Source organism: Thermoactinomyces sp. DSM 45892 (genome assembly GCF_900107305.1).
Lineage (GTDB): Bacteria > Bacillota > Bacilli > Thermoactinomycetales > Thermoactinomycetaceae > Baia.
On record NZ_FNPL01000015.1, the window covers coordinates 1 to 57,671 of the forward strand.

A 57,671-nucleotide genomic window follows, 5' to 3' on the forward strand; every position below is an offset into this window, starting at 1 on the left:
CCGCTTAGTTGTATAAAAAAGCAACTGAATGCGGCCTAGCCGTAGTCTGTCTATTGGAACTGGATATTTCTGTTAGCAGATTTGCTCATCTCGAGCACTTAAAAAGGAGTTGGCTATCTTGAAAAGAAATTTGGTAAAGATGAAAAAATATATTTTAACGTTGACAGTTTCTGTTTCTGTTTTAGTTACTGGTCTAGGTACAAGCTTGCAAGCTTTTGCATCAGAAACCAATACCCCTATTGTCCAGAATGTAAAAACAAATCCAGAGGTACTCCAGGACGGAGTAACACAAAATGGTATAAGAGGTTACCTTGTCAAGTTGGCGGCGGAAGCTGTAGCGTTTGCTATTCGACATGGTGGGAGTGTAGTTGGAGAGTTGGTTAAGTTCTTAGACGGTCCAGCAGCGAAGGCTTTCAAAAAGCATAGCGGTACAATTGCTGACAAAATTGATGATTTAGCCAATATCCCTGACGTGACTGCGGAAATTATTAAGACAAGGTTGTACCAATTCTTAAAAGGTCCAATGAATATGAATGCCGGCACAGCAATGCAAATCGCAGATGCTATAAAGTGGGCTATCAATTTCTTTTTATTCTAATCTAGTAAGAGGTGAAGTAGTTGAACGAATCTGAACGTCGACTAAAAGAACTGGAAGATGCCAAAGAAAAGTACGTCCTAGAGCCTGAAAGTGAATTAGAGCTTTTAAAAGAAGAAGTGGCCCAATTACGAGAAATGGTTGAATTCTTATCCTTCTCGAAAGTAACAAATGAGAAGTACGCTTTTTGGGATTGGTGTGTCCAACATAACATTTTTGGAGATACGCGAACACGTTTGGGAATAGTCAAATCCGTTCTAACGAACAGACTTACAGGTCAAGAGACTTTAAAGAAAAACATTCCCGGAGTGTCTATGGATGTTCTATACAGTCCCTCCCCTCCTTCCTATCAAGAAGCAAAGAAATTGCTCATGGAAGCAATTGACACACAAAATGAAGAAACGATTGAAGAGCTTTTTCGAGCTTTGCATAATCAAGGTATATTCCAAGATCTGACCGCCTTGTACCCGCATAAGCTTTAAGCGATTGTCAGGCTTGAATACGAGGGATGATGAGTTCTCTAAATATGTAGAAAAAACCCTTCCAAGCAGCACCAAATAGCCAGCTAAAAATAAACCAGCAATCTTTTCTCGCGTGAGAAGGTTGCTGGTTTACTTTTAGCTATAAACAAACCCAAGTACTTCACCCTTCAATACTTCTTTGCCATGTTGATTCATACACACATACGTAGTAGAAACTTGATATCATTGCTCCTGCTTCTCAATTCGGTGCATCGTTACCTCACATCGAATCGTGTCCCCTGTAAAAACAGGTCTGACAAATTTCATCGTAAAATCGCGCGCCACCACATTAAAATCTCCACCGATTTTAGTCGGTAGAGTCGCTGTCAGGAAACCATGAACGACTACCCTACCATACTCATCAGGCACCATATGATGGTCTCCCTCATCCCCTGAGATAGCACTAAATTGTTGAACATCTTCTAACGTAAATGTCCGCTCATAACAAAAAACGGATCCAGCCTCTATATCCTCAATGATCAATATTCTCCCTCCTACATGCTTCACCAAAACAAGAAAGCTAGGAAGCACCCCCCTAGCTATAAAATGGTCACTTGTTATGCAGTTGTCTGTTCATCATTAGCACTCTGTTGGTGGATCTGCAAACAAATACATCGCGAATTCCCCTTTCATCGTTCTTCCAGTACCAAAGTTCGACATATATAGACAATATTCCTTCTATTATAGATAGAAAATATTTATTAAACGATTATTTTGTATAATCGAAGTCTGGTGGCTCTGCTATACGATACATATTTTCTTCCTCCTTAACACCTTATTATCCTCATCAAGCACTACTATTCGACATTAACTGACAATGTTCCTTCAATGTGTATAAAAATATTTACTAATCAACTAAATCACATCCGATACTGGATATAAAAATGATCTGATTGGTCTTTACATACGGATTATATATTTTTTTATTAATTGATATTTCTACCATATTATCATGCGTTTTTTTATTCAAAGATGATTCAAATAAATAGAGAAAACCCTTTGTTTATCACGTCTTTCGCTAATCAATCAACAAGTGTATCCATTTATTATTTTCTATGATGAACAAATAAAATAATTGCAGGAACATATAAATTATAAAATTTTTATTGCATTTCTTAAATAAATACTATTATACTGTAGTTGCAATCAACCCTCCTTTAGGTCGGTTGCATAAATTTAAATTAAGGGGATGTTATAATGTCACGCCAAGATGCAAAGAAAACGATTCAAATGTATGACCCAGCAGGTCAAAAGAATGTTGAAATTTCGAGAGTGGAATTAGAGCGTGTTAGCGGTGGAAATGGTGCAAACGAAGAAATCACCACACTTATCACAACAATGGTTTGTAAAGCTATTGAAGTTACAGTAAATGATGGCTGTGGGATGAAAAGCTCTCTAGCAACCCCATGCAAAAGATGCTAATAAGCTCTATCGGCAAAACCAAAAGTGATATCAATATCAAATTCATGAGGAGGAATTATGATGTCTCGTAATTATTTCAAAGAAGAAATTAAATATTTTGCAGTAGGACAGAGAGATGTGGAAGTTTCACGAGAGGAATTAGAACGTGTTAGTGGCGGAAATGGCTCAACTGATGATTTTACAAGTTTAGTATGCGATTGGGCTCGGGCTACAATCTATGAACATTGTGGAATGAAAAGTTCTCTTGCAACTCCATGCAAAAGATGCTAGTAAGCTCCATTAGATAAAATCAAAAACGCTACCAAAACGATAGCATATTGAAAATTCAATATGCTATCGTACTTCTACTAAACTCACACATCTGCGAGGAAATATGATGAATACTAACTTTCGGACACAATTATATAGGTCTCTTATATTAAAAGAACGAATCGATCATCTACCCAATCTCGGACAAAGAAAGGTGGATTCGATTGATGCAGAAAAAGTGATTCATGATTGGAAGAATGTATCTTTCTTAGACGAAAAGACATTGGAAAAGAGATTAGCCGCTACAAATCTGGATATGCAAAGATTTGAGAGTGTGTTGCACGAAATGAGTAATGATCATTGGGTAAATGAAATGGAAACCTTGGATCATTCGAAATTCCCGTGGATGGATTGGTTGGATGAGGCGCTTCAATTAAATCGAATGACACCTATTCCAGAGGATATTGAAATAGGGCTTCAATTCACAGTTCGCCCGTTTGTACTATGGGCAAAGAAGAGATTAACTGATTATTTCGGGCAAATTTCAGAAGTCGATCCATACATACAAGTTCATACGGTTTTAGATTCGATCTTAGGTAATTTGGTAGATGGGCTAAACATAATAGCGGGAAGAACCTTCGTTCTAGAACTACACATTGAGAGAGAGATGGAGCAGTTAGAAGGAGATACTCCAGAAGCACGCTTTCATTCATTCATACAGAAAAAAATAATGAATCCCGATCATCTTGAATTTATATACAGTGAGTACCCAACCCTTGCTCGTCTTCTCATGATCCGAACCAATTATTTTATGGAAGCGATCATAGAGGCGATTACAAGATATCTCAACGACCGAAAACAAATTCTACAAGAATTTAACATACAAGATAAACCTCTCACCGCGATTTCAGCAGGAATGGGAGATTCACATCAAAGGTGTAGAACGGTAATGCACTTTCAGTTTGAATCGGAGCAGGTGATTTATAAACCAAAAGATCTCACCGTATCGAATCATTTCCATCAGGTACTTGATTGGTTAAATGAACGTGGTTTCACCCCTCCTTTATCGAGTTATAAAGTTCTAAATAAGAACCACTATGCGTGGGAAGAAGTTGTCACTCAAAAAGGGTGCTCCTCTACAGAAGAAGTTCAACGCTTTTATACTCGATTCGGCGGTTTATTAGCAGTTGTCTATTCGCTATACGGCATCGACTTCCATTATGAAAATATGATTGCAAATGGAGAGAATCCGATCTTAATAGATTTGGAGACCCTCTTTCATAACTCTCCCTCTCCAAACGTAGCAGAGGAAATGCTTGCACAAGTAAAAGCAAATGATAGATTAGCAAATTCAGTGCTGAAGACTGCCCTACTTCCTCTATTCCATTTTAGTGATAAGGATGGAAAAGGGATTGATGTTAGTGGCTTAGGAGGAAGAGAACAAGAATACCCCACTCCCATTTTGCAGGTAGAAGAATACGGAACAGATCAGATGCGCTATGTTCGAAAAAATGCCGTTTTACGATTAAGTGGGAATTTGCCACGCTTACATGATCAGTTAATCGATATCAAGCCTTATGTTGAATATATAGTGAGTGGTTTTAAACAAGCCTGTCAACTCATACAGGTACATCAAGTCGAACTACTTAGTGATAAGGGACCGATTGCCTCCTTTAAGCAGGATACGGTTCGAATCGTGTTACGTAATACACAGTTTTATGCCGACTTCTTATTAGAAACCCAACACCCTGATTATCTCGAAGATTCCTTAGAACGTGAAAAGTTATTAGATCGACTCTGGTTTACTCAAGTGCATGATAAAGCCATCCCTTACGAGATTGAAGATTTATTAGAAGGAGATATTCCTCTATTTACAGCGATGGTTGATGATACAGATCTTTATAGCAGTACAGGTAAGATCATCCCTAACTTCTTCAAAGAATCTAGCTATCAGAGGGTGGTAAGACGAATAAAGAGCTTAACCCCTGATGAGATAGAAAGGCAAGCAAGTTACATTACCGCGTCCATTCTTGGTGGGATTGAATCTAAAACTCACCTGCAAATCAAACAATATGATTTTACTCCTGATCCTATAAAGCATACGAATTTACCCGTCCAATCCTTTGTCGAAGAAGCGGAGAAAATCGGATCCTATTTTTCAAAAAAAGCAATTCATGGAGATAAAAATGATGTAACGTGGATAGGTCTAGCACCAACTGCCAACAATTTGTGGACGATCGCCCCTATGGATTTTGGTTTGTACAATGGGGTTTGTGGAATGGCGTTGTTCTACAGCTACTTAGATCAAATATGTAAAAACAGGGAGTTTGGAAACCTAGCCAAGGCAGCATTACAGACTGCATGTAACGCGGGTCCACTCATACAAGATACAAATGCATTTGTTGGACAATCATCGATTCTTTATACTCTATCTCACATGACTGCTCTCTATGGAGAAAAAGAAGAATGGATGTCTTCTATGAAAGAGTTGCTTCCAAACGTAGAGCAGAAGATAGAGAAAGATCAACATTTTGATCTCATCTACGGTGGCGCGGGGATTATTCATGTGCTATTAAATATGGCTGAGCAGTTTAATTGGGAACACCCTTTGCTCATCGCCCAAAAGATTGGTCATCACTTAATCAAACATGCTATTCAAACTGATAATGGGGTTGCATGGCATACTGGCAAAGATAAGGCTTTACTTGGTGGCTTCTCTCATGGAACTAGTGGAATTGCTTGGTCACTTCTTCGACTTGCCAATGTTTCGGGTCATGATAAATATCGCGAATGGGGTTTAAAAGCCCTTCATTATGATCGTTCCTTATATGATGAGTCGACGAAAAATTGGCGGGATATTCGCCATGAAAAAGGATCATCTTCGCCAGTACAATGGTGCCACGGTGCTCCGGGGGTTGGTTTAGGTCGTGTTCTCTGCCTCCCTTATCTGCCAGCAGATCCATATATACTCGACGAAATTGCTACATCTGTAGAAACAACGAGTCAAGAGGGAATCGGCTTTTCTCACTCTCTCTGCCACGGTGACTTAGGGAATGCTGATCTCCTACTGATGGCCGGAATATCACTCAAGCGAGAAGACTGGATCAAATCGGCCCAATCGATCGGACACAATGTCATTCAAACACAGAAAGAACTTGGGAAGTATCTCACAGGTGTCTCCCATTTCTTAGAAACACCTAGTCTATTTCTAGGGCTATCCGGGATCGGATACCAATTACTGAGATTAGCATATCCGGATCAAGTTCCGTCTGTAGTATCTCTGCAATCTCCATTTATTAAGTAAAAAGCTAAAGTAGAGTAGGCATCTGGATACCGTGTATGCCTACTCTACTTGTTAAATCTAGTAGCAGACCCTTTAACATTTAGGGGAAGGAGGAACCCATCATGTCAAAGCGGGTGAAGTTTATCGAACAGATGGAGCATAGTGAATGTGGTTTGGCTTCGATGGCTATGCTCTTAAACTACTACGGTCATGAGATTACATTAACGGAAATGAGAGAGCGCTATGGCGTCTCAAAAAGAGGGAGTTCCCTTGCCGACTTGTTAGATATAGGAAATGACTTTCATCTAAAGTGTAGTGTCTATAAAGGTAGCATAAAGGACCTGTCATACTCGTTACCAGTCATTCTGCATTGGAAAGGGCAACACTATGTAGTATTAGAACGTCTAGGAAAGAGAAACGCCACCATCATCGATCCCGATAATGGACGTCATAAGGTCCCACTATCGGAAGTAGAACAGCATTATTCTGGCTATATTTTTGTAGCAGAACCGAGTGAAGGATTTGAAATAAGGCATCAGAAGTCAAAATGGAGCTTTTTTCTCCGTTTTATACAAGATCAATCGAAGTTAATAACAAGCCTCATTGTTTTTTCGTTCTTACTACAGGGATTAGGCTTTTTAATCCCTCAATTAACACAATGGATCACAGATCAAGTCATTATCCCCAGTAACAAGGAATACCTCACCATACTGGGAATCGGGGTTCTAGGCTTATTCTTATTTCATCAGATCTTCTCCTATTTGCGGAGTTTCTTCATCGTGAAATTGCAAACAAACATGGACTATGCGCTAATGTCCACTTTTATTAGCCGATTGTTTCACCTTCCGTTTCCGTTTTTTGAAAGTCGAAAAAGTGGCGAACTCGTTTTCCGAGCAAATTCGAATGTACACATAAGACAAATCTTATCAATTAAAGTGATTTCTATTGTAATTGACAGCATTTTAGTTATTTCGTATGCTTGTCTACTCCTTTATCAAGAGTGGCGTCTAGGACTTATTATTATATTATTAAGCTCACTTTTATTTGTCGTTCTCAGCTTGAGTACACGGCTGACGCGAAAGTTAACAGACCAACAAATTTCCGCTAATACCAAAACACAAGCTTACCTAACAGAAAATATTTTTGGCATCTGCGATGTAAAGGTGTTAGGTGCGGAAGAAAAAGTATTTCATGTGTGGCAGGGTTTATTTAGGAATCAGTTAGAAACAAATAAAAAATATGGTCTGTTGTCAGCTGTATTTGACACCATTAGTGGCGGGATTCAGTTTATCACACCCTTGTTTATCCTTTGGGTAGGAGCTGGATTTGTACTCGATGGTAATCTCACACTCGGGCAACTTCTAGGAATCAGTGCTTTATCAACTGCCTTTATGATTCCATTTACCTCTCTTGGTTCAACCTATTCACAGTTTCTTGTACTTGGCTCCTATATTCGCCGTCTACGAGATGTGATGGAAAGTACACCAGAAGGAACTGGCGGGAGAGATGACTTCCAATTACTCGGGGGAATTGAACTAAAAAATGTATCCTTTCGGTATAGTTACTTCGGTGAAAATGTGCTGTCCTCGATCAATCTTACGATTCGTCCAGGTGAAAAAATCGCAATTGTGGGTGAATCAGGCTCAGGTAAAAGTACATTAGCAAAAGTTTTATTAGGGTTGTACAAGCCGCAAGAAGGTAATATCCTTTTTGATGGTACACCTCTACAAGAAATAAACTTACAAACCTTACGCCGACAAATAGGGGTTATTTTACAAGAAACCCGTTTGTTCCATGGAACCATTCAAGAGAATATCTCACTTCTGGATGATCAAGTGCCGATGGAGCAGATTATCCATGCAACGAAAAGAGCAGATATCTATACAGATATTATAGAGCAGATGATGGGCTTTCAGACCATGGTCTCAGAGGGGGGCGGTAATTTTTCGGGTGGACAAAGACAACGTTTACTACTCGCGCGCTCTCTAGTTCATCAGCCTAGAATGCTCGTTCTCGATGAAGCTACGTCCGCCCTCGATACCATACGTGAATCAAATATCCAGCACAGCTTATCGAAACTCAAATGTACCCAAGTCATTATTGCTCACCGCCTAAGCACTGTACGAAATTGTGATCGCATCGTTGTTATGCACAAGGGACAAATCACCGAAATGGGGACGCATGAGGAACTGCTAAAGAATAAAGGGGGTTATTATCAACTTTGTAGAAATCAGGAAAATATTCAATCTTAACTAACATAAAAAAGCAGACCTTACGTTAAAAGGGTCTGCTTCTACTACTATTCACCTGCATCCACGTTGTGGTACACTTGTTGGACATCTTCTAAATCTTCTAGTGCCTCGATCAGCTTATCGAATTTGACTTGCGCTTCTTCTGATAAAGTGATCTCATTTTGTGCCAGCATGGTTAGTTCCGCAACAGTAAAGTCGGTAATACCTACATTTTTACATGCTTCTTGTACTAGATGAAATTGATCCGGCTCCGCATACACAATCACAGATCCTTCTTCCTCTAAGATATCACGGACTTCTATATCTGCTTCCATTAATAGCTCTAGCACTTCGTCTGCTGTCTTTCCTTCTATGCCAAAGACTGCTGTAGCATCAAATAGATAGGATACAGAACCATTTACACCTAAATTCCCGTCAGCCTTGTTAAATTTTGCTCGAACATCAGCGGCTGTCCGGTTTACATTATTCGTAAGGGTATCTACGATCACCATAGACCCATTTGGCCCGAAGCCTTCATATCGAAGCTCTACGTAGTTTTCTTCGGCTCCACCTTTTGCCTTTTCAAGTGCGCGGTCTATGATTGCCTTGGGCACATTATACGTCTTTGCTCTCTCGAGCACGACTTTTAACGCACGATTCGCTTGTGGATCAGGTTCACCCTGCCGAGCAGCTACATATATCTCACGACCAAATTTGGCATATACACGACTGGTATTCGCATCTTTGGATGCTTTTTTTTCTTTGATGTTATTCCATTTACGACCCATTTTGTACATCTCTCCTACATTGAATCTAGTAACTTCCCTATTATACAACATTTTTCATAGCTTTGATTAAATGACTGCCTATACGGGGATACAAGTTAAGGGGGGTTAGATGAATAATTAGTTATCTTTTCTTTGCTTCGTATAGTAAAATAGCACCATACAAATCTAGATTCGTTCTGCCATTTGAAGGAGGCAATACACTTGAGCAAGAAAACACGCAGTCTATTCGCAATCGGAATGATGATACTCGTATTAACAGGTTGTAGTACCAATACAAAACTAGATCCAGAAAATAGCTGGTGGGATCGCTATTTTGTTGTTCCGCTTTCTGATTTACTCGATCTATTACATAACCTACTGGGATCGTACGGTCTTGCCATCTTAGCCCTTACCTTAATCATCCGCTTTGCGATCCTGCCTATCGCATGGAAACAGCAAAAGAGCATGATGGGCATGCAAAAGATACAGCCCGAACTAACACAGTTACGCGACAAACATAAAAATGATCCACAGAAAATGCAACAAGAGATGATGCGTCTTTATCGCGAAAATAATGTAAATCCAGCAATGGGTTGTCTTCCTTTGCTTTTACAAATGCCTGTCTTTTTCGCATTGTACCAATCTATTGCTAAAAACCCTCACCTCTCTGGTGCAGATTTCTTATATTTGAAGCTAGGGGCGCCAGATCCATACCATATTCTTCCGATCCTTGCCGCAGTTGCTACATTTCTACAAATGCATATCTCTACCCAACAAGCTAGCGCTTCGGCTGTAGATAACCCACAAGCACAGATGATGCAAACACAAATGAAATTGATGAAGTGGATCTTCCCAGTCTTTACGCTAATCGCGACTATGAACTTCGCATCCGCGTTAGGCCTGTACTGGTTCTTCTCCAGTAGCTTCTCGGTTGTACAAACCATCTGGTTTAATAACTATAAAAAGAAATTAGAACTGGCAGAACAGAAGTAAGCAGGGAAAGGAAAAAGACACGATCCGCGGATCGTGTCTTTTTGATTGCCATTCGTTTTTGATTAAAAGTCCAACCACTTTTTAAACATATGCTTCGTTGCAGCACGGTTCATGGTTGCAATCGCTTTGGTAAGTGGAATTCCTTTCGGACAAGCACGCACACAGTTTTGCGAGTTACCGCATTCTTGCAGTCCTCCATCGGAGATCAGGGCTTCCATCCGCTCCTGTGCACGCATTGCACCCGTTGGGTGGGAGTTCATCAAGGCAACTTGTCCCACAGCAAAAGGTCCAACAAACGATGACTTACCACTTACGTTTGGACATGCTTCCATACATACTCCACATGTCATACACTTCGATAGCTCATAACGCCATTGTTGCTCTTCTTCGGATTGACGAGGGCCAGGACCTAGATCATGGCTACCATCGATCGGGATCCAAGCTTTTACTTTTTTCAAAGCATCAAACATGCGACCACGGTCAATAATCAGGTCACGTAATACAGGGAATGTATTCATCGGTTCGATGCGAATCGGTTGCTCTAGGTTATCAATCAATGCCGTACAAGACTGACGTGGACGGCCATTAATAATCATCGAACAAGCTCCGCATACTTCTTCCAAACAGTTCGATTCCCAGTTAATCGGGGTTGTTTTCTTGCCCTCTGCATTAACCGGGTTCCGCTGGATTTCCATAAAGGCAGAGATGACGTTCATATTCTTACGATACGGAACCACAAACTCTTCCTTGTAAGGGTTCTCGTTTGGTCCATCTTGACGGGTTACAACTAAGCGAATCGTCTTTTGCTCACTCATTTGCTTCCGCCCCCTTCTTTTGCCACGTCATAACGGCGTGGGCGAGGCTTAATTAGAGAGGTATCAACGTCTTCGTACTCTAGCACAGGGCCATTTGAAGACCATTTCGCCTTCGTGGTCTTGAGGAAGTTTTCATCGTCACGATCTGGGAACTCAGGCTTATAGTGGGCTCCACGACTTTCATTCCGGTTCAAGGCACCCAAGGTGATCACACGTGCGAGCTCAAGCATGTTCCATAACTGACGAGTAAACGGTGCTGCTTGGTTGTTATTTCGAAGCGTATCGACCATGTTTAGATTTTGATAACGCTGCATAAGCTCTTGGATTTTCTCATCCGTTTTTTGTAGCTTATCGTTGTAGCGAACAACGGTCACGTTATCTGTCATCCACTCACCCAGCTCTTTATGAATCTGGTATGGGTTTTCCGTGCCTTCCATTTTAAACATCGCATCGTACTTGTCCGCTTGCTCTTTCTGAGCCGCTTCAAATACGGTAGAGCTGATGTCATCAGAAGACTTTTTCAAGCCGCGTACATATTCAAGCGCCTTTGGACCCGTCACCAAACCACCGTAGATCGCAGATAGTAAGGAGTTTGCACCCAATCGGTTCGCACCGTGATACTGGTACTCACACTCACCTGCCGCAAATAGACCTGGGATGTTGGTCATTTGGTTATAGTCAACCCATAAACCACCCATCGAATAGTGAACAGCTGGGAAGATCTTCATTGGAACCTTACGTGGATCTTCACCCATGAACTTCTCATAAATCTCGATAATTCCGCCGAGTTTCACATCTAATTCATGAGGATCTTTATGAGATAGATCTAGGAATACAACATTTTCTCCGTTTACTCCAAGCTTATCATCTACACAAACTTTGAAGATCGCACGGGTCGCGATATCCCGCGGAACGAGATTCCCATATGCTGGATACATTTCTTCTAAGAAATACCAAGGTTTTCCGTCTTTATCGTAGGTCCAAACACGGCCACCTTCACCACGAGCAGACTCTGACATCAGGCGAAGCTTATCATCCCCTGGAATCGCGGTCGGGTGAACCTGAATAAACTCACCGTTTGCATAGTACGCACCTTGTTGATACAAAGCAGAAGCAGCGGTACCTGTATTAATAACAGAGTTTGTCGATTTTCCAAAGATAATCCCTGGGCCACCTGTTGCCATAATAACCGCATCAGCAGCGAAAGATCGAATCTCCCCTGTGCGTAGGTCTTGTGCAGTAATCCCGCGACATACACCTTCGTCATCGATGATCGCTGATAGAAACTCCCAATGCTCGAATTTCTCAACACGGCCTTCTGCTTCATAACGACGAACCTGCTCATCTAATGCGTATAGGAGCTGTTGACCCGTCGTTGCCCCCGCAAATGCAGTGCGATGATGCTTGGTACCACCAAAACGACGGAAATCCAAAAGACCTTCTGGCGTACGGTTAAACGGAACACCCATACGATCCATCATGTAAATAATTCCAGGCGCTGCATCACACATTGCTTTAACTGGTGGCTGATTCGCTAAGAAGTCCCCACCATAAATACTATCATCAAAGTGCTCCCAAGGAGAATCTCCTTCTCCTTTGGTATTCACAGCACCGTTGATCCCACCCTGTGCACACACAGAATGAGAGCGCTTAACAGGAACAATAGAAAAGATTTGAACCCTGGCTCCCGTTTCGGATGCTTTCATGGCAGCTGCGAGACCTGCAAGTCCGCCACCGACAATGATAATTTTTTCATTCATTTTGGACTAGCTCCCTTCTACTTCAGTGCCAAATGTTGGAGGAAATCAGCTTTCGAAAAAGCCACCAAAGCAGAGATTCCTAAATATGAAACCACTACAAATAAAAAAGTACAGATTGCAAATGAAACTCTTTGTGCACGTTGTCCAACAGTGACTCCCCAAGTAATAAGGAATGTCCACATACCATTACAAAAATGGAAAACAGCCGACACTACAGCAATGATATACAGAACAAACGTAACATCATTTGCGATCAATTGAGCAAAATCACGAGTTAGCTCAACTGCTGTAGAATCATTTAACGCTACTTGAAGACGCGTTTCCCATACATGCCAAGTCACGAACACTAATGTGATTACACCTGTAATCCGTTGTAGGACAAACATCCAGTTACGGAATGTCCCGAAGCGCTCCAGATTGTTTTTCGCCTGGAAAGCGATATACAATCCATAAACACCATGATATAGAAGTGGCAAGAAGATAAAGAAAACTTCTAGCACGGGTAGAAACGGAATACCCCATAACCATTCAACTTGCTTGATAAATTCTTGTGGACCTTTTGTCGCAAGATAATTTGTGTACAAATGCTCAAGCAAAAAAAATCCGACCGGTATTACGCCAAGCAAGGAATGTAACCGACGGTTAAAAAAACTGCGCTGACTACTCACTTTTGCGCCTCCCATCCATAATGGTTCGCAGTGAAATTTATTTTATTGTAAAGCCATTGACTCAACGCTATTAATTTTACTCCCAAGTTGCTAGAGCGTCAAGAAACGACTCGATTCGCCAACCCCACAACCTTTCTTTTACATCTCTTTCATTCTAGACTATAATGTCGTTGGGTACACATGACAGGAGTTGAAGGAATGATGATAAAGCCATTAGGTGTATTAATCTTAATCGCCGTCGCACTTCTCCTCTGGGGTCCAAAAAAATTGCCTGAGCTAGGTAAGGCCGCAGGAGAAACGATTAAAAATTTTCGTCGCTCCCTAAATGGAAACGACAAAGATGATAATGAATCAAATAAGACCCATTCATAGAGATAGAGAAAAAAGCGATCGTTCTACCTGATTAGGCAGAACGATCGCTTTTTTGTTTTCGATTCATCCATTTCGTGGTAAGCCAAATGGTAAGGAAACTGATACCAGTTGGAATCCCTCCGAAGAATAGGAAAACGCTCCATTTTGCCGAATCCATGTATAGAGGCATAGGGATAAGGAAGGAAATCAAAAGGCTTAGATATCTCCATTTAAAAAGGAAACGAGTACATACAAAACTAATCAGCACTGCTATAAATAGAAGAGTCAACCAGAATCCGACAATCACATAAGCCAAACTTTCCATTTATCACAACCTCCTCTTAAAGGAATAGTCTGATTAAGGAATGCTTATACATTCACTTTCATTTTATGCTCTGCATCTTGTTGTACCCTCTTTGCTATTGTCATGCCACTCAGCGCAGCCATCGGAGCCCCGCCGGTTGGATGTGTTGAACCCCCTGTGTAATACAATCCTTGAAAACGACTCTCTTTCATCGAAGGACGCAGAAAGGCTTTACGGCCATGTAATACAGGTCCATACAAGGAACCCTGCCACGCACCTGACATCGCCTCGATCTCCTTTGGACCATACAACTGCTGAACTTCAATCGAATCTTCTAGTCCCTCCAGTCCCCATGTCCCTTCCAGCTGATAGATTAGCTCGTCCCGATATTGATAATACCGCTCAAACCAGTTTTCATCTCGTTGATTCCCTACATTGGCAGGAACATGAACCATGACAGATAGGTTACTTCCTGTTCCCTGCTTGGCCCGCTCTGGCTCCGTATAGCTAGAATTGCAGATAGAGATCATGGGAGAATAGGACCATTTCTTTTGTTCAAAAATATCAATATACTCACGTCCAGAATCAACTGGAAAAAAGCGATTATGATGATGGAGATGAGGCCATTTTCGATCCGTACCTAGTAACATCAAAAAGCTAGATACTGTAGGTTCAGTACGCTCTGTTTTCCGATACTTCTCTGGATAGAGAGATTCCTGCATCGTTCGTACATCTACATTTGAGATGACAAAGTCGGCAGATACATCATCTCCGTTTTCCAACCGAACCCCCCGAACTTGTCCATTTTCGATTCGCACTTCCTCGACTCCGGACTGCATACATACAGTTACCCCTACATCTTCTGCTAAACGAGCAAACGCCTCAATCAATCGATAGTTTCCACCCTCTACATAATGGACTCCTTGAACCATCTCCAAATAAGCAGTAAATGCCATCGTTGCCGGAGTTTGATAGGGAGATGAACCCATTTGAGTAGCATGGCGGTTCATCATCGCTAGAAGGCGTGAATCCTCAAAGTAGCGTCTATGAAAGGAATCCATCGTTTGAAAGGCATGAACGCTAAATAAAGCCTTCGTCATACTCGGATGGAGAAAATCCTTCCACTCCATAGAAGAATTCTCTAATAGAATCTCCTCTACTACTTCATACATCCTCTTCGTTTCATGTAGATACGCAACCAGACTTTGTCTATCTTCTGGGCATAATTCCCCCATCTGATGCGCCATATACTCTGGATCTGCCGTGAGATCGATATACTTACTATCTAGAAAAAAGTTACGACTATTAATCATAAGCGGCTGGAAACGGAGCTCTGGATCGAGTATACAATGCGCTTCGCGATATACTTGCTCAAAAACCCACGGCATCGTAATCGTAGAGGGGCCAAAGTCAAACTGATACTCTCCCATGCAAACATCCCGTAACTTTCCACCTAACTGCTCATTCCGTTCGAGGAGCGTGATTTCAAATCCTTGTGCAGAGAGAATACTAGCCGATACAAGCCCTGCAATTCCTCCACCAATCACCACACCCTTTTTCATAACATCATACTTCCCTTCTTCATTTCACCGTAAAATGGTCTTCTCAAATAATGTAAAAACACTCCATGTTTTCATCCATGGATTAAAATGGGTAGTCTGACCCGAAATGACTTCCTTACAGAGATAATCCAATCGAGTTTGTAGTGCTTCTTGGGCGATTCGTGTAGCGATTTTCCTTTTCCGACACTCCTCGTCCAGCACTAAGGCATCTGTAATACGAATATATACAGAGGGTTTTCGATTTCCATCGTAGGTATAATAAAACAGAACCGGAACTACTTGTAGATCATACATCCGTTCCACCATCGATCCAAGTCCACTCATTAGTCGGATCGGTCGAATGTCTTGATGTTGCATCTCTCCTTGAGGAAACAACCATAATGCCCGATTCGCCGCCTCTGATAAGAGCTGTACCGAATATCGGAGCGATCGTTGAATCTCGACTGTCGAATCTGGATTCACGGAAAAGCCACCCAACTTATGAAAAAAACGAAACTCCTTTTTTATCCCTTTTGGGGCCATCATCGCATACATATCTTTCTTTAAAATGTCCTCATTTAACTGCAGTACCAACAAGGGATCCCACCAGTTACTATGATTCGCAATAAAAAGAGTAGGTCGTCCTTCCGCCATTCTTCCACGATCATCCAGATAGATTTGCTCGAAAGATCGGCGTAACAACCAGCGATTATACATGTGATAAACCTTAGTCAAACTTCTGCTCTTATCTGCTAAAGTCAAGTCCGCGCCTCCACTCTAAGAAGATCATACCCTTGTAGCAGACTTACGATTGTCACTATTACTACCCCTAGTTTATACCGAAATGTCCTATCTATAAATAAAATTCCTAATCTTTCAAAATAATATATATTTCCTAAAGGATACGTTTTCATCTACAGATTTCTTTATCTAATTATGCCATACACCATTATAAAGTTGTCTGCCATAAATGAACTTAATTCGAATCTAAATCTCAAAAACCCACCCACTTTATTTGTATATTTGGTAAACTTATATCATCTATTCCTTCAAAGGAGCGAATACCATGAACCCACACTCCTCACCAACGCTCAAGATATTGGGTGTTGTTAGTACCTTTCTCCTTTTAACAGCATGTACTCCCACAAAGACGGAAAACTCATCCTCTCCCATAAAAAACGAAACAACACAACCATCTTCATCTGACCCCATCACCGCTCCATTGATCGATAAGCTGGTTATAAATGCCAATCAAGGTAGAATTCTGGAACCGTTTCAAGCTAAACTAGGAGCTAGTAAACAAGAAATCGAATCTGCACTAGGAAAACCGCCAGCAGATTCCTCCGAAAAATACTACAGCTATGATCTAAAAACCCATCATGTCAGCTTCACATTCCAACAAGATAAAGTCTCTTCGATCATGTATCATTGGAACCAAGAGTCTTCTTCGATACCCTATCAAGATGTTATCAAGAAACTAGGGGAAACTAGCCACATCATAAAAGATAAGGGTACAATCCAGCTAACCTACACCATCAAATCTTCCACAGTCACCTTTGTTTTTCCTATGCATCAAAACCAAAATGAACAAAAACTGACTCAGTACTCGATTCATATCACTCCTTAGTGTTATAATTTATTTAAGATTCAAATAACAATCCAAATCTTAAGGGGAACACAATGAAGAAACTATTTACCTTTAGCATAATCTTATCTACTGCCTTAGCCGTAACTGGATGCTCTTCAGACAAAACAGCAAGCGTACAAGCAAATAAAACCAATCAAACATCCGCACAAAAAGAAGCTACATCCGAACCTAGCACCGAAGTTCCTTCCTTCGATGATAACAGCCTTCTTGACGTAAAAAAGCTTGCCGAGTCTGGCAAAGGATTTAATAGCGGCGAATTTGGGATTGGTTCATCAATCGAAGATGTCCAGAAAAAGTGGGGCAAACCCAGTGCTGGTCCTAACTCTTCTAGCAAAGAAGCCACCTATACATATAACAACAAGTCAACTGAATTCAAAGTCACAGGAGGCCGAATCACCACCATTAGCTATTATGGCTCCGATTTAATCCAATTTACTTCCAAGGACATACTCAGCAAACTCGGAGAACCAACCAACTCCCAAGAATCCGAAGCAAAAACGATTCTCACCTATGAAACAAGTGGCGGCTACAAAGCTATCTTCATATGCCAGAACAATGGGTCCGATGAGTATAAGTTGCAAGCCATTGATGTGGTGAAGTGAAGAGATTAGGTGAACTGCACATCTAATAGTTGGATATGAAAATTTGGATTATCCCCTTAATGCCTACCTAGAGGGGATTTTTTATTGAAGTCCCCAAAAACAGGAATTTATTTCTTTTTTTAAAAAAATAGATCAAAATGATAAGAATTATGCTATAAATATAATGATGAACAAGGCGTTTATGTAATACAACGCCTTATTACTAGTTATCATCTATACCATACATAGGAGTGAAAAGAGTATGTGGATCATTCCCCTAGCACTGGGGGTTTTGTTATTTCTAGGTATCTGGGAGAAAAAACGTCACCAAAAAAATATCGACTCCATTCCCCTTCGTATCAACATTAATGGAATTCGCGGAAAATCAACTGTTACCCGATTAATCACTGGAATTATGGTAGAAGCCGGTTACCGAACAGTTGGGAAGACCACTGGGACGGCGGCCCGAATGATTTATTGGGATCGTGAAGAGGAGAAGCCTATTAAGCGTCGGATTGAAGGGCCAAATATCCGAGAACAAAAAGTAGTCGTGGCAGAAGCCGCCGAATTAGGAGCCAACTGTTTAGTAAGTGAATGTATGGCTGTCAATCCTGATTACCAAATTATTTTTCAAGAACAAATGCTCCAAGCCAACATTGGGGTCATTGTAAATGTATTAGAAGACCACATGGATGTCATGGGACCTACCCTAAAACAAGTAGCAGAGGCATTTACGGCAACCATTCCTTACAATGGCCATCTCATTGTCTCTCAAGGAGAGTATGTTCAATTCTTCAAGCGCCAAGCGCGTAAGCGAAATACAATTGTGCACATAGCAGATGATTCCCGTATCTCGGAAACGTTTTTACATCAATTTGACTATGTAGTCTTTCCACAAAATGCTTCCCTCGCTCTTGCGGTAGCAGAAGCACTAGGAATTGATGAAGAGACTGCATTTCGTGGTATGTTACATGCTCATCCTGATCCAGGGGCAATGAGAGTTTTTCCACTTGATAATTCTGCAAATCCTTCTTACTTTGTAAACGGATTCGCAGCAAATGATGCTTCCTCAACTCTCAATATTTGGGAAAGAGTATCCACATTAGGTTATCCCACTCAAGATCCAATTGTCATTATGAACTGTCGTGCAGATCGAGTTGACCGAACAGAACAATTCGCACGTGATGTACTTCCTTTCATACAAATCGATACACTCGTCCTGATTGGACAAACCACGCAACCTATAATTGATGAATATAGAGCTAACCGGATTGTGTGTAACCAATTATTAAATTTAGAAAATGAACCCACAGAAGTCATTATGGATGCAATCCGTTCAAAGCTTGTTGGTTGTTGCGTATATGGTGTTGGTAATATTCATGGATCAGGGGAACCCCTTTGTGAAATTTTCGAGGAGATGAATGATCTCGTAAAGCAACAACGAACTAATGCAAGCATACCAAAGTCAACACGAGACATAATCAAAAGCACTAGAATCGAGAGAGTCGCAAAAAGATCTCGTCGTGCAATGATCTAGGAGGAAATACGTTGTTTGGTTCAGATTTATATATTTCACTAATTATCGGGGTTGTCTTAAGCTTATTATACGCAGAAAAAGTAGGAATTGTCCCTGCTGGGCTAGTTGTACCAGGTTATATGGGATTAGTATTTGATCAACCCATATTTATTGGCTCTGTTCTCCTTCTTAGCTTTCTAACCTACTTAATCGTTACGAAAGGTGTAGCTCGTCTTACTATTCTTTACGGTCGCCGTAAGTTTGCCGCTATGCTGACTGTTGGAATCGCACTCAAACTTCTATTTGATATATTAGCCCCCACTCTCTTTCCCTATCTACCTTTTGAGATGCAGGAATTTAGAGGGATTGGAGTGATCGTGCCTGGATTGATTGCTAATACAATCCAAAAACAAGGTTTTGTTCCGACTGTAGGAAGTACTTTATTATTAAGTGCAGGCACATTCTTAATTATGTTTGTTTACCAACTGTTTTAGGAAGTGAATGAAATCATGTTAAATTGGCAACAAAAACTACAAATCTACATAAAAAATCAAAAACGCCACGCAACCATCCATACTATCATCGCGACCGCAGTCACACTGGTATTCATCACAGTCTTCAACTTATTGGACCGCCCATCTATCGAAAAGATAGACAAAGATCATACTAGCAAATTAACCGTAACTCTTGTCGGTGATATGATGTTTGGCAGAAATATCAGCGATGTAGTCATACCTAATTATGGTCATGAAGGACTATTTCGCTATACACTCCCCTATCTAAAAGTATCTGATTACACAACGGGGAATTTTGAAAGTCCAATCGTATTAGCAGACGGATACAATAAAGCGGATAAATTTATTCATTTGCGTTCTCAACATGGGGCGGCTCCCGCCCTTAAAAAAGTAGGATTTCATTCTGTCAATCTAGCTAATAATCACATGAAAGATTATGGGAAACAAGGGTTGATTGATAGTCTTAACACATTTGAAAAAAATAAAATAGCGACAGTTGGAGCAGGAAGAGATTTGAAAGAAGCAAGTAAGGTCTCTTATGAAACAGTAAGAGGGATAAAGATTGCTACATTAGGAATTTCGGATATTTTACCGAGAGAATTTGGTGCTAAAAAAGATCGCTCAGGTATCCTCCCAGCAGATCCCGATATATTCTTTCCACTAGTGGCCAAGGCCAAGCAAAATGCGGATTTAGTAATCGTTCATATACACTGGGGAATCGAATATGACAGTGGCTATCATCCAAGACAAAAGGATATCGGGCACGCTTTAGTAGACGCGGGTGCAGATCTAGTCGTTGGACACCATCCACATGTACTAGAGCCAGTAGAAGTATACAAAAATGGTGTGATTTTTTATAGCCTTGGAAATTTTATTTTTGATCAAGGTTGGTCACGTACGCGTGAAAGTGTACTTGTACAATATAAATTGCTGAAAGATGGACAAGCACGGATTGAGTTAAATCCTATGTTTATTCGAGAAGGTCAACCTAGACCTCTCTCTGGCTGGTCTGATCTCTATCGCCGTGAAAAAATATTTTCTCAGCTAACAGAAGAAATGATGTTTACCGATAGTTGGAATCAATCATGGAAGCGCGATGGAAATAAGCTTGTTCGAACAATACCAACAAGTGTGCGGGCAAAGGGGACTCCAGAATGAACAATCGTGCCTTTCATATCGTTCTCTCTAGCATAATTATTGGGGGACTTATTATATCGTATTTTTCTCAAAAAGATACCCAGCAAACCGATCTAGAGCATTCACCAACTACTTCGAAAGCTTCCAAATACGGTGTAGCTGCTGCACATCCTGAAGCGGTAAATGTGGGAATGAGAGTGTTAGAACAAGGCGGTAATGCAGTAGATGCAGCCATTGCGGTCTCATATGCACTTGGAGTTGTCGAGCCATTTGGTTCTGGAATCGGTGGAGGTGGTACCATGCTGATTCATCCTAATAATACTAAAAAATCACCAACTATCATTGATTACAGAGAGACATCTCCCCATGAAGGCGAGACACCTACAGATGGAATCGGTGTTCCTGGTTTGGTAAAAGGTATGGAGCTTTCCCATAGTAAATTTGGTAGTATGCCATTGGAGAAGTTAATTCAACCTTCCATTGAATTAGCAGAAAAGGGATTTGAAGCAACCACTCTTTTAAGCAATCGACTTCGAGACGCACAGCATCGTCTCAATGTAGCCAAGCTACCGCATCTCTTCCCAAATGGATCTCACATTCAACCAAAGCAGCTTATACAACAAAAAGAATTAGCAACTACATTAAAGCTGATTCAACAAAAAGGTTCTTCTGCATTCTACGGTGGTTCCATCGCTCAAAGCATCTCACAAGCTTCTAAAGGAATTACCTTGTCTGATCTTACTCAGTATCAAGCGGATGAAAAAAAACCCCTTAAAATTAAATATCAAGGATATGAAATGCTGACGAGTCCTCCTGCTGGAGGTGGTATCATGCTCGCTCAATCTCTACTCATGTCCGAAGAGACAAATGTTCAAAAATCACCAGATCTATCATCTAATCAAATACACTTACTAGGGGAAATTCAAAAACGTGTAAACACATCTCGTGCTAAGTTCCTAGGCGATCCAAAGTACTCTTCCATTCCTATGAGTGACATGACAGATAAAAAGTATATGATGGATCTCATTCAAGATATTAATCCAAATCATCTTACCACCAGTTATAAAAGTATAGTCGATTCCTTAGCTGACAAAGAAGAGCATGATAATACAACTCATTTTGTCATCGTTGATAAATCAGGGATGATGGTCTCTTCTACAAACACTCTTAGTAACTTCTTCGGTTCAGGAATATACACACATGGCTTTTTTTTAAACAACCAGTTAAAGAATTTCAGCATTAACAAAGCTTCTCCAAACCGTGGCACACCAGGTAAGCGTCCGTTAAGCTATACTGCACCTACCATTTTTGCGAAGGATGGACATCCTGTCATTGGGATTGGCAGTGCTGGAGGAAAGCGTATCACACCCGTTCTAACCGAAGTCATTATTAGACTGATTCAATATAAGCAACCTATACAACAAGCAATCAACCAACCACGCTTTCTCGTTGAAGGAAATCAAATTTACGTTGAACAACCTCTCCCTGCCGATATACAAAGTGCGTTACGTCAAAAAGGATATACCATTCGAGTAAAACCACCAGGTTTATTTTATGGTGGTGTTCAAGGGATTCAAATTGATCATAGCAAAAACACGATTGAAGGTGGATTTGATGCCAGACGTGATGGGGCCTTTCGCGCCTCGGGCTCGTAGGAAATCATTAAAATCTAATGAAAATATGAAAAAGCTTATACAGGTATTTATTCCGTTTCTTGTTCTAGGATTCATTTTATATATCCTAATTGATTTTCGACAAGTAGAAACATTACCTTCGGAAGAGAAAAAAGCCATTGAACGATATCGACAAGAACTAGTAAAAGGTACTCTACTTAACAAAGATACTGGGATTTTCTATAAAAAAGATTTTGATATACTGGCTACCTCATTAGATCGGTTGCACCAACATGCAAACTATGTTGTCTTCGGTCCTGAGTGGGGTTATCAAATCTCCAACACTAAAGAGGAATTTGCGAAAATAAATTCCGTATTAGACAAGCCAGAATACCTTTCAAATACAAGTAGTAAAGACCTCATCAAGGCAATAAAGGCTGACTTATCTATAGCTCAAAAAAAGTATGAGTCTAGAGAGTCACATGATATTTTAGATGATCTTTCTACCTTAGTATTTATCGAGCAAATTGTAGAAGATCGACAATGGTCCAAAAGTCAAACAATCAGTCTTATCAAGCAACAAGGATTAAAGCTAGTGGCAAGAGACGAGCCAAAACCTACCAGTAACACTTCTACTTCAACCCAATAATAGAATAGAAACAGCCCACATCCTATCAGAATGTGGGCTTCACCTATTAATAGATTAACTATTTTTCGCCTTACTTCTACTATATATATCAAACCACACAGCAAACACCAGTATCGAACCCTTTACAATCAACTGCCAGAACGAATCAATGTTCAAGATACTCATACCATTATCGAGACTGGCCATAACAAGTGCTCCGATCATCGCTCCGGGGATCGTGCCGACTCCGCCCATGAGGCTGGTTCCGCCGATGACACATGCAGCAATGGCATCCAGTTCATACATGGTACCAGCACCAACGGTAGCGGCATTCACCCGTGCGGTTAGAATCAAGCCCGCTACTGCAGCAAGTGTGTTACATAGTACGAAGATCAGCATGATTTTTCGTTTCACATTAATACCCGATAAGACAGCCGCTTCTGAGTTCCCACCGATCGCGTATACCTGACGACCAAATACGGTTTTCTTCGCGATAAAGGTAAATACGATGGCTAAGAATACGACGACCATAAAAGGAATCGGAATCCCTTGGTATGCATTCATCACCGAAACGACGACGAAAATTAAGGCGCTGATTCCAAGCCAAATTAGGCCGGTCATCCACACTGGAGCGACGGAAAAACCAAATTTCACTCTAGATTGACGTTGACGAAGTAGGAAGATTCCTGTTAACACAATCGCTACTCCTGCAACGATGTACCCCATAAATGGAAGAATAAATCCTTGTCCGAGCGCTTTAAAACTCTCTTTTAAAGGGGCAATGGTTTCACTCTTCGTAATCCCTTGAAGCGCACCGCGAAAGATCATCATCCCGCCTAACGTGACGATAAACGCAGGGACAGCCCGATATGCTACCCACCAACCTTGGATGAGACCAATAATTGCCCCGAGTAAAATCGTCACAATCACGACGGGAACCGTGTCCCAACCGTACCAAACGTGCAGGATTCCCGCAATTCCACCTGTTAATCCCACCAGAGAACCAACAGATAAGTCAACTTGCCCTGCTACTAGTACGAGCACCATTCCAATTGCTAGAATGGAGGTAACCGACATCTGAACAAATAGATTGGAAAAGTTACGAGCTGTTAAGAAGCTATCATCCATAAAAGAAAAAAAAGTCCAAATCGCGATAATGGCTATGATCATAGAATAGGCACGCACATCTAAGCGAAACAAATCTTTATTAAATTTAGCTGAACCTGTTTTTGTTGTCATATCTGGTTCCCTCCTGTCGCTGCAGTCATAATTCGTTCTTGAGTCGCCTCTTCTGCTTTCCATTTAGCGGTAATTGAGCCTTCTGCCATAACGAGAATGCGATGACTCATTCCTAAAACTTCTGGTAACTCGGAGGAGATCATTAAAATCGAAACTCCTTCGCGCACCAACTCATTCATAATTTGATAGATTTCATATTTCGCCCCGACATCCACTCCACGGGTTGGTTCGTCTAAAATAAGCACTTTTGGCTTCGTCATCAACCACTTACCCAACACAACTTTTTGTTGATTCCCACCACTTAATGTTCCCACCACAGTCTCCAGCGAAGGTGCCTTCACTCCTAGCTTTTGAAAATAGGACATCGCGTGAGAGACTTCTTTGCTAGAATTGATCCCCGTCCAACTCGATACCTGCTTCAGGCTTGGCAGCGTAATATTATCTTGAATACTTCTTTCTAATACGAGGCCTGTCCGTTTACGATCTTCCGTTACCAATGCAATCCCGTGAGCAATGGCGTGTTCTGGTTGTTTGATCATAACGGGTTTGCCCTCTATTTTCACGGTACCAGACGAACGGCCGTCCAATGCTCCAAATAAGCTCATCGCTAGCTCCGTACGTCCAGAGCCCATTAAGCCTGCGATTCCTACAATCTCACCTTTTCGTAATTGGAAGGAAACATCGCGAATGATCTTCTTGTTCGGATCTTTTCGGTCCGTTACGCTGTAATTCGCAAGCTCTAGCACTATATCACCGGGAGTCGATGCTTCACGAGGAAAGCGGTCTTTTAACTCACGACCTACCATGAGAGAAATCACCTGGTCCTCGTTTACCTCATCAATCGATTTCGTCGCAATCGTTTTCCCATCCCTTAGAATCGTAATCGAATCCGAAATGGAGAAGACTTCGTTTAGCTTGTGAGAAATGTAGATACAAGAGACTCCACGTTCCCGAAACTTCCGCAATATATCGAGTAAAATCTCAACTTCTTTTTCGGTTAATGCCGCCGTTGGCTCATCTAAAATCAAGATTTTCGCATCTTTCGAGAGAGCTTTGGCGATCTCCACAAGCTGTTGTTGACCAATTCCCAACGTCCCTGTTACCGTCTCCGGATGAATACTAGACAACCCGACTTGCTCCAACCAATAAGCCGTTTCAAGATGCTGACGATGGGCATCGATGACACCGAACTTGGCATGCTCCTTACCAAGAAATAAATTCTCTGTCACAGACATCTCTTTCACCAGTGCCAGTTCTTGATAAATGATAGCAACTCCCGCTTTTTCAGCATCTTTAATCGAACGAAACGTCTGCTCTGTCCCCTCAATCTCAATAGAGCCCTCATACGAACCATACGGATATACACCACTTAGCACCTTCATCAAAGTCGATTTCCCAGCGCCATTCTCCCCACAAAGTGCATGGATTTCGCCCTTCTTTACTTGAAATGTAACACGATCCAGTGCCTTTACCCCAGGAAACTCCTTCGTAATCTGTTTCATCTCCAAGGCGATAGTCATCTTATTTCCTCCCCCCCTGATAGAACGTGTGGAACATCTCTGCTCCACACGTTCATAAAATTACATGATTTTTATTCCATTAGATGAAGCTCTAGATTTCCAAATTCTGTGGTAACCCCTGATTATCCAATAAACATCATTAGCGTGTCTGCCATAAGATTACTTCTTCGAAATATCCTCTTTCTTATGAAACCCATCGGCCACAACCGTAGCATCAATATTTTCCTTCGTCACCACAATTGGATCTAGCAAAATAGAGGGAATCTCTTTCTTCCCATTGTTTACAGTTTTATCCGTTGCGATCTTCTCACCTTTAGCGAGCGAAACAGCTAACTCCGCCGCTTTTTCAGCAATCAACTTGATTGGCTTATAAACGGTCATCGTTTGTGTACCTTCTACGATCCGTTTAATCCCTGCCAACTCCGCATCTTGACCTGATACAGGAACCTTACCTGCTAATTTTTGTGCTGACAGTGCTTGGATCGCTCCACCCGCAGTGCCATCGTTAGCCGCTACGACTGCATCGATTTTATTCTGATTAGCTGTCAAAGCATTTTCCATGTTAGAGAGCGCATTTGCTGGATCCCATTCTTTCGTCCATTGATCATAAACGATTTTGATATCACCTTTATCAACCAATGGCTTTAGAACTTTCATTTGTCCCTTTTTAAATAGATGAGCGTTATTATCCGTATCTGCACCTTCGATTAAGGCATAATTTCCTTTAGGAGTTTTCTCCACAATCGCCTTCGCCTGCATTTCGCCAACACGTTCGTTATCAAAAGAAAGGTATAAGTCCACATCAGAGTTTTTAATTAAACGATCATATGAGAGTACTTTTACACCCTCTTTATGCGCTTTTTCCACGATTGCCGCGGCTACTTCCGCATTATGTGGAACGACAACAAGTACGTCTACCCCTTGACTGATTAAGTTCTCAGCTTGAGAAATCTGCTTCGCGTCATCACCATTTGCCGCTTGTACCTTTACCTCGGCTCCTAATCCCTTCGCCTTGGATACAAAAATATCGCGATCTTTTTTCCAACGCTCCTCTTCCAATGTATCTAATGAAAAGCCAATCACAGTCTTTCCATCATCTTTTTTCAGCTTGCCACCTTGATCAGCGGCCGGTGCTCCCGTACTACACGCCGTAACAGAAAGAGCAAATGCACTTAATAAGCATAATGCTTGGATTTTTTTAAACATCTAGATATTCCCCCCTATAAATTCATAATTTGACTGTATCACGATAGAAAGCGTTTACATCATGAAACATTCTTCACTTTTTTGTTATTAGTAGCATTTTTATTAAATGGTTTTTTATTTTTTATCTCGATATTGCGAGGGGGAGAGTCCACATGTTTTCTTAAACACCCGACTAAAGTAATTCGGATCGTGATAGCCGACTGCATAAGCAATCTCCTTAAAACTAAGACCTCCTTGGCGAATATATTCTTTTGCACGGGAAATGCGGCATTGGGTCATGTAATCCACATAACTAATTCCAAATTCTTCTTTAAAACACTTACTCAAATAAAAGGGACTCAACTGAACGAACTTCGCTAATTGCTCTAGAGAAAGATCTTCCATAAAATGCTCTTCTATATATTTCTTTACTTGGTCAAAAGCATCAAACTGGGCGTTTTTTTGAAATCGTTGGTACGCAACATCTAGCTCCTCCATTTTCACTCTTGCTTCCTGCCACAATTCCATATAGGACTGCCCACGCAAAAGAATATGAGCTGGTACTTCTTTTACACCCACTTCTTCTAACAAATGAATTAATAAAAGAAAATGACCATATAAGCGTTGTCTTGCTTCTTCCAAAGGAGTTTGTTTCTGTTCCATTACGGATAACAAACAAAAAATTATCTCTTTTGTATCCTGCCATCTTTCATGACGTAGCGCTTCAATTAATTTTCGTTCGTACCATAATCGCTTATCATCTTCCCCATGTTCTTGAGATAGATCGTCATAAAATCGAATGCGGTATCCTTGTCCCATCCCTAGATCCGAACAAGCCATTAATGCCTCTTGATACGAGATACGCAAGTCATCAAGTCCATCCTTCGCACTCCCAACCCCCAACCCTATATGAAGCCTAGGATCGCGACAGCCGAGTCGACGAATTTGTTCCATCATCTTACCTATCAGGCGCCGCTCTTCTCCCTTTCGATGGAAAAATAACAGGGGTAGGATGTGGCCTGAAACACTCCCCACCATCATGTCATCACGGCCACGAAGCTCTGCTTGCATTTCACACATAAAATTCTTAAGAGATCGATCCTGCTGATCCCAGTCTTCTCTCAACTGTAAACTCACCACGATAACCGAAGCGGGAGGTTGAACCGCTACCTTCATGAGAGTCGACACCTCTTCCAAATCGATCTCCTGCACTTGATCAAAGAGCAATCGTGAGACAAACTCCGATTCAAGAATGGGTAAAGCTTTTTGGATCCGATTATCAGCCTCTTCTTGCGATTCTAAGCGAGATCTCTCCTGAACGATCTCCTCGCATAACTTCCAAATCGTCTCCACAATCACTTGTACCTTACTTGGTTTCAGCAAATAATCTTTTACTCCTAGTCGAATCGCCTGTTGGGCAAAGGAAAACGTATCATACGATGAAACAATCACTACCTTAATAGTAGGAAACCTCTCTCGAATTTGCCCAATCGCTTCTAAACCATTAATCCCCGGCATCTGGATATCCATCAGCAACAAATCTGGTTTTAGCCCTCCTGCCTTCTCAATCGCTTCACGACCATTTCCAACAGTCGCAACTACTTCCACTTGATCTAGATGAGTGGTCAATATTTTCTCCAATGCAACCCGCTCAATCTCTTCATCATCCGCGATCAAAATCCGAATCATCCAGTTCCCCTCTCTCCCCTAGCGTGGTAGGTATGAGAATCATAATCGAAGTTCCCTTCCCTACCTCACTCTGTATTTGCAAGAGATCCTCTCTGTGATAGTACAAACTAAGCCTTCGAATCACATTGGACAACCCTATATTTCCTGCCTGTCCCTGTGTGGCACGTGTTCCTTGCAGAATTTGTCTTACCTGATCAGGCGACATGCCAACTCCGTCATCAGTCACTTCCAATTGTACACCCTGCTCTACAGCCTGTACCCCAATCGAAATCCTTCCTCCTTCTTCCCTTGACTCAATCCCATGAATAAACGCATTTTCTACAAGAGGTTGTAGGAGAAAACTAGGCACTAGTACATGTAAACATGCGGGATCTATCTTCTCTTCGCCTTTTAATCGATCCGTAAATCGTGCTTGTAGGATCGTCATATAGTTACGGATCATCTCAATTTCTTCTGCTAATGTTACTTCTACATCTGCTTTTGCTAATTGATAACGCATCAATTCGGCCACAGTCGTAATGAGATCGCTTGTCTCAACTGACCCTTCTAAGTATGCTTTTTTAGCCAATGTATTTAACGTATTAAATAGAAAATGGGGCTTCATCTGATTTTGTAGATTCCGCCATTCCATCTCTTTTAGTAAGTATTGATACTCCTTGACCTCCTGCTCTAACTTCCCTTTCGCCTTTAATTCCTCAAACGACTTTTTCACACTTACTCGCATCTGATCGAAGGTTTGCGCGAGAAAGGCTGTTTCATCATTGGACTCCACTTTAATTGGCTGATCATAAACACCAGCAGAAATGAACTTAGCACCCTTGGTTAACAAGGCGATGGAACGGGTGATCCCGCGTGAAATCCAATAGGCACAGCCAAGCAATATGGCCATGATGATCAGAAAACCTTCCCAGCCTACTATCTGCAACTCCTTTGATGATTGGATCATTTGCGCATACAATCGCTCATGAATCGTCAGCTCATGTTCTAATAAAGAAAGAGTTGTCTCCGTAATAAATGCCCGCTCTTGCTCTGCCTTTCGATAAAACTGGGTAGCATCATCCGAGCGTTCTTGTTGATACGCTTGGATGGCCAAATCAGTACTTTCTATAAAACTATCAATCAGATGAGTATAATCACTCACACCTGCTGTATTCTCATCATTTTGCAGTAGTTTGATTTTACTTTGAGCTTGACGTAGTAGGTTTCGAGTAGATATATAATGCTCCTTCGACTGCTCCGATGCCTCATGTAGAAGATCATTCGTTCGAATGAGCAACTGCTCAGATTGAACAGAAACTTGTTGAAAAATCAAATAACGTTCTAACACCTGATTATATTGTTGTAAAAATAGCTGATGAAAGTACTGAAACATCAACCAAAACAAACCGAAGACAAGTAACAAACAGCTAGCTGATAATAAAATTTTCCCTTTAATGCTCTTCATTACGGAATCGGCTCCCTGTGGATGTCTGCAAAGTCGAATCTGTATAAACATGGCTTGGTAATGGTAGCCGCTCTCCCCGAATCCAGGAAAGAAGATACTTTATGCTTTCTTCGCCCATCTTCCTGGGATTATCCACTACCACTGCCTGTACTTGCCCTTTTGCAAATAAATCAGTTAATGACGCAACATCTTGAAACGTATATATCTGAATCTTACCCAATCCCACACGCTGCTCGATCACACGGATGACCGCCTCTAACTCCTCCCCCTTTGACACAATGATCGCATCGAGATTGGATGTTCGATTTAATAATTCATGGGTCTGGCTCATCGTTTGCATCATCCCATTTCTCTCAGAAGAATCATAAATTTGCTTCACAACTTGCATACTCTTCTGGCTTGCTAAACCTTGCTCCGCACCTTTTATCCGTAACATCGCTACCATTTGATCTGTTGATTGGCCAATAATTCCAACAGTTGGATTCGATTTTTTTCCTAAATCAACCCGCACTTTTTCACCCAGAATCCTCCCCGCCGCTATATGATCCGACCCCACATACATCTTACGGAGTGAACTCGGTATATCTGTACCAATTAAAATAACTGGAATTCCACTTTCGGTTGCTTGATTAACCGCCTGTATAAAAGTAGGATCATCTATACCCACTACAATAATGCCATCTACTTTAGCTGAAGTAACCTTCTGTATAACTCGTGCCATCTCCAATGCATTTCCTCTATATCCTCCATGCAATTCCACCGTTATTCCTTGCTTTTTTGCTACCTCTTGGACCCCTAACTCCACCTCTTTAAAGTACAAATCACGAATTGCCGGAGAGATTAAGGCGATTCTGGGTGTTTCTTTTACAGATAAAGCCGGTTTATGGATCTGTTGCAGAGTTCGGTATGTATGAGTGAGCTGGTAGACCGGTAGATAAAGTAATAACAAACAAGCTAGACTGATCGCACCTATTAACATTTTTCCTTTTCTCATAGTTCCTCCGCTCAATAAAATCATCAACTACAGAATACATGATTTCTCTACAAATTAATTATTTTTTATTTTTTATGGTTCTAAAACATCATTTAGCAAAATATACAGTATATTGTGTTTCTAAAAACACAAATGAAAACGGAATAGGGAGATGATCGTTTTATGAAAAAGACATGGTTATATAGTATGATCGGGGCCTTACTATTTACGATTACATTTGGACTACCCACAGCTGATGCCTCCGCAAGCAAACAGGATCGACTCGCTGTAAATCTAGAGGCAAGCACAAGTGTTGGTCAATATCAAATTGTGGATACGGATGGAAAAATTTATACGTATACCGATAGACAAAGCTATGAAGCAGCAGAACAACATTTTAAAGCAAAATGGGCCATCGCAGCTAAAAAAGTAGTAGGTACACTCGCTTCCGACTATGCTACTGAATCATACGAGCATCGTGGATTTGGTGGATGGAGCTACACAACGCCCGTTGGCTACTCTACCAACTTCAATAACAGCAAGTACAATGATGAGATTTCTTCCATTAAAACGGCACGTAGAAGCTCTGGAACGAAGGTTTGCTACCATAAAAATGGCGGTGAGCCTTGTAAAACATTTGGTCCAGGACTAGACATCTCCTATGTAGGTAATGGTTGGAATGATCAAATCTCGTATGTAAATGTATACCGTTAAGTCATAAAAAAGCAGAGCCTATCAGTCCGGTAGGCTCTGCTCTCCTTTTTCCCCTAGTACCTGCATAATCGTTTTCGCTAGTTGGTCCCCGAGCCCAGCTTTGCGAAAATCCTCTAAACTCGCACGCCTCATCTCATCGATTGATCCAAAGTGACGATAAAGTTGCTGTTTCCGCTTCTCACCTACTCCCGGAATCTCATCGAGAACGGATTGAATCATCGATTTCCCCCGGGTTTGGCGATGGAAGGTGATTGCAAAGCGATGAACTTCTTCTTGAATTCGTTGGATCAGATAAAATTCTTGCGTTCCCCTGCGTAAATGAACGGCATAAACAGGATCACCGTACAACAATCCGGCTGTTTGATGCTTTTTATCTTTCACCATCCCAGCAATTGGGACATATAATCCCAATTCGTTCTCCAACACATCAGCGGCCGCGGACATTTGTCCTTTTCCGCCATCCACTAATATCAAGTCAGGCAATGGTAGATTGTCTTTTAACACTCTCGTATACCGTCTACGAATGACTTCACGCATCGTTCCATAATCATCGGGACCTTCGACTGTACGGATTTTATACTTGCGATACTCTCTCTTATCCGCTTTCCCATCGATAAATACGACCATCGCTGAGACTGGATCGGCCCCTTGAATATTTGAATTATCAAATGCTTCGATCCGCCTTGGCAATCCAATATTTAACACTTCTCCCAAGTTACGAATCGATTCATCCGTCTTAGCCTGATTTCTCTCTAGTAATTGAAAACGTTCTGATAAGGCAATCTTGGCGTTTTCTGTAGCCATCTCCACCAGATTCTTCTTAACTCCTCGCTGAGGAATACGAACCTTTACACTCGGAACCAATTGAGCCACTAACTCCGCATCAACTCCAACTGGTAAATGGATTTCCTTTGGCAACACAGGCGATTCATGATAAAACTGCCCTACAAAAGTAAGAAAATCTTCCCCCGCTTCCCCATAGTATGGAAAAATCGACACTTCTCGCTCGATTAATTTCCCACGACGCACAAAAAAGACCTGTACACACATGGAACCTTTGTCTACATAATAGCCAAATACATCTCGATCCACATGATCTTGGATCATCACATTTTGCCGTTCCATCGTCGCTTGAATATCTTGTATCAAATCTCGTAGTTCCTTAGCACGCTCAAACTCCATCGCCTCTGCTGCCTCTTCCATCTTCAGGCGGAGCTCCTTTTGTAGCTCTGGATAACCACCACTTAGAAAACGCGTGATCTTTTTCGTAATCTCTTCATAGCTCTCAAGTTCCACCTCATATTCACAAGGAGCTAGACACTGATCCAGATGATAATAAAGACATACCCGTTTCGGTAGGCTGTGGCATTTTCGCAGTGGAAATAAACGATCCAGTAGTTTCTTCGTCTGTTGGGCAGCACCGGCATGAGGATATGGCCCAAAATATTTAGCACCATCCTTGCGTACTTTCCGGGTCACTTCCAAACGTGGATGTTTCTCTTTCGTTAATCGAATATAGGGATAAGACTTATCATCCTTTAACATCACATTGTATCTAGGACGATGTTTCTTAATCAGATTTAATTCTAAAATCAACGCTTCTAATGGGCTGTTCACAACGATATACTCAAAATCAACGATATCCATGACCAGACGTTGTGTTTTTGCATCATGGGAACCTGTAAAATAGGAGCGCACTCGACTCCTAAGGCTCTTCGCCTTCCCTACATAGATGATCTCTTGATCTGCATTTTTCATCAAATAACATCCAGGTTGATCAGGTAGTAAGGTCAGCTTATCTTTTAATAACGACACAAGGCGCCCCCCTCCATACTGTAACCCCGTACATCTGTTCTATAAAAGACATTTTAACACGTTTCCAAACAAAAAAATCGAAATAAAATTGAAATAATCGTTTTGATCTCTATAAAATAAGGAAGGATAATACTTGTTACACAATGGACAAACTTCTTAGAGTTATAATACAATGCTAAATGCAATTATTTTTTACAATCAAAGGAGGTGCTGTCTATTAGCGGGACTACCCTAGTAGACACATATGGATATCTTAAAAAAACATGGTTCTAAACTTATCGCTGGATCGTATCTCGGTTTTCTTACCTTCGGGGTTCTTACCCTTATCGTTTCGCTTATCCTATTTGGAATTCTAGGCACCATTTTTTATCAAGCATTTGATATTAGCCAGTTAGATTTTTCTAATTCTAATCCTGATATGGAGACCATTTATAAGCTAGCCGATTCGATTGGCTACGCAGTCATTATCATGATCCCTCTTATGATCCTCATTTATTTCGCATCTATGGCACTCCTCACTGCTGGAATGACGGGTGCAGTCAATGATGCTGTATATCATGATCGATCAAGTGTAAGTGGCTTTCTGACACACGGATTTAAGAAATTTTGGAAAGTGACAAAACTATTCCTTGCATATTTGATTGTGCTCTACATCCCTATTATCTTGGTCGAAATATTCATTTCTGCTATCTCAAACCATTCTCCTGCACTCGAAATTTTGTTACTAATTCCATTTTATATCGTAACCATTCCATTTCACATCTCGATGGCACATGGAACCATTCTTTGTTTGCAAAAGGATTTACGTGTTTGGGCAGCAGTAAAGGCAGGATTTCAAACCCTTACTCGCGCATTTGGGCAAACCTTCCTCAGTGGTATATTATTGCTAGTCCTATCGATCGCATTGATGATCGGATTTGGAATCTTATTTGTACTTGGCAGTGTCATGATAGGTACATCTTCTGAGCCAAATCCCCTCTTTATTGTCATGATGGGTCTTGTGATCGGTGTGATAGCCCTAATTATATCCCCGCCTGTCTCCATCATCTATCAGCTCATTCTAACCAAAAGATTTAAGGAAATCATTGAACCTCGTGTGTTTGGTTATGATTCCACAACGGAACAGCAAGGCTCAGACTCAGATGTAGATCCAAATTCAGATGTAGAACAATCAGACGAAAAATAAAGCAAACGATCATAAGAGAACTTCACAACAGAGAAGTTCTCTTATATTTATATTCGTTATAAAAATAATTTTAATAATTAAATGTGTATAATATAGACGGACTTCTGCAATCTGTATTAAGATATTTATTGTTGTTATTCTTATCAAGGGAGTATGTATAAATAAATGGATATTGTAAAACGTCACGGTTTAAAGCTTTCGGTCAGTGCACTACTGGGTTTCCTCACACTAGTGCCTATTATCATTATTGGATTTTTATTGTTAGCATTAGTAGCCCCACCAGACGAGGTCCTCAATAGTGAAGGGATTGCCAGTTTTATAGAAGATAATTCCTTTAGTTTGACCCTTGGTTTCATCTTTATGATAATCATTTACTCTGTTATTGCCAGCTATCTCGCAGGAGGACTCATTGGATCTGTTAACGATGTGGTGTTTCGAAACCAATCTTCAACAGTAAGCTTTGTTCAACATGGCTTTAAGAATCTTTGGATGACATTGAAAATGATACTCCTCCTTTTCCTACTATTTGTAGTAGCAATTATTATGATTGGTATTTTAATGAGATTCATTTCCGAATTCAATTATGCCTTAGCAACACTCTTGCTTCTTCTACTCTGTATTTTCCTCATTCCTCTTTCTCCAGCTATCAATCATATCTTGATTATATATTATGAGCAAAAGATAGGAGCCTTCCGTTCCATCAAAGCTGGACTAGAAACTTTCAGAAAGGCATACAGACAAAATTACCTAAGTGCTATTATAGCCTCTTTCTCAGCATTATCTGTCTATTTGATGGCTATTACGGCAATGGTTGTTTTAGCATCAGTGGTCTTTCTACTCAATCTGGCAATAACAAACCCAGATACGATCGCATTGGATGAATGGAGAGAAGAAAATGAGCTCCTTCAATTTATGATTTTCTTCCTATACTTGTTAATCATTCCTATCATTCAGATTGTGAGTCAATTAATTATTACAATTCGATTTAAAAATAAGATAGCACCCATCGTGTTCCCTAATGGTTTACCAAAACAAGAACCCTTTACTCAGCAACATCTCTATCCGCAACAACCATTTCATAATCAACACCCTTACCCACAACAACAATCGAATCAGACACAAGCGAATAATCACCCTTACCCACAACAACAACAACAACCGAATCAACCAGATAATCCCTTTAATTGGGGATAATACCAACCAAAGTTTGACAGAGGCTCTATTTTATATAGATAAGCATATTTTTTTTGCATTAGAGGAAAATTAGGATGATAATCAATAGCTTAATTGGGTAAAGAGTGGTAACTGTACATATTTCATCATAGGAGGTCATCATGAGGAAAAAAGCATGGATTTGGGCGGGAGTCGTTTCTGTTATAGCGCTGTTAGTAGGGGTTGCTATCTTACAAAAAGGGGCAAAAAAAACCGATGTGCAAGTAACAACGTTGCAAGAATATAATATCCAAGAAAGTTTTATGACCGCAGGCACACTAACGCCTGCTGATGAAGAGGCAATCTTCCTTCGTCCTGATCAAGGCGAATTAAAGAAAGTTTGGGTGAAAGTCGGAGACAAAGTAAAGAGAGGGGATAAGTTGCTAGAATATAAAAACCCCGCTTTGACAACCGAGCGCGATCAAGCCGACCTGCAAGTGAAATCGGCAGAGTTAAAATTGAAACAGCTTACTTCTCAAAAAGGGGCAAGTAAAGGTGTTCAACCAACTATGCCACCAAGCGGAGAAAATATTGATCAACAAATTCAGCTAGCTAAGCTAGAAGTAAGCCAAGCAAAGAAACAATTAGATATCGCCAAAACCAAAATAGCAAATCTGGTTGTCAAAAGTAAGGAAAGTGGTGTAGTGGCCCAAGTAAATGAGGATAGCAGTAGCCCTACCAACACAAAACCGATCGTCGTCATTGCCACTGTAGACAAATTAAAAATTAAAGCAACCATTTCCGAATACGATGCCTTAAAAGTAAAAGAAGGACAAGAAGCTACTGTTAAGAGTGATGCCATCCCAGACAAGACATGGAAGGCGACTGTTTCACAAGTAGGGCTTCTACCCGATAGCAATAATACAAGCGGCTTACCAAATGAGAAGACTCAAGCAGCGAACTATCCAGTCGAGTTGTATCTAAATGATCAAATCCCTATAAAACTCGGTTCACAAGTAGTTGTAAATATAATCTCTTCTTCTAAAAAAGCAATGAGTATACCACAAACAGCTATTCAAGAAGATAACTCTCAAACATTTGTATTTGTTGTGGAAAACGGGAAAGCGATTCGTAAGCCCGTCAAATTGGGAGCTAAAGATGAAAAAATGGCAGAAGTCGTATCCGGAATCTCAGCAACAGATAAAGTAATCGCGAAACTACCTTCTACCATTACATCCGGGATGGATGTGAATCTGAAATGATCCAGCTAACTGAAGTTTGCAAGACGTACCATTCTGGAAAATTACATGTACCTGTACTACAAAACATTAACTTCCATGTAAAGCAGGGTGAATACGTTGCGATTATGGGACCATCTGGTTCTGGAAAATCAACATTGATGAATATAGTCGGCTGCTTAGATCGCCCTACTTCAGGTAGTTATCAAATAAATGGGAAAGAAGTTTCCCAAATGGAGGACTTGGAATTAGCGAAAGTACGAAATCGCATGATTGGATTTATCTTTCAACAATTTCAGCTTTTACCTCGGTTAAGTGCACAAAAAAATGTAGAGCTCCCTCTCGTTTATGCTGGGATGTCAAAAAGTGAAAGAAGTAACCAATCAGTGGAAGCCCTTCGAAAAGTGGGACTCGAGGATCGAAAAAGCCATCGACCAAAAGAACTATCTGGCGGTCAACAGCAACGTGTTGCCATTGCGAGGGCTCTTGTAAATGATCCCCGTGTCCTCTTAGCTGACGAACCTACTGGAGCACTAGATACGAAATCGGGACAAGTCATCTTAGAATTATTTGATGAACTCCATCAAGAAGGGCGAACCGTCGTCATGATTACGCACGACCCTGAAGTGGCGAAGAGAGCTCAGCGGCAGATTATCATTCGAGATGGCGAAATCATCGAAGATTCCATGCCATCCCATGGAGTAGGACGGAGGTCACTATGAGTATATGGGAAAACATAAAAATGGCTTTAGACTCCATTGTCTCCCATAAACTTCGTTCGATTCTAACGATGTTAGGGATTATTATTGGTGTTGCTTCTGTCACGATTATCGTGGCGATCGGCCAAGGAGGGACCCAGCAATTAACGGAGTCCTTTACGGGCACTCAAAACTCGATTAGCTTGATGCCAAAGTCGGATAATGAAGCTGGTGGATTCGCGATCCCCAATCCAAATGAGAAAGTGTTTACTGAAAAGGATATTGAAAGCCTAAAATTAGTCCCAGGGGTCAAGCAAGTCCTAACGACAGGTTCCTCCATGTCTAACGTTCAATACCAAAAAGAAAAAGTATCACAAACCTTTATAATCGGCTTTAGTGATCCATCCTACCTAGAAATGTCCAATGTAACGATAGACAAAGGGCGATTCTTTCAAGGGAGCGACTTCCAGAGTAGTAATGCAGGAGCTGTTATTACGGATGGGGTAGCAGATAAACTATTCCCAAACGAGGATCCGATAGGAAAGATTATTAAAGTAGCTTCCAAACCGATTACTGTCATTGGTGTCACAAAACCTTCTAAAGGAATCGGCTCTTTTATCAAAATGAATGAAGTATTCCTCCCTTCTCGAACATGGAAGAGTGTGTTTGGAGTCATGCAAATCGATTCAGTAACCCTACAAGTAGAAAATACCAACGATATGGAAAAGATCGGAAAGAAAGCAGTACAAATTTTAAATCAAAATCATAGTAAAAAAGATGGGTATGAAGTTCAAAACCTACAACAGATTTCAAAAGGAATCGAAGAAGTCGGCAATATCATGACTCTCGTCATCGGTAGTATCAGTGGAATCTCTCTTTTAGTCGGCGGGATCGGTGTGATGAATATCATGTTAGTCTCTGTGACTGAACGAACAAGGGAAATCGGAATTCGTAAGGCATTAGGTGCCTCCCGTGGCAACATCTTAACCCAATTCCTCATTGAATCCATTACACTCTCGTCAATAGGTGGAATCATAGGGCTAGCGATTGCTGGACTGGTAACCACAATCCTACAGTCCTTAGATCTATGGCCTGCTCATATCTCATTGTCAGTAGCACTGGGTAGCATTCTATTTTCGATGTTATTTGGGGTCATATTCGGGCTTCTTCCAGCTAATAAAGCGGCGAAATTAAACCCGATTGACTGTTTGCGACATGAGTAAAGTAAAACATCATACTGTTTTTTAAATCCTAACTCCCTGTATGTACCTATGTTTAAATTACTTACAGGGAGTTTTGTTTTCATGCTCGAAGTTTGGTAATACCAATTTTAATATATTTATATTAATTATTTTTATATACATTATAGACACATTTCTATTTTGTGCATTACAATAACCTTTATTGTAATCAATTCAATTGATTTATGATTAGGGAGGTGCTATCTATTAGAGGTGCTCCTTCTAATAGAGTAAAGTATGGTAAATAGCTTGCAGCGTCATGGATTAAAACTTTCAATAGGCATTTTACTTGGACTTATCTCATTTTGTTTTTTGTTACGTTTTGTACTAAGTATTGGGTGGGAATTATTTCTCGGGGATGAAGCGGTCATCGACATTTCTTCTATCGACGATCTATCTAGTGCAATTGTTTCTTTTAAAACGTATATCGGCCTAACTCTGGTACTGAGTAGTAATTATTTCTTGGCCGGTCTAGCAGGTTCTTTTAGCGAGGCAGTGTATCGAGATCAATCTTCATTCAAAAACTTTATGATGTATGGAAGTACAAGATTCTGGGAAAATTTAAAGATTACAGCAGGACCGCTAGCTATTTTTTTCTTGATTGTATTATCGAAAGGAATTCCGTATATCGTACTCTTTATTCTATTTCTCTTATTTATTCCTGTGGGGATGGCATTAAACCATGCTTGTCTTATTCGATATGAGAAGAAGTTAAGTACATTGGATTCACTACAAGCTGGCCTAAAGACTCTTACTAAGCTTCCCATCCTAACCATAATAAATGGCCTTCTGGCCCTACCTATTATGCTAGTTCTTTATCTCCTCACTTTAGGATTCAAAACAGAACTATCTAGCTTCTTTATGTCGGGTAGACTTGAACCCAACACTTCTTTTATGTTTTTACTTTTACTCGCACTGCCGTTGGCGCTTACTCTAGGTCAGATGGTCATTACCACTCGATTTAAGGATCAAATCGAACCACTTATCAACTTTGCTTTTCCTAACACCCAAACAAACCCGTTTCAAGGACCAAATCAAACGACTAACCATTACCCACAATTCAACACACTACAACTGAATCAACCAGAAACGAATCAACAACAACTAAACACAACTTCAAATCAACCACAACCAAGTCCGTTTCAACAACCTGCTCAACCTACGAACCAACAACGGTCCCATCCACAATCAAATCCAGATCAGTTTAACTGGTAACATAAAAAACGAGCCTCCCCGAAGGAAGCTCGTTTTTTATGTTATAACGATAACTCTTGTCGTTTATATAATTGATGTAGTAACGATTGAGTTGCCATTTGATCCATCCGCTTTTGAACCAGTAATTCACGAATTAAGTAATAGGCCGTTTCCACATCTTCTTCTGGCAATAGGTCTACCAATGCGTGGATTTGGTCTCTCATAGTATTCACGTCTCCTTAATACTATCTTAGCGCATGATCCCAAATTTGTGCAATTGGTAGAATCGATAAAATTATTGATTTCGGTTTTGAAGGATGTGACGAGCAACATGTATACCAGCAGCCGATGCTTGAGCTAAGCCACGAGTAATCCCTGCTCCATCTCCAATCGTATATAGCCCTTTAATCGTTTCGGTTTCAAAGTGATCGTTTATTTTAGGACGAGCACTGTAGAATTTCGCTTCGACTCCATAGAAAAGGGTATGCTCATCTGCAATGCCCGGTGTTACTTTATCCAAAGCCTGAATCATCTCGATTAAAGAAAGCATCGTGTTATAAGGAAGAACAAGCCCTAGATCCCCCGGTACAGCTTCTTTTAGTGTTGGCTCTAAAAATCCTTCTTGAATTCGTTTGGGTGTCGAACGTCTCCCTTTATAGATATCCCCTACTTTTTGTACAATCACGGATCCATTCGAGAGATCATTAGCCCGACGGCTAACCTCTTTCGCAAACTCAATCGGCTTATCAAATGGATCAGTAAACGTATGAGATACCAGCAAAGCGAAGTTAGTGTTTTTACTGCCCAGCTTCGGGTCCTTATAGGAGTGACCATTTACTGTCATCACACCCGAATGGTTTTCGACAACCACATGTCCACTTGGATTAGAGCAAAAAGTACGCACTCGAGTCCCGACTGAAGTATTGTAAACAAATTTTGCCTCATACAAGTATTTATTAATCTCCTGCATAATCACATCTGAAGTCTCTACACGGACACCAATATCGACTTGGTTATTCATCATCTCCACGCCATTGCGTTTCAAAATGTTACTCAGCCATTCGGATCCATCTCTGCCTGGACCGATAATCACACGATCCGCTGTATACTCATCTCCATTTTTCAAACGAACACCGCGGACCACTTGATCTTCCACAATCAAATCTTCCACATATGTTTTAAATAAAAAATCCATTTTATTTTCCATAGTCTGGAATATATTCTGAAGGATTTTTAAGTTTTCTTCGGTCCCCAGATGGCGAACACGTGCTTTTAATAATTTCAGTCCTGCCCCAGCAGCTTTTTGCTCGATTCGACGAACATCATCTGTAGTCGGGTCTGTAATCACAGTAGTACCACCATGTTCTAGGTTAACGGAATCTACATATTCGATTAGCTCCATCACCTTAGAGGGCGGCAAATAATCTTGCATCCAGCCACCAAACTCTGTCGTTAAGTTAAATTTCCCATCACTATAGGCACCAGCACCACCCCAGCCAGCCGTAATCGAACAAGCGGGTAAGCACCCTGCATACTCTTTCTTCTTGGTTGCAGGGGGACACTTTGTAATTTTATTTTCTAAAATTGGGCAACGTCGTTGACGAATACTATGCCCTTTATCTATAAGAAGTATTTTTAGGTTTGGATTTTTTTTTGATAATTCATAAGAAGCGAATATTCCGCTCGGTCCAGCTCCGACTACAATCACATCATAATGCATACGGATCTGCCCCCTTCATTTAATTTTAATTTCTGTTATGTTCGCTTTTAATACAGGATTAAAAGATCAACCCGATGTATCGTACCATATATTCCTCATAAAAGCGAACTATTTTTACCATCATATTATATTCATTCGTTTTTTGATTTATTTATAGAATAATCAAATAATTATACCCAAATAAAAGACCCCCATTGGGAGCCTTAGTCATTACTTCACCATATCAAGGATTGCTTCTTTTGGCTGTACACCAGATACCTTCTTCACCTGTTCGCCATCTTTAAAAACAATCAAGGTAGGAATCCCCATAACTCCGTATTTCGTAGCAAGATCTGGATTGTCATCCACATTTACTTTTACTACTTCTACATCTGATCCTACTTCTGTATCTACTTCTTCTAAAATCGGAGCAAGCATGCGACAAGGTCCGCACCACGGAGCCCAGAAATCCACTAAAACCGTTCCAGTTCCTTTGGATTCAACTTTTTCACTAAAGTTTTGTGTATTTAATTCAGCGATTGCCATCGTTGAAATCTCCTTTCGAAGTCAGCAAAATCGATCTAAAGACTAGCTCTCTACAAGCCATCTTCACTATTTAGTATACCACTCCCACAAAAAAAGTTCCAACTGTTTCGTTAAACGAAATAAAAAGTGGCATTAGAAGACAATCTTATCATCACCGATACTATATAATGGGATTTATTAAAATACGGACGGATACATATACTTTATATATATTCTCCATTTCTCATGGTATTGGATTCTTACAAATAAGTAAGGAACTTGAAAGGTAAATCACTAGGAACAACGAGGAAATCCGAGTAAAGTAAAGGTAAGAACAACATGGGGGTGAAGACATGAAGGTAATCAAAACAGTTGCAGAAGTGATCTTTAATGTTCTGACAGGGAAAGAGAGAGGCGGCATCTAAAAGTGAGTACAATGAGCAATCAAATATGAGGGACATTCTAAATAAAACATAGAATGTCCCTCTTTGCATATACATCGCTTCGCCCAGGTAACTGACTCTACATCAAACCCACAAGCGTCATTATCCCACCTACCGTACATCTAGGGAAAGATAATATCTAGTTGTCCAAATATGCTTGCGGAGGAAAGTTCATCTTTAATGTCTACGTTATATCTACCCGCTTTCATATTCGTAAATGTAGATTTCCCTCCGATTAGATTATGGAAAGTGGTACAAGCCTTTGTTTGATCATTGCACAACCGAACCCACAGCTTCGAATAATCAGTAAATCTCTTCTTTATTCCAGAGCTATTTTTGCTATAGAGGGGCTTCACCAGCTCAATCTGGATACTACTTCCACTATTCTCATTGCCAATAAAGCCGTCCCACTTGCCATCCTCTGTTTGGAAAGAATAACGTGGAACACTTGCATTCGCGGAACCTATTCCAACTGTAAAAATAGTAGCAGCAGAAATAGCACATACACTTAAAATGGAAACCGCTTTTTTCATTTGTTTTACTCCTTAGAAGAAATAGAATAGAAAAACTTTATACATTTAACCTATCACTTGAAATAATTTTTGTCTAGCATGGTATCCACAGAAAGATTTTAGTAGTCTAGATCAATAAAAAGACTGTAGACCATCACAGTCTACAGTCCAAGCAAATACCTACTTACCTACTAATACCTTCTTCAATTCCTCTGTCAACATCGGTACCACAACAAACAAATCGCCTACGATTCCATAATCTGCTACTTGGAAGATCGGTGCTTCTGGATCTTTGTTGATCGCGACGATGGTTTTGGATGCGGACATACCAGCCAAGTGCTGAATCGCTCCGGAGATCCCAGCAGCGATGTAGAGGTCTGGTGTTACCACTTTACCCGTTTGGCCGATTTGGAGAGCGTAGTCACAGTAACCAGAGTCACAAGCACCACGAGAAGCGCCAACTGCACCGCCCAGTAGATCAGCTAATTCTTTTAATGGAGCAAAGCCATCTTCACTCTTCACTCCACGACCACCTGATACGACAACTCTTGCTTCGGAGAGGTCCACACCGTCTGTTGCTTTCTTCACAACTTGCTTTATTATGGTTCGTAATAAAGTCGGGTCAAAATCTACAGATACTTCTGTCACAGTTGCTGTGCGAGTGGTATCTGCATCAAGTGCCACGATATTATTTGGACGAAGGGTAGCAAATACGGTTTCGTCCTCTTTAAATGCCTTTTTCACAAAAGCTTTTCCTGCATAAATCGGGCGAGTGAAGACCAATTCGCCGCCCGTTTCTTCTAAAGCGGTTACATCGGAAACGAGACCGAAGCCAAGACGTGCCGCAATTCGAGGACTTACGTCTTTTCCGACTGCTGTGTGTCCTGTGAAAATTGCTTGTGGTTCTACTGTTTCGATAATTTTCTTTACTGCTTGGAAGTATGCATCAGTCGTATATTGATCCAGTTTAGAATCGGTCACCACTACTACTTCATCTGCACCATGATGGGCAAGTGCATTGGCGTGATCTTTTGCAAAGCTTCCCAAGACTGCCGCTACTACTGTGCCACCTTGACTTGCAAGTCGTGCTGCTGCTAAGCTCTCAAAAGCCACATTCCGAAGTTTTCCTTCACGAACATCTGCTAGTACGAGTATTTTTTTGCTCATGTTGATCCCCCCAGTTCTTTAGATCACTTTCGCTTCGCTCTTTAATAGTTGAACGAGCTCTGTTACTTGATCAGCAAGTTCTCCTTGTAGGATTTTCCCTGCATCTTTCTTAGGAGGTAAGTAGATTTCGAGCACCTTTGTTTTGGCTTCCATCTCTTCTTCCTCGATATCAAGGTCATCGATTTCGACTTCTTCTAAAGGTTTTTTCTTCGCTTTCATAATCCCCTGAAGCGACGGATAACGTGGCTCGTTCAATCCTTGTTGAGCAGTTACGAGAAGGGGTAGCTTGGATTCGATGACTTCCATGTCTCCTTCAACGTCTTTCTCAACAACTACCTTTTCACCCTCTACTGTCAACTTCGTAATCGTGGAGATATGAGGTATATTTAAAAGTTCTGCCAACCTTGGACCTACTTGTGCAGAACCATCGTCTACTGCCATCGCACCTGCAAGAATGATATCAAACTCCAGCTCTTGCTCTTCAATCGCTGCTTTAATGATTTTAGCGATACTATACTCATCTAGGTCACCATCAAAATCTTCTGTACTAATCCATACACCTTTATCTGCACCCATGGCAAGGGCCTTACGCATCGAAGCTTCTACACGCTCTGGACCAACCGTTAAAATCGTTACTTCCCCACCATGTTCTTCTTTTAACTTAATGCCTTCTTCCACAGCATATTCATCATAAGGGTTAATTACGAATACTGCGCCATCTTCCACGACCACACCATTTTCAATCGTGATCCGCTCTTCGGTGTCAAATGTTTGCTTCAAACAAACTAGGATATTCATGAAGAGATCCTCCTGTGCTTTTGATAGATAACGCTTACATCTCGCGCGTCTGGTTACCAATCCCGCATACAAACAACTCTAAGATTGGGTCCACTTGGGAGAGCAAACTATATTTGCGATCGTTCATGATCCAAGATGTCACAGTCTCATCAATGGTACCAAAGATTAGTTTGCGAGTCATGCGAACATCTAAATTCGAACGATACAAACCTTTTTTTATCCCATCTTCGACGATCCGGTCAATCATATCCAAGTATCGCTTTAAAATCTGTCCAATTCCTTTGCGAACTTCTGGATTTGATTGACGTAACTCGATCTGTGTTACAATCGCAAGCTCACGATCACTCTCCAAATACGCAAAGTGAAGGCGAATCAGCTGATGTAACTGTTCAACTGGTGAATCGAAGTGCTGAATTGCTTCCTCCGCCTCGCTGATAAATGAACCCATTTTCTCGCTAAATAGAGAGATCAGCACATCGTCTTTGTTTTCAAAATAGAGGTAGATTGTACCATCTGCGACTTTGGCCTCACGAGCAATCTTCGAAACCTGCGCATTATGATAACCAAATTCTGCGATAACTCGCACTGCAGCATCGATGATCGCTTCGTATTTTTCACCAGTCCGTTTCGCCATGGGATCGAAATTCCTTTCTGCATAGACAATAATGAATGATTATTCATTCACTATTATTGTATGGATAAATAAAACGTTTGTCAACGCACACAAATATGAAAAACCTAACATCATATCCATTCCGGATGCTAGGTCACTCATTCATCTAATTGGCTTCTTTTATCTCTTCTTCGTATTTCTTCTTCTCTTGCTCTTGAAGGACACGACGGAGAACCTTGCCAACAAATGTCTTGGGTAACTCATCACGGAATTCATATAAGCGTGGGATTTTATATTTTGCTAGTTTTTCACGACAGTACTGATCTAATTCCTGTTCTGTCAATTTGATTCCCGGCTTTAACACGATAAATGCCTTCACTGTTTCCCCTCGATACGGATGAGGAACCCCTACAACTGCCGCCTCTTGAATGGCTGGATGTTCAAATAAAACTTCTTCCACTTCGCGTGGGTAAATATTATATCCCCCGGCAATAATCATATCTTTCTTTCGATCCATCACAAAGAAATATCCCTCTTCATCCATACGGACAATATCACCCGTACTAAGCCATCCATCTGGTGTTAGGACTTTTGCCGTTTCGTCCTCACGATTCCAATACCCTTTCATCACCTGAGGACCTCGAACTTGAAGCTCTCCAATCTCACCCACTGGAAGTTCCTCGCCCGTTTCTGCATCCACTACTCTCGCTTCTGTATCAGGCCACGGAATACCAATCGTCGATGATCGAACACGATCCCATATTAAATTCGAATGCGTTACAGGAGATGTTTCCGTCATCCCATAACCTTCTACCAGCCTACCCCCTGTTAACTTTTCAAATTTTTCTTGTACCTCTACGGGAAGTGCCGCCGAACCACTTACACAAGCATCAATCGAAGAGAGGTCATATTTTTGAATATTGGGATGGTTAATGATAGCCACATACATCGTAGGTGCACCTGGGAACAAAGTAGGACGCTCTTTTACAATCGTTTTCATAATCATGTCACAGTCAAATCGAGGAATCAGAATCATTGTCGCCGCTTGATACATGGCATAATTCATAACAACTGTCATCCCATAGACATGAAAAAACGGGAGGACACCTAAGATTTTTTCTGTTCCACGTTTCACCTTGTATAGCCAATAGGATGCTTGTATGCTATTTACAATCAAGTTTCGGTGGGTCAGCATAGCCGCTTTGGAAAGGCCCGTCGTTCCACCTGTGTATTGAAGCAAAGCTACGTCATGGATTGGATCAGTCTCGGGCGTGATTACCGGAGTTGGAAGCGCTTTCGAAATGAGGCGCTTAAAAGCATGTGTATCCTGATCATACTCATGAGTCAGTTTTATGCCGTCTTTCCACAGTTTTAGTGGATAAAGAACATTTTTGGGAAAAGGTAAATAATCCTTGATACTGGTCACAATGATACGTTTTAACCCAGTCTTTGATTTTACATTTTGGACTTTTGGTAACACCAAGTCGAGGCATATAATCGTTTCAGAACCTGAATCAGTTAGTTGGTGCCCTAATTCTCGTTCCATATAAAGCGGATTTGTCTGAACGACAATCGCTCCGATAAACAGCGCCCCATAATACGCGATGACGGCTTGTGGACAGTTCGGTAACATGATCGCAACTCGTTCTCGCGGCTTAACGCCAAGATCTTTTAACGAGTTCGCAAAACGATAAGATTCTTCTAACAATTGTTCATAAGTAAGTTTTTTGCCCATAAAATGAACCGCATCTCGCTTAGGAAAATCCCTTGCGGCATCGATCAAGAATTGGGTTAGTAGTACATTTGGATAGTCAATGGTTGCTGGTACATTTGATGGATACTGTTTGAGCCATACTTTTTCTGCATACGACATAGGGACCCTCCTGTCATGAATGAGTATTCACGTCATCCATCCAATTTCCTTATTCTTATTTTAGCTAATTTTTATACGCTTTTGAATCACTTTATTAAAAAAAGACGTTTTTTTGATCGTTTCTTATGCTCCCCTTCCCAATTCTCATGGGGTCTTCTACAATAGGGAAAGTTAGGAAAAGCTAAACATAGCTATATTGAACCTAAAAGGAGCGCTATATGAAATACGATGTGATTGTCATTGGTGGAGGCCCTTCTGGTTTAATGGCCAGTGCTGCCGCTGGGATGCATGGGGCAAAAGTGCTCCTACTTGATAAAGGAGATCAACTTGGACGTAAACTCGCGATCTCTGGCGGTGGACGTTGTAATGTTACCAATATAAAAGATATAGATGAACTTATCCGGTTTATTCCAGGAAATGGACGATTTCTCTACAGTGTTTTTTCTGTATTTAATAATTGGGATATCGTACACTTTTTTCGTGAACTAGGTGTCGAATTAAAGGAAGAGGATAATGGGCGAATATTTCCGGTCAGCGATAGTGCCAAATCTGTGGTACAAGCCTTAATCCGAAAAGTAAAAGAAGGCGGTGCACACATCCGTGTCAACACTCCCGCCCGTCAAGTACTCTACCAGAATGGACAAGTAATCGGTGTAGAAAGTATGAGCGGAGAAATTTTTCATGCGAACCAAGTAATCATAGCAGTTGGTGGCAAATCGGTACCTCAAACGGGTTCCACTGGTGATGGGTATGCTTGGGCGGAAGCAGCTGGCCATACGATTACTGAACTATTCCCGACAGAAGTACCTCTTACCTCTAAAGAGCCTTGGATCCTTGATAAATCCATGCAGGGTCTATCATTGCGGGATATCACCGTTACCGTTTGGAATGCAAAAGGAAAGAAAGTAGTAAGTCATGATGGAGATTTGCTCTTTACCCACTTTGGGCTTTCTGGCCCGACTGCTCTTCGTTGCAGCCAATTCGTCATCAAGAATCTAAAAAAATTTGTCGTTCCGACTACCTTACTAACCATCGACGTAAAACCAGCAGATACCCATGATGAAATCGAGCAAGAGATTCGTAAACTAGCGGAGGAAAGTCCGAAGCGGGCATTCCGGAACGCCCTAAAAGGATATCTACCAGAAAGAATGATTCCTGTGTTATTTCAAATGCTAAGTCTCTCGGATACTTTAAGTTGCACACAAACATCGAAAGAGGTTCAGCGTAAGGTGGCTGAGCATATCAAAGCATTCCCAGTCCATATCAACGGAACCTTACCACTTGATAAAGCTTTTGTTACAGGGGGAGGTGTCCATATTAAAGAGATCGACCCGCGTACCATGCAATCTAAGTTGATGACTGGTCTCTATTTTTGTGGAGAAATCTTAGATATTCATGGCTACACAGGTGGCTATAACATCACTTCCGCCCTATGTACTGGATACGTATCAGGGAAAAGTTCTGCCGAACACATTGAGAACCTACTTACATAGAAAAGAGGGGAGCTCCTATGTCTCCGACTATTCCATCGATATTCTTAGAACAGATGAAAGAGCGACTTCAAGACGAATATGATGCCTTCCTTGCTACTTATGAACAGGCACCAGAGAGAAGTTTTCGTATCAATCGCTTACGTACCACACCCGAAAAACTATTAGAGGAACTACCTTTCACTACGCTAGAGAACGTCCCTTGGTGCCCAGAAGCCTACTACTATCAACACGAGGTAGATCGTCCTGGCAAGCACCCTTTTCATGCGGCTGGCGTCTACTATATCCAAGATGCCAGTGCGATGTCTCCTGCCGAAGCGCTTGAGGCAAGGCCGGGGGAAACGATTTTAGATCTCTGTGCAGCTCCCGGAGGAAAAACGACACAAATCGCATCGCACATGAAAGGAGAAGGAATCTTAGTTGCCAATGAGATTGACGGCAAACGAATCAAGGTACTTGTCGAAAACCTAGAGCGTTGTGGGGTCCCCAATGCAGTTGTCCTAAATGAAGATCCGAATCATCTTACGGATCGCTTCTCTCAATTTTTTGATCGAATCTTAATTGATGCTCCCTGTTCAGGCGAAGGGATGTTTCGAAAAGATGACGAATCAGGAGAGCGCTGGAGCCCTCGTCTCGTCGAAAAGTGTGCAGAGCTACAGATGGAGATTCTTCGCGCGACAGCTCCTATGTTAAAGGACGGAGGAAGACTCGTCTACTCAACTTGCACCTTTAACCCGATGGAAAATGAAGAGGTAGTTGCTTCTTTTCTCAGAGAGTTTCCTGAATTTAATCTCATTCCAGTTCCGCAAGCCCCCCATTACCAACCTGGACGGCCTGATTGGATGAAAAATCCAGATCCACGCTTAGCTCTAGCAGGTCGCCTATGGCCTCATCATCTACGCGGTGAAGGTCATTTTGTGGCTGTACTTCAACAGAGAGACTCCGAGACCTCTCGGAAAGCAAAAATCGGTAAAACAGCCTCTATCCCCAAGGATCGAAAAAAGCTTTATGATACTTTTGTTCAAGATCACTTACTCGATTCTTCTTGGACCGAAGGGGAGTTCACACTATATGGAGAGCATCTCTATCGGATCCCATCTGGCTTTCCTTCGCTTAAAGGATTAAAAGTAGAGCGTCCCGGAATGCATCTAGGCCAAATTAAAAAAAGTCACTTTCAACCATCCCATGCTTTCGCCCTTGCCCTGCAGAAGGATAGGGTAAAACGTATACGTAATCTAAGCTGGGACGAGGATGATTTACTCTTATATCTACAAGGAGAAACACTTCCCGATCAACAAAACGGCTGGACTCTAGTAACGGTAGACGGGTATCCTCTCGGCTGGGGCAAAGCTTCTGGCGGACTGCTAAAAAATCACTATCCTAAGTGGCTGCGCTGGGAGAAATATCGCACGATTTAATTGAGAAAATGACTGGAAACGAATCCTATGAACGGATTTGCCTACAGTCATTTTCGCGTTGAATAGTCCTCTTGAATCATTAGAGTTATCCCTTACCTGTCTCCTACTCTGCCAAGTGAATCTTACATTCTTCTGGGTCATCACAACCACCGCTTGGAATAATAATTCTTCGATCAGCGATAAATTTATATAGTTTTTGTCCAAAACCACACCATACGGATAGATATAGAATCGGAAGGAGGCCCCACATGGGAATCACTCTTTTGGAGATCTGGATGAAGGAATAAATTCCTACTTTAACGTCCTTATCTCCCTTTTTCTTACTATGAATCATTTCCTCTAATGCTTCGATAGACAAATGATTCTCCCGAACGACACTCTCTTCTCTAAATGAAACAAAGTTCACTAACTCTAAGCAATCCATTCTCCGCAACTGATTCGTCGTCTTGGTACAAAATGGACACCATCCATCATAGAAGACTGTAATTTCTTGCATGCGTATGCCTCTGACTTGTCCAATCCTTCTAAAAAAGGCTCGAAACTTTGATCCGATAAGGTCTTTCATCCTAATCAACGCCCGTCGGATCCTGCGATATTCATCATCTGAAAAGATAATCAAATCAGCGATAATCATAACCGCTGAAAAGGTAATTAATCCCATCCCTACTGCAATTCCTAAGTGGAAGAAAAAGATGGAAAATACAGCTATATACTTTGTCGTTCTATTAAAAAGCATGAATGGAAACGCGAGCTTAACCCAAATGGATAGATACGTAAATATCACTAATAACCATTCATGACTAGCCAGTGTGTGTTTGAGTAAAGGAGTTGAAAACTGATCGACTTGCATAATGTAGTATAGGGCAGTTCCCTGATTCCACACTTCCCCCATCATTTGATAGCTACCCGCTGTGAAGTAAAGAATACAGACCTGAATGATACAAGCAAGCACCCCGAAATTATGAAATAATGTGGAAATCCGATATTTGTAGCGATCGGCATCCTTCTGACGCTTCTTCCAGAAATTTTTTGAATCAAACGAGAAGTAGGCTGTATTCTGTGTAAACATCATATATACAAGCAACACTCTTAAGAGATTGTCTCCCCCATCATCCAGAAACCCATTTCGCTGAAGAATGGAGTATGTGAAAATAAAGAAAAGAACAGAAGTAACACGACCCTTATATCCTAAAATATATAAAATCGTTATTACAATCCCTAGATAAAACAAAATATTAAACATAAGTGGACTCGAAGCAAATTGATAGATCGTAAAGTACCCCTGAGAGTACATCTTCGAATCAAGTGCTCCACCTGTAAACCATAGAAAATATCTTTGTTGATAATGGATACAATAAAAAAAGAGCATGACGAGCCCAAAACCAATTCGAGCCAAGCTAGTTCCAATCAAAAACCTTTCTTTATAAACAAAATCTAACCAAGTTCCCCGCAACGTACGCACTGATGACATCATTCTAGTCTCCCCCTCCTCACCATGAAATGACAGGCTCAAATTTCATCCATTCCAAATCTTCATGCGTACGCTCTTTCTTAAAATTTTTATCTAGTCTTTTAGAAAATGGCACTGCCTGTTCATGCACAATCCGTACCCGAACCGAATCGATTTGTTTATCAGAAAAATATTTTTCAGCAGTAGCAAAGGCAAATCGATATAACAGTGATTTCATTCTCTCTCGGCTCTCTTTCGCCCTCTTCTCTATATCTTCTAACATCAACGACTGTTCTTTCGTCATATGTTTTTTATCCAATTTACTAACGAATTTAAGTTCTTCGTCATTCATCCCATTCATCGTAGTAGCTGCCGTCAATGGAATTCTCACAATTCGATTCATCGGACTAAAGTAATTCTTGTAATTTGCCTTTAACATAGGAGTGGTAATATCAAACCAGTCGCTAGGTGTTGAAGAATCTTTAAATTTCAACTGCATATATACGACATCATTCCGCATCAGAGGATTCGGCGAAAACAAATGCCAATTCTGCGTAAATAGGGGGCTAACATAAGTATTAACAATAGGACTTATCTCATTTGATATTGGATTCTTTGGCATGACATGAAGAGTTATTAAGAAAAAATGAATAAACAGAGCGATTGATAAAAAGATTGGAATTGTATAAACGACTACTTTCCTACATAAAGTCCATACCACTCTATTCACACTCCCACCTATTAAGTATCTGACATCGTATCATTTAGGATTCTGGTAGATAGATATACAGGCGAATCGATCACTCAAGTTTATTCGCCTGTATATCTAGGAAAATCTACATTCAATCCTGTTGAAAAAACTATGCCCTATTTGTCAAATGTTATTTCACCAGCACTCGCATTTTTATTCAAGGTATCTGCCTTACCACCCTCACCAAAGAATCCTAAGCAGTCAGCAACGTCACCGGCCTTTGTGAGACCATCAAGTGCATCCCATGCTTGCTTGGCAGCCATTCCCGTCCATTGGTCACCTGCTACTTCACCAACGGCGTCAGTTACCTTTGATCCTGTCGAAAACACTGCACCTGCTATACCTTTCGCTGCACCCCACACGGATCCGGCTGCATTTTTCACTCCGTCAACGATGTCACCTAAAAAGTTAGGATTTACTTCCGCTTGTGTTTGTGTTCCAAATTGGGATGAACTAGTAGCCGTCAATGGCGCTGCACTCGCACTCGCAGATCCGAATGTCATCATACTCCCGGCAACTGCTACACTCATCATAACCGCCAATACTTTCTTCTTCATATCCAACTACCTCCATCATGTTTTTAAGATAGATCCTGAATCTACAAAAGGATTAGTAAGAACCATTAGAGTATATAATCCTTCCCCTCTCACCTCCAATCACCCTCATTTTAAATGTTCTAAACATTCCCTATCGCAAGATTCAGCACCAAGTTAACTCGCAACAATAATTTGCTTTATCGAGTTAACTTGGTGCTACTCTATTCTAGAAAAATAATCAAGTCAATAGATCCATTCTATATATAAACACATTTTTATAATTAGACACATTTATACAAAAAATATAGCCATAATTAGCTATATACCTCGATAAACTCATTTATATAAAATAAAATTGAATAAATATTGCCTAAGAAATGAACGAATTAAAATTCTAACCAACACACTAAATATAATAAAGATAGGGATGTCTCAAAAATGGACAATCCATTCTTAAGACATCCCTATCTTTATTAACACGCATGACTCTCTCCTATCAATCCAGTTCCCATCTATTGTCAGTTAAATGAGAAGGTCTAACGAAGAAATAATAGCAACCCATAGCGCCCATCCCGCATAATGTCGTGATGATTCCTAGTGGCACAACCGTATACTCACCGGCCATCCCGACGAATGGAGCCACTATTCCACCCAATGTGAGTGATATAACACCTAAGACAGCAGCGGCACTCCCTGCTGATTTCTCTTGGCTTTCCATCGCAAGTGAAAAACCTGCTGTTGAAACCACACCTACACTTGATACAACAAAAAATAAAGGGATTAAAATCACATAAAGTGGAGCTTGATTTAAGAAAGCGATGAATAGCAAACCACCGCCGGACGCAGACGTAATAAGTCCTGTCTTAAATAAAGCCCGCTCTGAAAATCTTCCTGCCAATTTACCCGTTACCTGACTCGCAAGCATAATCCCTACTCCATTAATCGCAAAAATAATACTAAACGTAGTCGCAGTTCCATGATAGATGTTCTGCACGATAAACGATGAACCCGATATATAGGCAAACATCGAAGCAAACACTAGCCCCTGACAGAGCGCATATCCCATAAAAGTACGATCTCGTAAAATTCGAGAATAGCTTAGCAAAGCCGGACGAACTCCGCTTTGAGCGCGATTCTCAGCAGGAAGTGTATCGGGAAGCCCGCACACCACGATACCAAACATAGAGAGTCCAATGATACACAGTACAACAAAAACACCTTGCCATGGCATAAAGCCTAGTAATTGAGCCCCCATAATGGGTGCTAGAATCGGTGCCAATCCGTTAACCAAAGCGAGTAACGAAAAGAATCTTGTTAGCTCAGTCCCTACATACAGATCACGAACCACAGCACGTGAAATCACAAGCCCCGCCGAAGCAGTTAACCCTTGAAAAAATCGCAATAGCAAAAACATCCATATCGACGGACTCCATATACATAATAAAGATACGATTCCATATGATAATAGCCCAATTAACAAGGGTTTCCTTCTTCCAATCATATCACTAAGTGGGCCTAGAAATAATTGTCCCACACACAGCCCTATTAAAAAGAGCGTAAGGCTCATTTGAACCAATGAAGGACTTGCTTGAAATTCATTTGCAATCTCTGGAAAAGCAGGTAGATACATATCAATAGATAAGGCCCCAAATGCAGAGAGCCCACCTAAAATAATCGCCATTTTCCAACGGTTTGAAGAAGACTTCTGATCTTGATTATTATTATCAATTAATGTCTCGATGATAGTCTCCTCCTTATTAGTCATCTATTAAGATTACTACGGAAACCGAAAAACGTAAATGGAAAGTCGACAAAAATCAGTTACTTTTTGTTCGCGTTTCTAGGGTTTTTGCATAGAAATATATGGAAATCACGTACTCCCCATTGGAAGGTTGACAAAAATATGAAGCGCAATCCAATACAAAAGAACGAATTATATCCACATATCCAGCTATCTATGGGCATGATCGATCCAGACTATGTACACATTAATCATTTTTTACAAGATCCTAAAGATGATACAGAGGCCTCAACCGCTCAGGAGACAAAAGAAGAAGGAGACAAACACTCTCCACATATTCAAGTTCACTTTCATTCAAGGCAAGAGTGAAGAGGGGTGCAGTTCACAGTATGTGTGAGCCGCACCCCTCTTCTATCATCCATGATATACTTCGTTCGTTTGTTACTTTGATTCTTTCTCCATTTCTATTTCAGTCTGAGCCATCTGTACGAAATCTGGTTTGGGAGCAGATAGTCGGAGAAGGGGCAGAAGAAAAAAAACACCCAACAACATTAACATCCCTGAAATTTGATAGATCCATACAAGAGACATACTTGCCTTTAAAAATCCTGTAATACTCATCATAAGGACCATTGCCCCTATAAAGAGAGGGGTTAAGATTCCATTCACCCGGCCAATAAAATCGGCTGTGGTATGTTGCATAATCAGCGTATTAATCCCGATTTGAATAATTGGCATACCCATACCAGCAAAAAACTGTGCGATTAGAGTGATCCATAGTACCTCTGATATGCCCGAAAGTGAAATGACAACAGCATTTACTATCAGACCTATCACCAACAATCGTTGTGGAGCTATTTTCTTCGCAGCCAAGAGAGCTACGGCACCACCTGCCAACATACCAATGCCACTAACCGTAATCAGCCACTGAAGATTTTCTTTAGGCAAGTGTAGCTTTTCCGTCACAAGGAAAATCGCCAAAGGTTGAATTAACCCAATCGAAGTCCCCGCCATAAAGAAGGTTCCGCCTAGAGATCTCAAAATCTTGCTGGAGAGAACATATTTAATACCTTCCCTCATCTCTTGAACAAGAGATGACTGGTCTTCTGCTTCTTCTTTTATTTCAGAATCAGCCGGTAAAAAAACAAGTGCGACCGCGGAAAGTAAAAAGGCAACCACGGTAATACTAATAGCGGTATTAATCCCAAACTGCTGGAACACAAACGTTCCTAGGATCGGTCCTAAGATCATAAAAATAGAAAATAATGATTGATACAGTGACATCCCCGATTGCATATATTCTGCTGGCACATGAATCTTAAATAGTTTCATCCCTGATGGTTGTGAGAACTGGGAGAGAATGGCCGAAAATAACATTGCGAAAAAGAGGGCTTTCCACGTAAAAAACAAGAGAGCAATCAATACGAAAAAGATCGAGATGGCACTTAAAACATCACACCAAATCATCGTCTTCTTCGGTCTCCAACGATCAGCAAATGTTCCTCCAACAAAAGAGAACAGAAATATCGGAGCAAATTCAGCCACAGAGATCATCGACACAGCCAATGAGTCACCGTTGGTTTGCTCCATTACATACAGCAAAATGGCATAATTTCGAACCCATATGCCTATTTGTAAAAACAATCCCGAAACCAAAATCGCTTGGACAAAACGATTCCGAAAGAGAGAGGTTATTTTAGGTGATGATACGTTTTCTTGATAGGTATCCATATACTACGTCCTTTTCTGATAAAGATATTCTTTTCATCAAACAAGTGGTTCAGTGAAATAAAGAAGAAAGGCATTCCCTCTATTAGAATACCTTTCGTTTCCTACTTTAAATCTTTAATGACCTTACTCGTTCACAAATTGGGTAACAAAATGCGCTGGATTCAACGATTCACCAGTCGCATTTTCAATTAATTTAGACCATCCGTCCCGATCACCAGGGAAAAAGACCTCTTTCAAGAACCATTTACCGACCTCTTGATTAAAGTAAGTAGAGCTTACATGTTGCTTGATATATTGATCGAATTGGGAAGCAGTTAGTTCTCCTAATAGATAGTTTTGATAATATGCTGGTGCAATTGTAAAGTGAATTTTAGAGGCCCAATGCGGCTCATCTACACGGTTAGGTGGTTCCACAAATTGAACTTCTTTTACAATCTCCCACCATAATTTGCTAAGGTCTTGGTCTGGATTGTGATAAAGCTCACGTTCAAAACGGAC

At 40.9% G+C, this 57,671-nt stretch carries 53 protein-coding genes and 1 pseudogene (1 of these 54 running past the window's edge); 25 read left to right on the forward strand and 29 right to left on the reverse strand.

Annotated features, from left to right (window positions below):
- Nucleotides 1-118 precede the first annotated feature (118 nt).
- On the forward strand, nucleotides 119-598 hold the full coding sequence (locus BLU58_RS12360; protein WP_093292527.1) for a hypothetical protein: 480 nt from the start codon (nucleotides 119-121) through the stop codon (nucleotides 596-598).
- Nucleotides 599-618: 20 nt separating this feature from the next.
- Nucleotides 619-1,077 (forward strand): hypothetical protein, encoded by a 459-nt coding sequence (locus BLU58_RS12365; RefSeq protein ID WP_093292529.1) that lies wholly within the window; start codon nucleotides 619-621, stop codon nucleotides 1,075-1,077.
- Nucleotides 1,078-1,299: 222 nt separating this feature from the next.
- Here the strand turns inward: BLU58_RS12365 and BLU58_RS12370 are convergent, their stop codons facing one another.
- Nucleotides 1,300-1,599, reverse strand: a complete 300-nt coding sequence (locus BLU58_RS12370; protein WP_369813775.1) for a hotdog domain-containing protein — start codon at nucleotides 1,597-1,599, stop codon at nucleotides 1,300-1,302.
- 714 nt (nucleotides 1,600-2,313) lie between these two features.
- Here BLU58_RS12370 and BLU58_RS12375 point away from each other — a divergent pair.
- The 4 genes from BLU58_RS12375 (at nucleotide 2,314) to BLU58_RS12390 (ending at nucleotide 8,322) form a co-directional block, all read left to right on the forward strand.
- Nucleotides 2,314-2,538, forward strand: coding sequence for a hypothetical protein (locus BLU58_RS12375; RefSeq protein ID WP_072335368.1), 225 nt, complete (start codon nucleotides 2,314-2,316; stop codon nucleotides 2,536-2,538).
- Nucleotides 2,539-2,598: 60 nt separating this feature from the next.
- Nucleotides 2,599-2,808, forward strand: coding sequence for a hypothetical protein (locus BLU58_RS12380; RefSeq protein ID WP_093292531.1), 210 nt, complete (start codon nucleotides 2,599-2,601; stop codon nucleotides 2,806-2,808).
- 106 nt (nucleotides 2,809-2,914) lie between these two features.
- Entirely contained in the window at nucleotides 2,915-6,091 is a 3,177-nt protein-coding gene (locus tag BLU58_RS12385; RefSeq protein WP_176786659.1) for a type 2 lanthipeptide synthetase LanM family protein, read from the forward strand.
- Nucleotides 6,092-6,192: 101 nt separating this feature from the next.
- Nucleotides 6,193-8,322 (forward strand): peptidase domain-containing ABC transporter, encoded by a 2,130-nt coding sequence (locus BLU58_RS12390; RefSeq protein ID WP_093292535.1) that lies wholly within the window; start codon nucleotides 6,193-6,195, stop codon nucleotides 8,320-8,322.
- A 47-nt stretch (nucleotides 8,323-8,369) separates the two neighbouring features.
- On the opposite strand, the gene BLU58_RS12395 is transcribed toward BLU58_RS12390, so the two are convergent.
- Entirely contained in the window at nucleotides 8,370-9,089 is a 720-nt protein-coding gene (locus tag BLU58_RS12395) for a YebC/PmpR family DNA-binding transcriptional regulator (RefSeq protein WP_072335405.1), read from the reverse strand.
- A 201-nt stretch (nucleotides 9,090-9,290) separates the two neighbouring features.
- On the opposite strand from BLU58_RS12395, the gene BLU58_RS12400 reads away from it, so the two are divergent.
- On the forward strand, nucleotides 9,291-10,061 hold the full coding sequence (locus tag BLU58_RS12400) for a YidC/Oxa1 family membrane protein insertase (protein ID WP_218122198.1): 771 nt from the start codon (nucleotides 9,291-9,293) through the stop codon (nucleotides 10,059-10,061).
- Between the two features lie 62 nt (nucleotides 10,062-10,123).
- On the opposite strand, the gene sdhB is transcribed toward BLU58_RS12400, so the two are convergent.
- Genes sdhB through BLU58_RS12415 form a run of 3 tightly spaced genes read right to left on the reverse strand, consistent with a single transcriptional unit; the run spans nucleotide 10,124 to nucleotide 13,304 of the window.
- Entirely contained in the window at nucleotides 10,124-10,876 is a 753-nt protein-coding gene (gene sdhB / locus BLU58_RS12405) for a succinate dehydrogenase iron-sulfur subunit (RefSeq protein ID WP_093292537.1), read from the reverse strand.
- Nucleotides 10,873-12,636 carry a succinate dehydrogenase flavoprotein subunit gene (gene sdhA / locus BLU58_RS12410; protein WP_093292539.1) on the reverse strand — a complete coding sequence of 588 codons (1,764 nt, stop codon included), beginning with the start codon at nucleotides 12,634-12,636 and terminating at the stop codon, nucleotides 10,873-10,875. The genes sdhB and sdhA overlap by 4 nt, the downstream gene beginning before the upstream one ends.
- A 17-nt stretch (nucleotides 12,637-12,653) precedes the next feature.
- Nucleotides 12,654-13,304, reverse strand: a complete 651-nt coding sequence (locus BLU58_RS12415; RefSeq protein WP_255404704.1) for a succinate dehydrogenase cytochrome b558 subunit — start codon at nucleotides 13,302-13,304, stop codon at nucleotides 12,654-12,656.
- A 198-nt stretch (nucleotides 13,305-13,502) separates the two neighbouring features.
- On the opposite strand from BLU58_RS12415, the gene BLU58_RS12420 reads away from it, so the two are divergent.
- Nucleotides 13,503-13,676 carry a twin-arginine translocase TatA/TatE family subunit gene (locus BLU58_RS12420; protein ID WP_072335417.1) on the forward strand — a complete coding sequence of 58 codons (174 nt, stop codon included), beginning with the start codon at nucleotides 13,503-13,505 and terminating at the stop codon, nucleotides 13,674-13,676.
- 31 nt (nucleotides 13,677-13,707) lie between these two features.
- Here BLU58_RS12420 and BLU58_RS12425 read toward each other — a convergent pair whose 3' ends face one another.
- From BLU58_RS12425 to BLU58_RS12435, 3 genes are read right to left on the reverse strand one after another with little or no spacing between them, the layout of a single operon-like run.
- A complete protein-coding gene (locus tag BLU58_RS12425) occupies nucleotides 13,708-13,980 on the reverse strand; it encodes a hypothetical protein (protein ID WP_093292541.1) in 273 nt (90 codons plus the stop codon).
- A 44-nt stretch (nucleotides 13,981-14,024) separates the two neighbouring features.
- Nucleotides 14,025-15,521, reverse strand: coding sequence for a phytoene desaturase family protein (locus BLU58_RS12430; protein WP_093292543.1), 1,497 nt, complete (start codon nucleotides 15,519-15,521; stop codon nucleotides 14,025-14,027).
- Nucleotides 15,522-15,545: 24 nt separating this feature from the next.
- Complete coding sequence (locus BLU58_RS12435) at nucleotides 15,546-16,262, reverse strand: lysophospholipid acyltransferase family protein (protein WP_093292545.1); 717 nt, start codon at nucleotides 16,260-16,262, stop codon at nucleotides 15,546-15,548.
- 304 nt (nucleotides 16,263-16,566) lie between these two features.
- On the opposite strand from BLU58_RS12435, the gene BLU58_RS12440 reads away from it, so the two are divergent.
- The 7 genes and pseudogenes from BLU58_RS12440 to BLU58_RS12470 all read left to right on the forward strand — a co-directional run bounded on the left by BLU58_RS12440 (nucleotide 16,567) and on the right by BLU58_RS12470 (nucleotide 23,159).
- On the forward strand, nucleotides 16,567-17,127 hold the full coding sequence (locus BLU58_RS12440; RefSeq protein ID WP_093292547.1) for a DUF4309 domain-containing protein: 561 nt from the start codon (nucleotides 16,567-16,569) through the stop codon (nucleotides 17,125-17,127).
- Nucleotides 17,128-17,180: 53 nt separating this feature from the next.
- Complete coding sequence (locus BLU58_RS12445) at nucleotides 17,181-17,750, forward strand: DUF4309 domain-containing protein (protein WP_093292549.1); 570 nt, start codon at nucleotides 17,181-17,183, stop codon at nucleotides 17,748-17,750.
- 241 nt (nucleotides 17,751-17,991) lie between these two features.
- Nucleotides 17,992-19,146 (forward strand): annotated as a pseudogene (gene pgsB / locus BLU58_RS12450) (poly-gamma-glutamate synthase PgsB); the annotation flags it as partial.
- A gap of 131 nt (nucleotides 19,147-19,277) precedes the next feature.
- Nucleotides 19,278-19,739, forward strand: a complete 462-nt coding sequence (pgsC, locus tag BLU58_RS12455; protein ID WP_093292553.1) for a poly-gamma-glutamate biosynthesis protein PgsC — start codon at nucleotides 19,278-19,280, stop codon at nucleotides 19,737-19,739.
- A 15-nt stretch (nucleotides 19,740-19,754) separates the two neighbouring features.
- On the forward strand, nucleotides 19,755-20,918 hold the full coding sequence (locus tag BLU58_RS12460) for a CapA family protein (RefSeq protein WP_093292555.1): 1,164 nt from the start codon (nucleotides 19,755-19,757) through the stop codon (nucleotides 20,916-20,918).
- Nucleotides 20,915-22,552, forward strand: a complete 1,638-nt coding sequence (gene ggt, locus BLU58_RS12465; protein ID WP_093292557.1) for a gamma-glutamyltransferase — start codon at nucleotides 20,915-20,917, stop codon at nucleotides 22,550-22,552. The genes BLU58_RS12460 and ggt overlap by 4 nt, the downstream gene beginning before the upstream one ends.
- A complete protein-coding gene (locus tag BLU58_RS12470; RefSeq protein WP_093292559.1) occupies nucleotides 22,512-23,159 on the forward strand; it encodes a hypothetical protein in 648 nt (215 codons plus the stop codon). Before ggt ends, BLU58_RS12470 begins: the two co-directional genes overlap by 41 nt.
- 54 nt (nucleotides 23,160-23,213) lie before the next feature.
- Here BLU58_RS12470 and BLU58_RS12475 read toward each other — a convergent pair whose 3' ends face one another.
- From BLU58_RS12475 to BLU58_RS12500, 6 genes are all read right to left on the reverse strand, one after another.
- Entirely contained in the window at nucleotides 23,214-24,377 is a 1,164-nt protein-coding gene (locus BLU58_RS12475) for a sugar ABC transporter permease (protein ID WP_093292561.1), read from the reverse strand.
- Complete coding sequence (locus BLU58_RS12480) at nucleotides 24,374-25,897, reverse strand: xylose ABC transporter ATP-binding protein (protein ID WP_093292563.1); 1,524 nt, start codon at nucleotides 25,895-25,897, stop codon at nucleotides 24,374-24,376. Before BLU58_RS12480 ends, BLU58_RS12475 begins: the two co-directional genes overlap by 4 nt.
- 159 nt (nucleotides 25,898-26,056) lie before the next feature.
- The gene (gene xylF / locus BLU58_RS12485) at nucleotides 26,057-27,103 is read right to left on the reverse strand and encodes a D-xylose ABC transporter substrate-binding protein (protein ID WP_093292565.1); all 1,047 of its coding nucleotides are present in this window, start codon (nucleotides 27,101-27,103) and stop codon (nucleotides 26,057-26,059) included.
- A gap of 114 nt (nucleotides 27,104-27,217) precedes the next feature.
- Nucleotides 27,218-28,771 (reverse strand): response regulator, encoded by a 1,554-nt coding sequence (locus BLU58_RS12490; protein WP_093292567.1) that lies wholly within the window; start codon nucleotides 28,769-28,771, stop codon nucleotides 27,218-27,220.
- Nucleotides 28,746-30,215, reverse strand: coding sequence for a sensor histidine kinase (locus BLU58_RS12495; protein WP_176786660.1), 1,470 nt, complete (start codon nucleotides 30,213-30,215; stop codon nucleotides 28,746-28,748). The genes BLU58_RS12490 and BLU58_RS12495 overlap by 26 nt, the downstream gene beginning before the upstream one ends.
- Entirely contained in the window at nucleotides 30,202-31,209 is a 1,008-nt protein-coding gene (locus BLU58_RS12500) for a substrate-binding domain-containing protein (protein ID WP_176786661.1), read from the reverse strand. The genes BLU58_RS12495 and BLU58_RS12500 overlap by 14 nt, the downstream gene beginning before the upstream one ends.
- A 162-nt stretch (nucleotides 31,210-31,371) precedes the next feature.
- On the opposite strand from BLU58_RS12500, the gene BLU58_RS12505 reads away from it, so the two are divergent.
- Nucleotides 31,372-31,902, forward strand: a complete 531-nt coding sequence (locus BLU58_RS12505) for a hypothetical protein (protein ID WP_093292573.1) — start codon at nucleotides 31,372-31,374, stop codon at nucleotides 31,900-31,902.
- A gap of 21 nt (nucleotides 31,903-31,923) precedes the next feature.
- On the opposite strand, the gene uvrC is transcribed toward BLU58_RS12505, so the two are convergent.
- Nucleotides 31,924-33,717, reverse strand: coding sequence for an excinuclease ABC subunit UvrC (gene uvrC / locus BLU58_RS12510; RefSeq protein WP_093292575.1), 1,794 nt, complete (start codon nucleotides 33,715-33,717; stop codon nucleotides 31,924-31,926).
- Between the two features lie 244 nt (nucleotides 33,718-33,961).
- Here uvrC and BLU58_RS12515 point away from each other — a divergent pair, with 244 nt between their 5' ends.
- The 6 genes from BLU58_RS12515 (at nucleotide 33,962) to BLU58_RS12540 (ending at nucleotide 40,447) form a co-directional block, all read left to right on the forward strand.
- Nucleotides 33,962-34,903, forward strand: coding sequence for a hypothetical protein (locus BLU58_RS12515; protein WP_093292577.1), 942 nt, complete (start codon nucleotides 33,962-33,964; stop codon nucleotides 34,901-34,903).
- 165 nt (nucleotides 34,904-35,068) lie between these two features.
- Nucleotides 35,069-36,097: a hypothetical protein gene (locus BLU58_RS12520; RefSeq protein WP_093292579.1), complete on the forward strand. Its 1,029-nt coding sequence runs from the start codon at nucleotides 35,069-35,071 to the stop codon at nucleotides 36,095-36,097.
- Nucleotides 36,098-36,237: 140 nt separating this feature from the next.
- Nucleotides 36,238-37,317, forward strand: coding sequence for an efflux RND transporter periplasmic adaptor subunit (locus tag BLU58_RS12525; protein WP_093292581.1), 1,080 nt, complete (start codon nucleotides 36,238-36,240; stop codon nucleotides 37,315-37,317).
- Nucleotides 37,314-38,015, forward strand: a complete 702-nt coding sequence (locus BLU58_RS12530) for an ABC transporter ATP-binding protein (RefSeq protein ID WP_093292583.1) — start codon at nucleotides 37,314-37,316, stop codon at nucleotides 38,013-38,015. The genes BLU58_RS12525 and BLU58_RS12530 overlap by 4 nt, the downstream gene beginning before the upstream one ends.
- Entirely contained in the window at nucleotides 38,012-39,214 is a 1,203-nt protein-coding gene (locus BLU58_RS12535; RefSeq protein WP_093292585.1) for an ABC transporter permease, read from the forward strand. Before BLU58_RS12530 ends, BLU58_RS12535 begins: the two co-directional genes overlap by 4 nt.
- Nucleotides 39,215-39,469: 255 nt before the next feature.
- The gene (locus BLU58_RS12540; protein WP_093292587.1) at nucleotides 39,470-40,447 is read left to right on the forward strand and encodes a hypothetical protein; all 978 of its coding nucleotides are present in this window, start codon (nucleotides 39,470-39,472) and stop codon (nucleotides 40,445-40,447) included.
- A 41-nt stretch (nucleotides 40,448-40,488) separates the two neighbouring features.
- Here BLU58_RS12540 and BLU58_RS16510 read toward each other — a convergent pair whose 3' ends face one another.
- The 8 genes from BLU58_RS16510 to BLU58_RS12575 form a co-directional block, all read right to left on the reverse strand.
- Nucleotides 40,489-40,650: a hypothetical protein gene (locus BLU58_RS16510; RefSeq protein WP_165873732.1), complete on the reverse strand. Its 162-nt coding sequence runs from the start codon at nucleotides 40,648-40,650 to the stop codon at nucleotides 40,489-40,491.
- A gap of 71 nt (nucleotides 40,651-40,721) precedes the next feature.
- A complete protein-coding gene (locus tag BLU58_RS12545) occupies nucleotides 40,722-42,146 on the reverse strand; it encodes an NAD(P)/FAD-dependent oxidoreductase (RefSeq protein WP_093292589.1) in 1,425 nt (474 codons plus the stop codon).
- Between the two features lie 210 nt (nucleotides 42,147-42,356).
- Complete coding sequence (gene trxA / locus BLU58_RS12550; protein ID WP_093292591.1) at nucleotides 42,357-42,671, reverse strand: thioredoxin; 315 nt, start codon at nucleotides 42,669-42,671, stop codon at nucleotides 42,357-42,359.
- Nucleotides 42,672-43,215: 544 nt separating this feature from the next.
- Nucleotides 43,216-43,626: a hypothetical protein gene (locus BLU58_RS12555; protein ID WP_093292593.1), complete on the reverse strand. Its 411-nt coding sequence runs from the start codon at nucleotides 43,624-43,626 to the stop codon at nucleotides 43,216-43,218.
- A gap of 159 nt (nucleotides 43,627-43,785) precedes the next feature.
- A complete protein-coding gene (locus BLU58_RS12560; RefSeq protein ID WP_093292595.1) occupies nucleotides 43,786-44,772 on the reverse strand; it encodes an electron transfer flavoprotein subunit alpha/FixB family protein in 987 nt (328 codons plus the stop codon).
- A gap of 18 nt (nucleotides 44,773-44,790) precedes the next feature.
- Nucleotides 44,791-45,570, reverse strand: coding sequence for an electron transfer flavoprotein subunit beta/FixA family protein (locus BLU58_RS12565; protein ID WP_093292597.1), 780 nt, complete (start codon nucleotides 45,568-45,570; stop codon nucleotides 44,791-44,793).
- 34 nt (nucleotides 45,571-45,604) lie between these two features.
- Complete coding sequence (locus tag BLU58_RS12570) at nucleotides 45,605-46,204, reverse strand: TetR/AcrR family transcriptional regulator (protein ID WP_093292599.1); 600 nt, start codon at nucleotides 46,202-46,204, stop codon at nucleotides 45,605-45,607.
- 145 nt (nucleotides 46,205-46,349) lie between these two features.
- Nucleotides 46,350-48,056 (reverse strand): long-chain-fatty-acid--CoA ligase, encoded by a 1,707-nt coding sequence (locus BLU58_RS12575; protein WP_093292601.1) that lies wholly within the window; start codon nucleotides 48,054-48,056, stop codon nucleotides 46,350-46,352.
- A gap of 218 nt (nucleotides 48,057-48,274) precedes the next feature.
- Here BLU58_RS12575 and BLU58_RS12580 point away from each other — a divergent pair, with 218 nt between their 5' ends.
- Both BLU58_RS12580 and BLU58_RS12585 read left to right on the forward strand, forming a co-directional pair.
- Complete coding sequence (locus BLU58_RS12580; RefSeq protein ID WP_093292603.1) at nucleotides 48,275-49,549, forward strand: BaiN/RdsA family NAD(P)/FAD-dependent oxidoreductase; 1,275 nt, start codon at nucleotides 48,275-48,277, stop codon at nucleotides 49,547-49,549.
- Nucleotides 49,550-49,566: 17 nt separating this feature from the next.
- A complete protein-coding gene (locus BLU58_RS12585; protein WP_093292605.1) occupies nucleotides 49,567-50,964 on the forward strand; it encodes an RsmB/NOP family class I SAM-dependent RNA methyltransferase in 1,398 nt (465 codons plus the stop codon).
- Nucleotides 50,965-51,067: 103 nt separating this feature from the next.
- On the opposite strand, the gene BLU58_RS12590 is transcribed toward BLU58_RS12585, so the two are convergent.
- From BLU58_RS12590 to BLU58_RS12605, 4 genes are all read right to left on the reverse strand, one after another.
- On the reverse strand, nucleotides 51,068-52,438 hold the full coding sequence (locus tag BLU58_RS12590) for a DCC1-like thiol-disulfide oxidoreductase family protein (RefSeq protein ID WP_093292607.1): 1,371 nt from the start codon (nucleotides 52,436-52,438) through the stop codon (nucleotides 51,068-51,070).
- 16 nt (nucleotides 52,439-52,454) lie between these two features.
- On the reverse strand, nucleotides 52,455-53,036 hold the full coding sequence (locus tag BLU58_RS12595; protein WP_255404712.1) for a DUF5819 family protein: 582 nt from the start codon (nucleotides 53,034-53,036) through the stop codon (nucleotides 52,455-52,457).
- Between the two features lie 245 nt (nucleotides 53,037-53,281).
- Entirely contained in the window at nucleotides 53,282-53,722 is a 441-nt protein-coding gene (locus BLU58_RS12600) for a hypothetical protein (RefSeq protein ID WP_093292611.1), read from the reverse strand.
- Nucleotides 53,723-54,197: 475 nt separating this feature from the next.
- Nucleotides 54,198-55,382 (reverse strand): multidrug effflux MFS transporter, encoded by a 1,185-nt coding sequence (locus BLU58_RS12605; protein WP_093292695.1) that lies wholly within the window; start codon nucleotides 55,380-55,382, stop codon nucleotides 54,198-54,200.
- A 222-nt stretch (nucleotides 55,383-55,604) separates the two neighbouring features.
- Here BLU58_RS12605 and BLU58_RS12610 point away from each other — a divergent pair, with 222 nt between their 5' ends.
- Nucleotides 55,605-55,811: a hypothetical protein gene (locus BLU58_RS12610; protein WP_093292613.1), complete on the forward strand. Its 207-nt coding sequence runs from the start codon at nucleotides 55,605-55,607 to the stop codon at nucleotides 55,809-55,811.
- A 72-nt stretch (nucleotides 55,812-55,883) separates the two neighbouring features.
- Here BLU58_RS12610 and BLU58_RS12615 read toward each other — a convergent pair whose 3' ends face one another.
- Both BLU58_RS12615 and BLU58_RS12620 read right to left on the reverse strand, forming a co-directional pair.
- On the reverse strand, nucleotides 55,884-57,173 hold the full coding sequence (locus BLU58_RS12615) for an MFS transporter (protein WP_093292615.1): 1,290 nt from the start codon (nucleotides 57,171-57,173) through the stop codon (nucleotides 55,884-55,886).
- A gap of 123 nt (nucleotides 57,174-57,296) precedes the next feature.
- Nucleotides 57,297-57,671: the 3' end of a M2 family metallopeptidase gene (locus BLU58_RS12620; RefSeq protein WP_093292617.1), read on the reverse strand. 1,203 nt of this gene lie beyond the right edge of the window; only the last 375 of its 1,578 coding nucleotides appear in the window; its start codon lies off the right edge, out of view; the stop codon is at nucleotides 57,297-57,299.

What these genes read in the sequence shown, in the direction of transcription:
- BLU58_RS12375 (WP_072335368.1), top strand. Translation starts at nt 2,314, where the DNA reads ATGTCACGCCAAGATGCAAAGAAAACGATTCAAATGTATGACCCAGCA.
- BLU58_RS12380 (WP_093292531.1), top strand. Translation starts at nt 2,599, where the DNA reads ATGTCTCGTAATTATTTCAAAGAAGAAATTAAATATTTTGCAGTAGGA.
- BLU58_RS12385 (WP_176786659.1), top strand. Translation starts at nt 2,915, where the DNA reads ATGAATACTAACTTTCGGACACAATTATATAGGTCTCTTATATTAAAA.
- BLU58_RS12390 (WP_093292535.1), top strand. Translation starts at nt 6,193, where the DNA reads ATGTCAAAGCGGGTGAAGTTTATCGAACAGATGGAGCATAGTGAATGT.
- BLU58_RS12395 (WP_072335405.1), bottom strand. Translation starts at nt 9,089, where the DNA reads ATGGGTCGTAAATGGAATAACATCAAAGAAAAAAAAGCATCCAAAGAT.
- sdhB (WP_093292537.1), bottom strand. Translation starts at nt 10,876, where the DNA reads ATGAGTGAGCAAAAGACGATTCGCTTAGTTGTAACCCGTCAAGATGGA.
- sdhA (WP_093292539.1), bottom strand. Translation starts at nt 12,636, where the DNA reads ATGAATGAAAAAATTATCATTGTCGGTGGCGGACTTGCAGGTCTCGCA.
- BLU58_RS12420 (WP_072335417.1), top strand. Translation starts at nt 13,503, where the DNA reads ATGATGATAAAGCCATTAGGTGTATTAATCTTAATCGCCGTCGCACTT.
- BLU58_RS12425 (WP_093292541.1), bottom strand. Translation starts at nt 13,980, where the DNA reads ATGGAAAGTTTGGCTTATGTGATTGTCGGATTCTGGTTGACTCTTCTA.
- BLU58_RS12430 (WP_093292543.1), bottom strand. Translation starts at nt 15,521, where the DNA reads ATGAAAAAGGGTGTGGTGATTGGTGGAGGAATTGCAGGGCTTGTATCG.
- BLU58_RS12440 (WP_093292547.1), top strand. Translation starts at nt 16,567, where the DNA reads ATGAACCCACACTCCTCACCAACGCTCAAGATATTGGGTGTTGTTAGT.
- BLU58_RS12445 (WP_093292549.1), top strand. Translation starts at nt 17,181, where the DNA reads ATGAAGAAACTATTTACCTTTAGCATAATCTTATCTACTGCCTTAGCC.
- BLU58_RS12460 (WP_093292555.1), top strand. Translation starts at nt 19,755, where the DNA reads ATGTTAAATTGGCAACAAAAACTACAAATCTACATAAAAAATCAAAAA.
- ggt (WP_093292557.1), top strand. Translation starts at nt 20,915, where the DNA reads ATGAACAATCGTGCCTTTCATATCGTTCTCTCTAGCATAATTATTGGG.
- BLU58_RS12470 (WP_093292559.1), top strand. Translation starts at nt 22,512, where the DNA reads ATGCCAGACGTGATGGGGCCTTTCGCGCCTCGGGCTCGTAGGAAATCA.
- BLU58_RS12475 (WP_093292561.1), bottom strand. Translation starts at nt 24,377, where the DNA reads ATGACAACAAAAACAGGTTCAGCTAAATTTAATAAAGATTTGTTTCGC.
- BLU58_RS12480 (WP_093292563.1), bottom strand. Translation starts at nt 25,897, where the DNA reads ATGACTATCGCCTTGGAGATGAAACAGATTACGAAGGAGTTTCCTGGG.
- xylF (WP_093292565.1), bottom strand. Translation starts at nt 27,103, where the DNA reads ATGTTTAAAAAAATCCAAGCATTATGCTTATTAAGTGCATTTGCTCTT.
- BLU58_RS12490 (WP_093292567.1), bottom strand. Translation starts at nt 28,771, where the DNA reads ATGATTCGGATTTTGATCGCGGATGATGAAGAGATTGAGCGGGTTGCA.
- BLU58_RS12495 (WP_176786660.1), bottom strand. Translation starts at nt 30,215, where the DNA reads ATGAAGAGCATTAAAGGGAAAATTTTATTATCAGCTAGCTGTTTGTTA.
- BLU58_RS12500 (WP_176786661.1), bottom strand. Translation starts at nt 31,209, where the DNA reads ATGAGAAAAGGAAAAATGTTAATAGGTGCGATCAGTCTAGCTTGTTTG.
- BLU58_RS12505 (WP_093292573.1), top strand. Translation starts at nt 31,372, where the DNA reads ATGAAAAAGACATGGTTATATAGTATGATCGGGGCCTTACTATTTACG.
- BLU58_RS12515 (WP_093292577.1), top strand. Translation starts at nt 33,962, where the DNA reads ATGGATATCTTAAAAAAACATGGTTCTAAACTTATCGCTGGATCGTAT.
- BLU58_RS12520 (WP_093292579.1), top strand. Translation starts at nt 35,069, where the DNA reads ATGGATATTGTAAAACGTCACGGTTTAAAGCTTTCGGTCAGTGCACTA.
- BLU58_RS12525 (WP_093292581.1), top strand. Translation starts at nt 36,238, where the DNA reads ATGAGGAAAAAAGCATGGATTTGGGCGGGAGTCGTTTCTGTTATAGCG.
- BLU58_RS12530 (WP_093292583.1), top strand. Translation starts at nt 37,314, where the DNA reads ATGATCCAGCTAACTGAAGTTTGCAAGACGTACCATTCTGGAAAATTA.
- BLU58_RS12535 (WP_093292585.1), top strand. Translation starts at nt 38,012, where the DNA reads ATGAGTATATGGGAAAACATAAAAATGGCTTTAGACTCCATTGTCTCC.
- BLU58_RS12540 (WP_093292587.1), top strand. Translation starts at nt 39,470, where the DNA reads ATGGTAAATAGCTTGCAGCGTCATGGATTAAAACTTTCAATAGGCATT.
- BLU58_RS16510 (WP_165873732.1), bottom strand. Translation starts at nt 40,650, where the DNA reads ATGAGAGACCAAATCCACGCATTGGTAGACCTATTGCCAGAAGAAGAT.
- BLU58_RS12545 (WP_093292589.1), bottom strand. Translation starts at nt 42,146, where the DNA reads ATGCATTATGATGTGATTGTAGTCGGAGCTGGACCGAGCGGAATATTC.
- trxA (WP_093292591.1), bottom strand. Translation starts at nt 42,671, where the DNA reads ATGGCAATCGCTGAATTAAATACACAAAACTTTAGTGAAAAAGTTGAA.
- BLU58_RS12555 (WP_093292593.1), bottom strand. Translation starts at nt 43,626, where the DNA reads ATGAAAAAAGCGGTTTCCATTTTAAGTGTATGTGCTATTTCTGCTGCT.
- BLU58_RS12560 (WP_093292595.1), bottom strand. Translation starts at nt 44,772, where the DNA reads ATGAGCAAAAAAATACTCGTACTAGCAGATGTTCGTGAAGGAAAACTT.
- BLU58_RS12565 (WP_093292597.1), bottom strand. Translation starts at nt 45,570, where the DNA reads ATGAATATCCTAGTTTGTTTGAAGCAAACATTTGACACCGAAGAGCGG.
- BLU58_RS12570 (WP_093292599.1), bottom strand. Translation starts at nt 46,204, where the DNA reads ATGGCGAAACGGACTGGTGAAAAATACGAAGCGATCATCGATGCTGCA.
- BLU58_RS12575 (WP_093292601.1), bottom strand. Translation starts at nt 48,056, where the DNA reads ATGTCGTATGCAGAAAAAGTATGGCTCAAACAGTATCCATCAAATGTA.
- BLU58_RS12580 (WP_093292603.1), top strand. Translation starts at nt 48,275, where the DNA reads ATGAAATACGATGTGATTGTCATTGGTGGAGGCCCTTCTGGTTTAATG.
- BLU58_RS12585 (WP_093292605.1), top strand. Translation starts at nt 49,567, where the DNA reads ATGTCTCCGACTATTCCATCGATATTCTTAGAACAGATGAAAGAGCGA.
- BLU58_RS12590 (WP_093292607.1), bottom strand. Translation starts at nt 52,438, where the DNA reads ATGATGTCATCAGTGCGTACGTTGCGGGGAACTTGGTTAGATTTTGTT.
- BLU58_RS12595 (WP_255404712.1), bottom strand. Translation starts at nt 53,036, where the DNA reads ATGCCAAAGAATCCAATATCAAATGAGATAAGTCCTATTGTTAATACT.
- BLU58_RS12600 (WP_093292611.1), bottom strand. Translation starts at nt 53,722, where the DNA reads ATGAAGAAGAAAGTATTGGCGGTTATGATGAGTGTAGCAGTTGCCGGG.
- BLU58_RS12605 (WP_093292695.1), bottom strand. Translation starts at nt 55,382, where the DNA reads ATGGCGATTATTTTAGGTGGGCTCTCTGCATTTGGGGCCTTATCTATT.
- BLU58_RS12610 (WP_093292613.1), top strand. Translation starts at nt 55,605, where the DNA reads ATGAAGCGCAATCCAATACAAAAGAACGAATTATATCCACATATCCAG.
- BLU58_RS12615 (WP_093292615.1), bottom strand. Translation starts at nt 57,173, where the DNA reads ATGGATACCTATCAAGAAAACGTATCATCACCTAAAATAACCTCTCTC.